At 70.7% G+C, this 47269-nt stretch carries 40 protein-coding genes and 3 pseudogenes; 19 read left to right on the top strand and 24 right to left on the bottom strand.

The window, feature by feature from the left end:
* Positions 1-140 precede the first annotated feature (140 nt).
* The 4 genes from E1267_RS14560 to E1267_RS14545 form a co-directional block, all read right to left on the bottom strand.
* Positions 141-437, bottom strand: coding sequence for a DegV family protein (locus E1267_RS14560; RefSeq protein WP_132332977.1), 297 nt, complete (start codon positions 435-437; stop codon positions 141-143).
* A gap of 13 nt (positions 438-450) precedes the next feature.
* Complete coding sequence (gene hutI, locus E1267_RS14555) at positions 451-1659, bottom strand: imidazolonepropionase (RefSeq protein WP_132332976.1); 1209 nt, start codon at positions 1657-1659, stop codon at positions 451-453.
* A gap of 484 nt (positions 1660-2143) precedes the next feature.
* The gene (gene hflX / locus E1267_RS14550; RefSeq protein WP_132332985.1) at positions 2144-3556 is read right to left on the bottom strand and encodes a GTPase HflX; all 1413 of its coding nucleotides are present in this window, start codon (positions 3554-3556) and stop codon (positions 2144-2146) included.
* Between the two features lie 84 nt (positions 3557-3640).
* Positions 3641-4333, bottom strand: a complete 693-nt coding sequence (locus tag E1267_RS14545; protein WP_132332975.1) for a DUF4097 family beta strand repeat-containing protein — start codon at positions 4331-4333, stop codon at positions 3641-3643.
* A gap of 161 nt (positions 4334-4494) precedes the next feature.
* Between E1267_RS14545 and aceB the strand changes: the two genes are divergently transcribed.
* The 7 genes from aceB (at position 4495) to E1267_RS14510 (ending at position 11744) form a co-directional block, all read left to right on the top strand.
* Positions 4495-6072 carry a malate synthase A gene (gene aceB / locus E1267_RS14540; protein ID WP_132332974.1) on the top strand — a complete coding sequence of 526 codons (1578 nt, stop codon included), beginning with the start codon at positions 4495-4497 and terminating at the stop codon, positions 6070-6072.
* 26 nt (positions 6073-6098) lie between these two features.
* Positions 6099-7535 (top strand): FAD-binding oxidoreductase, encoded by a 1437-nt coding sequence (locus E1267_RS14535; RefSeq protein ID WP_132332984.1) that lies wholly within the window; start codon positions 6099-6101, stop codon positions 7533-7535.
* Positions 7535-8722 (top strand): FAD-binding oxidoreductase, encoded by a 1188-nt coding sequence (locus E1267_RS14530; protein WP_132332973.1) that lies wholly within the window; start codon positions 7535-7537, stop codon positions 8720-8722. The genes E1267_RS14535 and E1267_RS14530 overlap by 1 nt, the downstream gene beginning before the upstream one ends.
* 1 nt (position 8723) lies before the next feature.
* On the top strand, positions 8724-9926 hold the full coding sequence (locus E1267_RS14525; RefSeq protein WP_132332972.1) for a (Fe-S)-binding protein: 1203 nt from the start codon (positions 8724-8726) through the stop codon (positions 9924-9926).
* Complete coding sequence (locus E1267_RS14520; RefSeq protein WP_132332971.1) at positions 9923-10675, top strand: IclR family transcriptional regulator; 753 nt, start codon at positions 9923-9925, stop codon at positions 10673-10675. Before E1267_RS14525 ends, E1267_RS14520 begins: the two co-directional genes overlap by 4 nt.
* A 112-nt stretch (positions 10676-10787) precedes the next feature.
* The gene (locus E1267_RS14515) at positions 10788-11528 is read left to right on the top strand and encodes an IclR family transcriptional regulator (protein WP_181957801.1); all 741 of its coding nucleotides are present in this window, start codon (positions 10788-10790) and stop codon (positions 11526-11528) included.
* A gap of 3 nt (positions 11529-11531) precedes the next feature.
* A complete protein-coding gene (locus E1267_RS14510) occupies positions 11532-11744 on the top strand; it encodes a DUF2277 domain-containing protein (protein WP_132332970.1) in 213 nt (70 codons plus the stop codon).
* Positions 11745-11753: 9 nt separating this feature from the next.
* On the opposite strand, the gene E1267_RS14505 is transcribed toward E1267_RS14510, so the two are convergent.
* On the bottom strand, positions 11754-12176 hold the full coding sequence (locus E1267_RS14505; protein ID WP_132332969.1) for a hypothetical protein: 423 nt from the start codon (positions 12174-12176) through the stop codon (positions 11754-11756).
* Between the two features lie 94 nt (positions 12177-12270).
* On the opposite strand from E1267_RS14505, the gene E1267_RS14500 reads away from it, so the two are divergent.
* From E1267_RS14500 to E1267_RS14490, 3 genes are all read left to right on the top strand, one after another.
* Positions 12271-12951: a response regulator transcription factor gene (locus E1267_RS14500; RefSeq protein WP_132332968.1), complete on the top strand. Its 681-nt coding sequence runs from the start codon at positions 12271-12273 to the stop codon at positions 12949-12951.
* Complete coding sequence (locus E1267_RS47220; protein ID WP_132332967.1) at positions 12948-14192, top strand: sensor histidine kinase; 1245 nt, start codon at positions 12948-12950, stop codon at positions 14190-14192. Before E1267_RS14500 ends, E1267_RS47220 begins: the two co-directional genes overlap by 4 nt.
* Positions 14193-14288: 96 nt before the next feature.
* Complete coding sequence (locus tag E1267_RS14490; RefSeq protein WP_132332966.1) at positions 14289-14651, top strand: PepSY domain-containing protein; 363 nt, start codon at positions 14289-14291, stop codon at positions 14649-14651.
* Between the two features lie 42 nt (positions 14652-14693).
* Here E1267_RS14490 and E1267_RS14485 read toward each other — a convergent pair whose 3' ends face one another.
* On the bottom strand, positions 14694-15302 hold the full coding sequence (locus E1267_RS14485; RefSeq protein WP_132332965.1) for a TetR/AcrR family transcriptional regulator: 609 nt from the start codon (positions 15300-15302) through the stop codon (positions 14694-14696).
* Positions 15303-15538: 236 nt separating this feature from the next.
* On the opposite strand from E1267_RS14485, the gene E1267_RS14480 reads away from it, so the two are divergent.
* Together E1267_RS14480 and E1267_RS14475 are read left to right on the top strand one after the other, a co-directional pair.
* A complete protein-coding gene (locus E1267_RS14480; protein ID WP_132332964.1) occupies positions 15539-16414 on the top strand; it encodes an LLM class flavin-dependent oxidoreductase in 876 nt (291 codons plus the stop codon).
* Positions 16415-16442: 28 nt separating this feature from the next.
* The gene (locus E1267_RS14475) at positions 16443-16694 is read left to right on the top strand and encodes a UTRA domain-containing protein (protein ID WP_132332963.1); all 252 of its coding nucleotides are present in this window, start codon (positions 16443-16445) and stop codon (positions 16692-16694) included.
* 584 nt (positions 16695-17278) lie between these two features.
* On the opposite strand, the gene E1267_RS14470 is transcribed toward E1267_RS14475, so the two are convergent.
* From E1267_RS14470 to E1267_RS14425, 10 genes are all read right to left on the bottom strand, one after another.
* Positions 17279-17947 (bottom strand): HNH endonuclease family protein, encoded by a 669-nt coding sequence (locus E1267_RS14470; protein ID WP_246063865.1) that lies wholly within the window; start codon positions 17945-17947, stop codon positions 17279-17281.
* Positions 17948-18007: 60 nt separating this feature from the next.
* Positions 18008-21118 (bottom strand): 2Fe-2S iron-sulfur cluster-binding protein, encoded by a 3111-nt coding sequence (locus E1267_RS14465; protein ID WP_342774820.1) that lies wholly within the window; start codon positions 21116-21118, stop codon positions 18008-18010.
* Positions 21115-21354, bottom strand: coding sequence for a sarcosine oxidase subunit delta (locus tag E1267_RS14460; RefSeq protein WP_132332961.1), 240 nt, complete (start codon positions 21352-21354; stop codon positions 21115-21117). Before E1267_RS14460 ends, E1267_RS14465 begins: the two co-directional genes overlap by 4 nt.
* Positions 21354-22556: a sarcosine oxidase subunit beta family protein gene (locus E1267_RS14455; protein ID WP_132332960.1), complete on the bottom strand. Its 1203-nt coding sequence runs from the start codon at positions 22554-22556 to the stop codon at positions 21354-21356. Before E1267_RS14455 ends, E1267_RS14460 begins: the two co-directional genes overlap by 1 nt.
* On the bottom strand, positions 22553-24964 hold the full coding sequence (locus E1267_RS14450; RefSeq protein WP_132332959.1) for a GcvT family protein: 2412 nt from the start codon (positions 24962-24964) through the stop codon (positions 22553-22555). Before E1267_RS14450 ends, E1267_RS14455 begins: the two co-directional genes overlap by 4 nt.
* 335 nt (positions 24965-25299) lie before the next feature.
* Positions 25300-26058: an SDR family NAD(P)-dependent oxidoreductase gene (locus E1267_RS14445; RefSeq protein ID WP_220449488.1), complete on the bottom strand. Its 759-nt coding sequence runs from the start codon at positions 26056-26058 to the stop codon at positions 25300-25302.
* 34 nt (positions 26059-26092) lie between these two features.
* Positions 26093-28369, bottom strand: coding sequence for a tetratricopeptide repeat protein (locus tag E1267_RS14440; protein ID WP_165959618.1), 2277 nt, complete (start codon positions 28367-28369; stop codon positions 26093-26095).
* A 100-nt stretch (positions 28370-28469) separates the two neighbouring features.
* The gene (gene dapF / locus E1267_RS14435; protein ID WP_132332957.1) at positions 28470-29282 is read right to left on the bottom strand and encodes a diaminopimelate epimerase; all 813 of its coding nucleotides are present in this window, start codon (positions 29280-29282) and stop codon (positions 28470-28472) included.
* 9 nt (positions 29283-29291) lie between these two features.
* Entirely contained in the window at positions 29292-30197 is a 906-nt protein-coding gene (gene miaA / locus E1267_RS14430; RefSeq protein ID WP_132332956.1) for a tRNA (adenosine(37)-N6)-dimethylallyltransferase MiaA, read from the bottom strand.
* Positions 30198-30210: 13 nt separating this feature from the next.
* The gene (locus E1267_RS14425) at positions 30211-30747 is read right to left on the bottom strand and encodes a methylated-DNA--[protein]-cysteine S-methyltransferase (protein WP_132332955.1); all 537 of its coding nucleotides are present in this window, start codon (positions 30745-30747) and stop codon (positions 30211-30213) included.
* Between E1267_RS14425 and E1267_RS14420 the strand changes: the two genes are divergently transcribed.
* Positions 30746-31645 carry a ribonuclease Z gene (locus E1267_RS14420; protein ID WP_132332954.1) on the top strand — a complete coding sequence of 300 codons (900 nt, stop codon included), beginning with the start codon at positions 30746-30748 and terminating at the stop codon, positions 31643-31645. The two genes, E1267_RS14425 and E1267_RS14420, sit on opposite strands and share 2 nt — an antisense overlap.
* Here E1267_RS14420 and E1267_RS14415 read toward each other — a convergent pair.
* From E1267_RS14415 to miaB, 3 genes are all read right to left on the bottom strand, one after another.
* Positions 31639-32379 carry an isocitrate lyase/PEP mutase family protein gene (locus E1267_RS14415; RefSeq protein WP_132332953.1) on the bottom strand — a complete coding sequence of 247 codons (741 nt, stop codon included), beginning with the start codon at positions 32377-32379 and terminating at the stop codon, positions 31639-31641. The two genes, E1267_RS14420 and E1267_RS14415, sit on opposite strands and share 7 nt — an antisense overlap.
* 98 nt (positions 32380-32477) lie before the next feature.
* A complete protein-coding gene (locus E1267_RS14410; protein ID WP_132332952.1) occupies positions 32478-33035 on the bottom strand; it encodes a hypothetical protein in 558 nt (185 codons plus the stop codon).
* Between the two features lie 912 nt (positions 33036-33947).
* On the bottom strand, positions 33948-35441 hold the full coding sequence (gene miaB / locus E1267_RS14405) for a tRNA (N6-isopentenyl adenosine(37)-C2)-methylthiotransferase MiaB (RefSeq protein ID WP_132332951.1): 1494 nt from the start codon (positions 35439-35441) through the stop codon (positions 33948-33950).
* Between the two features lie 138 nt (positions 35442-35579).
* Here miaB and E1267_RS14400 point away from each other — a divergent pair, with 138 nt between their 5' ends.
* The 6 genes from E1267_RS14400 (at position 35580) to E1267_RS14375 (ending at position 41651) form a co-directional block, all read left to right on the top strand.
* Complete coding sequence (locus E1267_RS14400) at positions 35580-36335, top strand: amino acid ABC transporter ATP-binding protein (RefSeq protein ID WP_132332950.1); 756 nt, start codon at positions 35580-35582, stop codon at positions 36333-36335.
* A 17-nt stretch (positions 36336-36352) separates the two neighbouring features.
* Positions 36353-37213, top strand: a complete 861-nt coding sequence (locus tag E1267_RS14395; RefSeq protein WP_132332949.1) for a glutamate ABC transporter substrate-binding protein — start codon at positions 36353-36355, stop codon at positions 37211-37213.
* A gap of 58 nt (positions 37214-37271) precedes the next feature.
* Positions 37272-37940 carry an amino acid ABC transporter permease gene (locus tag E1267_RS14390; protein WP_132332948.1) on the top strand — a complete coding sequence of 223 codons (669 nt, stop codon included), beginning with the start codon at positions 37272-37274 and terminating at the stop codon, positions 37938-37940.
* Positions 37937-38806 carry an amino acid ABC transporter permease gene (locus tag E1267_RS14385; RefSeq protein WP_132332947.1) on the top strand — a complete coding sequence of 290 codons (870 nt, stop codon included), beginning with the start codon at positions 37937-37939 and terminating at the stop codon, positions 38804-38806. The genes E1267_RS14390 and E1267_RS14385 overlap by 4 nt, the downstream gene beginning before the upstream one ends.
* A 144-nt stretch (positions 38807-38950) precedes the next feature.
* Positions 38951-39796 carry a glutamate ABC transporter substrate-binding protein gene (locus E1267_RS14380; RefSeq protein ID WP_132332980.1) on the top strand — a complete coding sequence of 282 codons (846 nt, stop codon included), beginning with the start codon at positions 38951-38953 and terminating at the stop codon, positions 39794-39796.
* A 49-nt stretch (positions 39797-39845) separates the two neighbouring features.
* Positions 39846-41651 (top strand): S9 family peptidase, encoded by a 1806-nt coding sequence (locus E1267_RS14375; protein WP_246063863.1) that lies wholly within the window; start codon positions 39846-39848, stop codon positions 41649-41651.
* On the opposite strand, the gene rny is transcribed toward E1267_RS14375, so the two are convergent.
* From rny to recA, 5 genes and pseudogenes are all read right to left on the bottom strand, one after another.
* Positions 41648-43264, bottom strand: a complete 1617-nt coding sequence (gene rny / locus E1267_RS14370; RefSeq protein WP_132332946.1) for a ribonuclease Y — start codon at positions 43262-43264, stop codon at positions 41648-41650. The two genes, E1267_RS14375 and rny, sit on opposite strands and share 4 nt — an antisense overlap.
* Before the next feature lie 533 nt (positions 43265-43797).
* The gene (gene recX, locus E1267_RS14365; protein WP_246063861.1) at positions 43798-44850 is read right to left on the bottom strand and encodes a recombination regulator RecX; all 1053 of its coding nucleotides are present in this window, start codon (positions 44848-44850) and stop codon (positions 43798-43800) included.
* Positions 44851-44861: 11 nt separating this feature from the next.
* A pseudogene (locus E1267_RS47215) lies at positions 44862-45440 on the bottom strand (intein-containing recombinase RecA); the annotation flags it as partial.
* A 144-nt stretch (positions 45441-45584) separates the two neighbouring features.
* Positions 45585-46433: pseudogene (locus tag E1267_RS47210) on the bottom strand (LAGLIDADG endonuclease); the annotation flags it as partial.
* A gap of 3 nt (positions 46434-46436) precedes the next feature.
* Positions 46437-47048, bottom strand: a pseudogene (recA, locus tag E1267_RS47205) (recombinase RecA); the annotation flags it as partial.
* Between the last annotated feature and the right edge of the window lie 221 nt (positions 47049-47269).

Here is a 47269-nt window from a genome sequence, read left to right as displayed (position 1 = left end):
GGGCGGGGTCGTGATCGAGCGCAGCCGGGACTCGGCGATGGATCGTTCTGCCGTCGGATCGGGGGTTCGCACGCCGGTGAAGGTATGCCTGCGGGCGGCCGTCCCCGGAGGCAGAGCCGCGTTCTGTGGACAACGAGGGCTTATCCACAAGAAGGTGCCGGGGGTGGAGCGGTGACCGTCAGGCCGAGCATGCCGGGCTCCACGTGGGCCCCGATCACCGCCCGCACCTCGACCACCCGCAGCTCCACCAGCGACGGCATCCGCTCGGACAGCCGCTCGGACAGCCGCTCGGCCGGCGCCTCCGCGCGTTCCGGGGCCCGCAGGTGCTGCACCGCCACCTCCACCGGCCCCTCCCCGGCCGCCTCCACCGCCAGGTCCTCCAGACGGGCTATGGCGCGCGAGGAGGTGCGGACCTTCTCGATCGGGGAGATGGGCATGTGCCGGGGTCAGTTACTGGACAGGGACGCCACCCCGCCACACCCGGCGCGGCTGGAGGCCGAAGGACCAGGCGAAGGCGCCCTCGTGGTCGGCGTCCCACTGCACGATGTCGGCAAGCCGGCCCGGGGCCAGCACGCCGCGGTCGGGGGCGCCGAGAACGGTGGCGCCGCCGAGGGTGGCCGCGCGGAGCGCGTCGTTGACGCTCATGCCGAACGCCGACACCGCCATGGCGATGACCAGGGCCATCGAGGTGATGCCGCAGTAGCCGGGGTTGTGGTCGCTGCCGAGCGCGATCTGCACGCCGTGCTTGATCATCTGGCGGACCGGCGGGAGGTGGCCGCGCTGCAGGGCGGTGGCGGGGCAGACGACGGCGGGCACGCCGTAGCGGGACATGATGGCGATGTCCTCGTCGGACATGTGGTGCAGCCCGTCGGCGGAGGCGCAGCCGAGCTCGGCGGCCAGCTGGACGGCGCCGCGGCGGCTGTACTGGCCGGCGTGGATGCGCGGCAGCAGGCCGACGTTGCGGCCGGAGGCGAGGACCCAGCGGGATTCCTCGGTGGTGAAGTGACCCTCGTCGCAGTAGACGTCGACGCTGTCGGCGCCCGCCGCGGCGGCGTCGGCGCACCAGGAGCCGACGGCCTCGACGTATTCGCGCTGCCGGCCGAAGTATTCGGGCGGGACCACGTGCGCCGCGAGGAAGGTGACGTGCACCCGTGGCATCATCGGCTCCTTCTCCAGCTCGCGCAGGAGCCGCACGTCGGCCAGCTCGCCGTCGCGGGTGAGGTGGTAGCCGGTCTTGGCCTCGACGGTGGTGGTGCCGCTGAGCAGCCAGTCGCGCAGGCGCTCGCGCACGCCGTTGCAGAGCGTCCAGGGGTCGGTGCCGCGGGTCACGGTGACGGTGGAGCCCACGCCGCCGCCCGCCGCGGTGATCGACGCGGACGTCGAGCCGCCGGTGCGGATGGCGAGCTCGGCGTAGCGGTTGCCGGCGTAGACGGGGTGGGTGTGCGCGTCGATGAGGCCGGGCGTGACAAGAGCGCCGCCCAGGTTCTCGACGTGGTCGACGTCGACGATGTCGTCGACGACGCCCGGCACCGTCTGCGGCAGGTCGGGCGCGCGACCGACCCACGCGATGCGGTCGTTGTGCACGAGGATGGCGGCGTTGCTCAGGACTTCGTTGCCGGTCCAGAGACGGCCGATATTGGTCAGCAGCCGAACGGTCACCGCATCACCGCCCCGCAAGAGCCTCTGCCCGTTTCCCGGCATGGTCCCAGCGTCCAGCGCACGGCCTGCGCCGCGCCCACTGAGTCCGCTCCGGGTCCGGACGACATGGGGGGTCTCCTGATCTAGTCCGCGTCAAGCTGTGCGGTGACCGTATCGCCGGAGACATGATCCGGCGATTTCAGTTCAGTTACGTTATTTCACAGGCTGGGCCGCTGTACAGGGTTATTCGGAAGAAAGACCACTGATCCCATCCGTCACCCAGCCCTGCCTCGTTCCCATGGCCCCCGTTGACGACTTCCACACCAGTAGTCATCATCCGAAACCCAGACCCGAACCCAAAATGCAGACCAACGTTAGGTCTGGCCCATGGTAGCAACCCCAGGGTGCGCGGACCACTGCCGCTTTTGGGCAGCTCTGCGCGCTTTCAAGCGAGAGCTGCCCAACCGCTCAGCGACATACCGGCGAGCGGCGGCGTACAGGTCGCCTAGGAGACGCGTTCGACCGGCTTGCCCACCCGCACCAGCTCCTGCGACAGGCTGGGCAGCACACGAGCGTGCAGGATCGTGCCGTCCTCGACGTGATCGACGGAGAGGACCTCGCCCTCCTTGTGGGCGCGCGAGATCAGGTCGCTCCTGTCGTAGGGCACCAGCAGGTTGACCTCGTGGTCGAGCCGCGGCAGCTCCTGGTCGATGAGCGACATGAGCTCGGGGATGCCCTTGCCCGTGCGGGCCGACACCACGACGCTTTCGCGCTCACGCCGGAGGATCCGGTCGATCACGCCCTGATCGGCCAGGTCGGCCTTGTTGATCACGACGATCTCGCGGATGGCGGAGGCGCCCTCGATGTCGGCGAACACCTCGCGCACGGCCGCCAGCTGGCCCTCGGGGTCGGGGTGGGATCCATCGACGACGTGCAGGATGAGGTCGGCGTCGGCCACCTCTTCCAGCGTCGAGCGGAACGCCTCGACGAGCTGGTGCGGCAGGTGCCGGACGAACCCGACCGTGTCGGCGATCGTGAACAGCCGGCCCTCGGGTGTGCGCGCCCGCCGGACCGTCGGGTCGAGCGTCGCGAACAGCGCGTCCTCCACCAGCACGCCCGCGCCGGTGACACGGTTGAGCAGCGAGGACTTGCCCGCGTTGGTGTAGCCGGCGATCGCCACGGCCGGGACCTCGCGCCGCTGGCGCTGGTAGCGCATGGTGTCGCGCGAGGTGGACATGCCCCTGATCTGGCGGCGCAGCTTGGCCATCCGCTCGCGGATGCGCCGGCGGTCGAGCTCGATCTTGGTCTCACCGGGGCCGCGGCCGCCGATGCCGACGCCGCCCGCGGCGCGCCCGCCGACCTGCCGGGACAGGTTGCCGCCCCAGCCGCGCAGGCGCGGCAGCAGGTATTGCAGCTGCGCCAGCTCGACCTGGGCCTTGCCCTCGCGGCTCTTGGCGTGCTGGGCGAAGATGTCGAGGATCAACGCGGTGCGGTCGATCACCTTGACCTTGACCGTCTCCTCGAGCTGGCGGAGCTGACCGGGGGTCAGCTCGCCGTCGCAGATCACGGTGTCGGCGGCGGTCGACTCGACCACGTCGCGCAGCTCGAGCGCCTTGCCCGAGCCGATGTAGGTCGCCGGGTCGGGCTTCTGACGGCGCTGGATCAGGCCGTCGAGCACCTCGGACCCGGCCGTCTCGGCGAGGAGCTTGAGCTCGAGAAGCGAGTTCTCGGCATCCTCGACGGTGCCGGAGGTCCAGACGCCGACCAGGACGACCCGCTCGAGCCGCAACTGCCGGTATTCGACCTCGGAGATATCCTGAAGTTCTGTGGACAGGCCCGCCACGCGGCGGAGCGCCTGACGCTCCTCGAGGTCCATGTCGCCGGTCTCGTACGCGTCGAGCGCGGAGTATTCGTGCATACGTGTCATCTCTATTAGGGAACGTCCGGACACCACGATGTCTTCCCACGATGGTGGCATGACATCCCTGGCGCAATCACCTGGTTATCCCGGCTCCACGCTGACATCACCCGAACCGGCCGATATCGAGATCTTGTTCGGCGATGAGCCGTCGTTGTCGACCTTGACGTTGACGTCGCCGGATCCCACCTCGGTGGCCACCGCGTACTTGCCCGCCGGCACGACGAGTTTCGTGTTGCCCGAGCCGGTCTCGAGCCGCGCCTCTTCCGGGGCGCTGCGGTATTTCAGCTCGATGTCGCCCGATCCCGCGTCGGCGTACAGCTTCTTGCCGCCGAGGCCGGCGGCGTCGACGTCGCCCGAGCCGAGCTTCACGTCGATCGTGCCCGTCAGGTCCCTGAGCGTGAAGTTGCCCGAGCCGGCCTCAAGGTCGACGGCCAGCCCCTTGGGGATCTCGATCTTGTAGTCGACGCGGCAGCTGCCGAAGTTCGACGGGCAGTCGTAGGTGACGAACAGCTCCTCCCCCTCGACCCTGTGCTCGGGGGTGGGCTTGCCGTCGCCCCGCCACCGGAGTGTCTCGGTGACGCGGATCGCGTTGCCGCCGGTCTCCGTGAGCACGGTGTCGCCCGCGCTGCTCTCGAGCCGCAGCTTGGTCACCTTGTCGGTCACCTGGTAGGAGGCGGTGTCCTGCTCGGTGGGACCCCCGATGCTCGCGAGCCCGCACCCGGTCAGCGCCAATGCGGAGGCCAGCAGCCCGCCCGCGATCGCCATCGTTCTCATGCCCCGCATACTTTCGCGGTGCGCGGCCCGCACACATCGGGGTTCTCCCGGAGATCCCCCGGGGGAACCCCGTCTTTGACCGGAGAAGGACCAGAAGGGTAGCTTCGGTTCCATAATTCAGAAGTCGTTTTCCACATCGCGGAACAGTGGGGAAGAGGTTCATGGAGATCACCGGCCCGATGCACGACCGGTACGACGAGATCCTCACGCCGGAGGCTCTCGCGTTCGTGGCGACCCTCCAGCGGGAGTTCGGCGCCAGGCGGGTGGAGCTGCTGGAGGCCCGCCAGACGCGGCAGGCCGAGCTGTCGGCCGGCGCCACGCTCGACTTCCTGCCCGAGACGAAGGAGATCAGGGAGGGTGACTGGCAGGTCGCCTCCCCGGCGCCCGGCCTGGAGGACCGCCGCGTCGAGATCACCGGCCCCGTGGACAAGAAGATGACCGTCAACGCGCTCAACTCCGGCGCCAGGGTCTGGCTGGCCGACTTCGAGGACGCCAACTCGCCGCTCTGGGAGAACTGCGTGAGCGGCCACGTCAACCTGCGCGACGCGCTCGACCGTACGATCGACTTCGAGTCCGGCGGCAAGACGTACGCGCTGCGCCCCGACGACGAGCTGGCCACCGTCGTGGTGCGGCCGCGCGGGTGGCACCTCGACGAGAAGCACGCCGAGGTCGACGGGCGTCCGGTCGCGGGGTCGCTGTTCGACTTCGGCCTCTACTTCTTCCACTGCGCCCAGCGGCAGCTCGACAAGGGCAAGGGCCCGTACTTCTACCTGCCCAAGATCGAGTCGCACCTGGAGGCGCGGCTCTGGAACGACGTGTTCACGCGGGCCCAGGAGCTGCTCGGCATCCCGTACGGCACGATCAGGGCCACCGTGCTCATCGAGACCTACCCGGCGGCGTTCGAGATGGAGGAGATCCTCTACGAGCTGCGCGACCACTCCGCGGGGCTCAACGCCGGCCGCTGGGACTACCTGTTCAGCGTGATCAAGAAGTTCCGCACCAGGGGCAGGGAGTTCCTGCTGCCCGAGCGGAACGCGGTGACGATGACCGCGCCTTTCATGCGCGCGTACACCGAGTTGCTGGTGCGCACGTGTCACAAGCGGGGCGCGCACGCGATCGGCGGGATGGCGGCGTTCATCCCCTCGCGGCGTGACCCCGAGGTGAACGCGGTGGCGCTGGAGAAGGTGCGGGCCGACAAGACGCGCGAGTCCGGCGACGGGTTCGACGGGTCGTGGGTGGCGCATCCCGACCTGGTGCCGGTCTGCCGCGAGGTGTTCGACGGCGTGCTGGGGTCGCGGCCCAACCAGCTCGACCGGCTGCGCGAGGACGTCAGCGTGTCCGCCGCCGACCTGCTGGCGGTCTCGGAGACGCCCGGCGAGATCACGGAGGCGGGACTGCGCAACAACGTGGACGTGGGGCTGCGCTACCTCGCCGCGTGGATGGGCGGTCAGGGCGCGGTGGCGATCCACAACCTCATGGAGGACGCCGCCACGGCCGAGATCTCGCGTTCGCAGATCTGGCAGTGGATCCACAACGACATCGAGCTCGCCGACACGGGCGCGCGGGTGACGAAGGACCTGGTCGAGCGGATCATCGCGGAGGAGCCGGCCGCGATCGCGCAGGAGCCGGGCTACGACGAGAGCCTCTACGCCCAGGCCACCGCGCTGTTCAAGGAGGTCGCGCTGGACGACGACTTCGCGGAGTTCCTGACGCTGCCCGCATATGCTCGAATGCCATAGGAAAGGCTAATAAAGGGGGATCGGTGATGGAAACGCTGATAGCGGCCCTGCGGTCGCTGCTGCCCCACGACTCGGTGATCACCGATCCCGTACGCCTGCGCACGTACGAGTGCGACGGCCTGACCTACCACCGGGCGACCCCGGGCGTGGTCGTGCTGCCCGCCACGGCCGAGCAGATCGCCCGCGTGGTACGCCTGTGCAACGACTTCGGCGTCCCCTTCGTGGCGAGGGGCTCGGGCACCGGGCTGTCGGGGGGCGCGCTCCCCCGCGAGGACGGCGTGCTCATCGTCACCTCGAAGATGCGCGCCATCCTGGAGATCGACCTCGCCAACCGCAGGGCGGTGGTGGAACCGGGCGTCACCAACCTGGCCATCACCGAGGCCGTGCGCGACCAGGGCTACTACTACGCCCCCGACCCCTCCAGCCAGCAGATCTGCTCGATCGGGGGCAACGTCGCGGAGAACTCCGGCGGCGCCCACTGCCTGAAGTACGGCTTCACCGTCAACCACGTCGAGGCCTGTGAGATCGTCACCCCCGACGGCGACCTGGTGACGCTCGACCGCGCGGACCCCGGCTACGACCTGCTGGGCGCGTTCGTGGGCTCGGAGGGCACGCTGGGCATCGCCACCAAGATCACGGTACGTCTCTGCCGCGCGCCCGAGTCGGTGACCACGGTGCTGGCCGCGTTCGAGAGCATCGAGCAGGGTGGCGAGGCGGTCTCGGCGATCATCGGGGCGGGCATCGTGCCGGCCGCCATCGAGATGATGGACGCACTGGCCATCGAGGCGGCCGAGGCGGCGGTGGCCTGCGACTATCCCGAGGGCGCGGGCGCCGTGCTCATCGTGGAGCTCGACGGGCCCGCTGACGAGGTGGAGCGGCAGTTCGCCCGGCTCAGGGAGATCTGCTCGGACGCGTTCGAGCTGCGGGTCGCGGCCGGTGCCGCCGAGCGGGCGGCGATCTGGAAGGGCCGCAAGTCGGCGTTCGCGGCCGTGGGGCGCATCAGCCCGGCCTACATCGTCCAGGACGGCGTGGTGCCGCGCACGTCGCTGCCCGGCGTGCTGGCCGCCATCGACCGGCTCTCGGCCGAGCACCGGATCAAGGTGGCCAACGTCTTCCACGCGGGCGACGGCAACCTGCATCCGCTGGTGTTGTTCGACGACGCGGAGACCGGCGCGGGCGAGCGGGCCGAGGTGGTCTCCGGCGCGATCCTCGACCTGTGCATCGAGCACGGCGGCTCGATCACGGGCGAGCACGGGGTCGGGGTCGACAAATCACGTTATATGCCGAGGATGTTCAGCGACGACGACCTGGACACCATGCAGCTCGTCCGGTGCGCGTTCGACCCGCGTGGCCTGTCCAACCCGGGCAAGGTGTTCCCCACGCCGCGGCTGTGCGGCGAGGTGCCGGGCGTGCGCAAGGGCGTGCACCCGCTGGTCGAGTCCGGGAAGGCGGAACAGTTCTGATGACCCTGGCGGCCGGCGGCGTGACGGTCAGGCGGGCCGGCGAGAGGGACGCCGTGAGCGGCGTGGTGCCGCGCTGGGTGGCGCTGCCCGAGACGGTGGAGGAGATCGCCGCGGTGCTGCGGGCCTGCGAGGAGCAGGACCTCGCGGTGGTGCCCGTGGGCGGCGGGACCAAGCTGCACTGGGGCCACCCGCCCGAGCGGTGCGACGTCCTGCTCGACATGTGCTGCATGAACGAGATCCTCGAACACGCGGCCGGCGACCTCGTGGTGCGGGCGCAGGCGGGCGTCACCATGGACGCCCTGGCCGCCGCGCTCGCGGGCAAAGGGCAGGAGCTGGCGCTCGACCCGCCGTTCGCCGAGCACACGACGGTCGGCGGCACGCTCGCCGCCGCGACCGCGGGCCCGCGCGCCTACCGCTACGGCACCGCCCGCGACCTGCTCATCGGGGTCACCGTGGTCCTGCCCGACGGCACGGTCGCCAGGTCGGGCGGCAAGGTGGTCAAGAACGTCGCCGGCTACGACCTCGGCAAGCTCTTCACCGGTTCGCGCGGCACGCTGGGCGTGATCGCCGAGGCGACCTTCCGCCTGCACCCGCTGCCCGCCCTGCGGCGCTGGGTTGTGGCGGCCACGGAGGTCGCCGACCTCGCCGGTGAGACCCTGCTGCGCCTGGCCACCTCCCAGGCCGAGCCCTCCGCCGTGGACATCGACTGTCCCGACGGCCGGCACGCGACGATCGCGGTGCTGGTGGAGGGGTCGGCCGCCGAGCAGCGCGCGCAGGCGCTGCTCGATGTGCTCGGCGACGGCACGATCACGGACGTGCGCCCTGACTGGTGGGGACGCATCCTCACGGACGAGGTGCTGGCAGAGCTGCGCTTCCCGCCCGCGCGCACGACCGAGGCGCTGGCGGCCTCAGACGAGGCCGGGTTCTCCTTCCGCGGCTCCGCGGCCACGGGACACGCCTACCTGGAGCACGGGGGCGAGGTCTCCGAGGCGGAGCTGACGGACGCCGTCGACCGGCTCAGAACGCGGATCGAGGCGCTGGGCGGGCGGGTGAGCGTCCCGGCCTCGCCGTACGACGGCGTCGACAGGTGGGGGCAGGTGAGCACGTTGCCGCTGATGCGGCGGGTGAAGGAACGATTCGATCCCGGGCGCAGGATGTCCCCCGGCCGGTTCGCAGGAAGGATCTGACGTGGATCCTGAGCTGATCAACGACTGTGTGCACTGCGGGTTCTGCCTGCCGACGTGCCCGACGTACGCGCTGTGGGGCGAGGAGATGGACTCGCCGCGCGGCCGTATCCACCTGATGAAGCAGCACGTCGAGGGCACGCCCATCACCCCCGAGATGGCCGGGCACTTCGACGCCTGCCTGGGCTGCATGGCGTGCGTCACGGCGTGCCCTTCCGGAGTCCAGTACGACCGGCTGATCGAGCAGACCAGGGTCGTAATCGAGCGGGAGCACGTGCGCGAGCCGGAGGACCGGGCCGTACGCGAGATCGTGTTCAGTCTCTTCCCCTACCCGCGCAGGCTGCGGCTGCTGCGGCCGACGATGTGGCTGGCCGGGCGGATGGCGCCGTTCCTGTCCCGGGTACACCCCGGCCTCGGCTCCATGGCGAGGCTGGCGCCGCGGGTCGAGCACCGCCAACGCATGCCGCGCGTCGTCAGAGCAAGGGGGGAGCGCAGGGCCGTCGTCGGCATGCTCACCGGATGCGTACAGGGAGAGTTCTTTCCCCAGGTCAACGCGGCCACCGCGCGGGTGCTCGCGCTGGAGGGCTGCGACGTGGTCATCCCGCGAGGACAGGGCTGCTGCGGCGCGCTCAGCGTGCACGCCGGGCGTGCCGAGCAGGCCAGGAGGCTCGCCCGGCGCACGGTCAGGACGTTCGAGAAGGCGGGCGTCGACACCGTCGTGGTGAACGCGGCGGGATGCGGCTCCTCCATGAAGGAATACGCCGAACTGCTCGGCCGCGAACCCCGGTTCAAGGTAGCCGACCTGTCCGAATATCTCGCCGAGCTGGGCCCCGTGGCCACGCGGCACCCGTTGCCGCTCACCGTCGCCTACCACGACGCCTGCCATCTGGCCCACGCCCAGGGCATCCGCGACCAGCCGCGCGAGCTGCTGCGCGGCATCCCCGGCCTGGAGTTGCGCGAGATCCCCGAGTCGGCCGTCTGCTGCGGGTCCGCGGGCACGTACAACATCCTGCAGCCGCAGGCCGCCCACGACCTCGGCGACAGGAAGGCCCGCGCGGTGGGCACGACCGGCGCCGGCCTGCTGGTCTCCGCCAACCCCGGCTGCACCATGCAGATCGCCTCCGCCATGCGCCGCGCCGGCGAGGAGATCAGGGTGGCGCACACGGCCGAGGTGCTGGACGCCTCGCTCCGCGGTGTGCGCCTGTGAGCGTCCAGTCGGTCGAGCGGGCGCTCGACGTGCTGGAGGCACTGGCCGAGCACGGGGGCGAGGCGGGCCTGTCGGAGATCGCCGCCAGGACGGGCCTGCCGTACGGGACCATCCACCGGCTGCTGCAGACGCTGCTCGCCCGCGGTTACGTACGCCAGGAGTCGGACCGCCGGTACGCGCTCGGCGGCGGGCTCGTACGCCTGGGCGGCATCGCGGAGAGCATGGTCGGCGTGTGGGCGCAGCCGTACCTCGCCAGGATGGTCGAGCTGTCCGGCGAGACCGCCAACCTGGCCGTGCTCGAAGGCGACTTCATCGTCTACGTGGCCCAGGCGCCCTCGCCGCGCAGGCTGCGCATGTTCGCCGAGGTGGGCAGGCGGGTGCTGCCGCACAGCACGGCGGTGGGCAAGGTGCTGCTGTCCGGGCGGCCCGCCTCCCAGGCGGTCGCCGTGTTCGAGAGGACCGGCATGCCGCGGCGCACCCCCAACACGATCACGGAGCTGACCGCGATGCTCGCCGAGCTCGAACAGGTCAGGTCGCGTGGTTACGCCATGGACCTGGGCGAGGAGGAGCTGGGCGTGCACTGCCTGGCCGTGCCCGTCTGGGACGGTGGCCGGGTGGTGGCCGCGATGTCGGTGTCGGGCCCCGCGGAACGCATCGACGGGCTGGACCGCGACGAGCTGGCGGAGGGACTGCGGAAGATCGCACTCGACTTCGGCAACGAGCTCCGTCCGACGGCCGACGGCAGTTGAGTAGTCAATTACTTTTCCGGGCCCTCTGACGTGCGGATACACCGGCGATCCCGCTCACCGCCCGCCAAGATCCCCGTGAGAAGCTCCGTGCGGCGAAGTATGCTGTTGCGGTATGAGCAACACCGCGACCGTGCAATCAGTAGATCGGGCCATTGCCATCCTGGAAATCCTCGCCCGTGAGGGTTCCACCCGAGTGACGGATCTCGCGACAGAGCTCGACGTGCACAAGTCCACGGCCTTCCGTTTACTCGCCGCTCTGGAGCAGGGCGGATTGGTGGAGCAGAGCAGCGACCGCGGGCGCTACCAGCTCGGCTTCGGCGTCGTACGCCTGGCCGGCGCGGCCACGGCCCAGCTCGACCTGTCGCGCGAAGGCAGAGACGTGTGCCTGCGCCTGGCCGAGGAGATCGGCGAGACCGTCAACATCGCGGTCCCGCAGGACGGCGACGCGGTCAACCTCACCCAGATCCGCGGCCCGGCCGCGATCAGCGGGCACAACTGGGTCGGGAAGAGCACCCCCGCCCACGCCAGCTCCAGCGGCAAGGTGCTGCTGGCCTTCGGCGCCCTGCGCATGCCCGGCCGGCTCGACCGCTACACCCCCCGCACGATCACCTCCAAGGACGATCTGGACCTCGACGCCATCAGGGAACGAGGCTGGGCCGAGGCCGTGGAGGAGCTCGAGGTCGGGCTGAACGCGGTCGCCGCGCCGATCAGGGGCAGCGACGGCACCGTCGTGGCCGCCGTCAGCGTCTCCGCGCCCTCCTACCGGCTGACGCCCGACCGGCTTCCCGAGGTGGGCGAGCTGCTGGTCGAGGGCGCGCGCGAGATAAGCCAACGCATGGGCTATTACCGTTAGGGCATGTGCAGAAGCATCAAGACCCTTCGTCCCCCGTACACCGAGAGTGTGACCGAGGAGGACGTGCGCGCGGCGGCGCTGCAGTACGTCAGGAAGATCTCCGGCTTCCGGGCACCCGCCGCGCACAACGCGCAGGCGTTCGACCGGGCCGTCGAGACCATCACCAGGGCGTCCGAGGAGCTGCTCGGGGCGTTGCAGGTGCGCGGGAGCCGGTGACCGGACGGGCTACGACGAGGTGCGGGCCACGGGCCGGCCGCCCGCGCAGGTGATCGTGAGCTCCACCTCGTCACCCTCCTCCTGCTCAAACTCCACCTTGGCCTCCCAGGCGGGCCCCGGCTCGACGCCGTCAGCCGCGTAGCCTTGGGCGGGGCTCCACGAGCGCAACGTCACCTGGTCGCCGTCGCAGGAGGCGATCACCGTGCCGCCCGCGCTGCGGATCAGCTTCTCCTGCCGGGTCCGGGCGGGCGAGCCGGTCGGCGTCGTGACCGCGCGCGACGTCGCCGTGGCCAGGGCCGCGCGCACCTCCGGCCCGGTGAGCACGTGGCTGGAGGCGCCGGTCAGGCCGTTGCCGAGCAGGCCGAGCACCGCCACGCCCGCGCCGGTGGCGGCGACGGCGGTGGCGGCCCAGGCCAGGACGAGTCTCTTCATCGCCTCCCAGCCTCTCCCATGTACGGCTAACGTCAGGTTAAGGCGCCCCTAAGGCGGCCCAAGGCATCGCCAGGGAGCGTCTACGTTCAAGTACATGGCTGACATCCTGCTCATCGAGGACGACGTGGCGATCCGCACGGCGCTCGGCCGCGGGCTGCGGGAGCTCGGCCACGCCGTCTCCTCCTCGCCGACGGCGCTGGACGGGCTGCGGCTGGCCGTGCACGACCGCCCCGATCTCATCGTTCTCGACCTGGGGCTGCCCGACCTCGACGGGGTGGAGCTGCTGCGCATGTTGCGGGCGGTCAGCCGGGTGCCGGTCATCGTGGCGACGGCCCGCGACGGCGACGCGGAGATGGTGCCGGTGCTGGACGCGGGCGCCGACGACTACGTGGTCAAGCCGTACAGCGCGGCGCAGCTCGACGCCCGGGTCAGGGCCGTGCTACGGCGGTCGGGCGGCGACTCGGGGCCGGAGCCCCTGGCCGTGGGGGCCCTTCGGGTGGATCCGCGGGCGCGTACGGCCACGCTGGACGGGGCGGCGCTCGACCTGACGCCGCGCGAGTTCGACGTCCTGCACTATCTGGCAGCCCGGCCGGGCGAGGTCGTCACCAAGCGGGAGTTGCTGACGGAGGTCTGGCAGCTTCCGTACGGCGGGGCCGACAAAACCGTGGACGTGCACCTGTCGTGGTTGCGCAGGAAACTCGGCGAGACGGCGTCCGAGCCGCGCTACCTGCACACCGTGCGCGGCGTCGGCGTGAAGCTGGTCGAGCCGTCATGAGGCGATGGCTGGCGCTGCTGGTCGCCGCGACCACGTCCCTCGTGCTGATCGCGCTGCTGGTGCCGATGGCACTGCTGATCCGAGCCGTGGCCGAGAACGGCGCCATGAGCAGGGCCACCGCGGCGGCCGAGTACGTTGCGGTGGCCGTGGGCACGCCCGACCTGACGCTGGCCGTGCAACAGGCGGGCCGGCCCGTGACCGTGTTCCTGCCGGGTGGCGGCACGGTGGGCGGGCAGGCGCCCCGCTCCGACGCCGTACTCCTGGCCGCCACCGGACGCAGCGTCACCGCCGCGGCCCCCGGCGGCAGGGAGGTGCTGACCTCGGCGCAGACGCCGGAGGGCACGGCCGTCATCAGGGTGCTCGTGCCGGACGCCGAGCTGACCAAGGGCGTGCGGGAGGCATGGCTGGCGCTGCTCGGGCTCGGGCTGGCCCTGGTCGTGCTGGGCATCGTCCTGGCCGATCGGCTGGCGCTCGCCGTGACCAGACCCGTGGACGGGCTCGCCAGGGTCTCGCACCGGCTGGCCGGCGGCGACCTGTCCGCCAGGGCGGAGCTGGGCGGTCCGCCCGAGGTGCGCTCGGTGGCGCTGGCGCTCAACCATCTGGCGGGGCGCATCGACGACCTGCTCGCGGCGGAACGGGAGTCGGTGGCGGACCTGTCGCACCGGCTGCGTACCCCTCTGACGGGCCTGCGGCTGGACGCCGAAGCGTTGCGCGACCCGGAGGAGAGGGCGCGCGTACAGAGCCGCGTGGACGCGCTCCAGCGTGCGGTGAGCACGGTCATCACGGACGCGCGCCGGCGCTCTGCCGGGCGCGGCACGTGCGACGCGGCGGCGGTGGTGCGGGAGCGGGTGCGGTTCTGGTCGGTGCTGGCCGAGGACCAGGGGCGGGAGGTATCGGTTTCGCTGCCCGACGCCGCGGTGCCGGTGGCGGTGGGCGCCGAGGAACTGTCCGCCTGCGTGGACGCTCTGCTGGGCAACGTCTTCGCGCACACCCCCGAGGGGGTGCCCATGGCGGTACGCCTGGCGCCGCACGACGCCGGGGTTCTGCTGGTGGTCGAGGACTCCGGCCCCGGCTTCGACGCGGCGCTGCTGGAGCGCGGCACCAGCGGGGGCGGCTCGACCGGGCTCGGCCTCGACATCGCCCGCCGCACCGCCGAGTCGTCGGGAGGTGGCCTGACCGTCTCCACGGGCCCGGAAGGCGGCACGCGGGTGGAGGTCGTCCTGGGCCCGGCCGGTACGTGAAAGCACGGCGGCGGCGATTGGGGCACAAGGCCCTGGAGCCGTAGCGTTAACCGTGGCTTAGCGCGGGATTAGCGGCGATCGCGGTTTCGTGGAGGCATGCGAATCACGAAGAAGTTCATCGTTGCGGGTGCCGGTGTCGTCACGCTGGTCGCGGGCGGAGGCGCGGCCGTCGCCGCCACCACCGTCGCCGCCCCCGCCCCCAAGGTCACGGCGGAGCAGGCCATCGAGATCGCGCACAAGCAGGTGGCGGGCGCCTGGGTCAGCGAGCTCGACCTCGACTCCAGGGACACCGGGGCGGACGTGTGGGAGATCGAGCTGACCAAGGGCGCGCAGCGGCACGAGCTGACCATCGACGCCGCCACGGGCAAGGTCGCCAAGAACGAGACGGAGCAGCAGTCGGACAAGGACGACGACGACAGGGACGACAGGGACGACAGGGACGACAGGGACGACGACTGATCCGGAGCTTCCAGGAACGCCGGGCCACCGCGGCCCGGCGTTTCATGGTTGTGGGCGAAGCCCCGCTATGAGGAGACCGACCATCCGCCGTGCGTCGTAGCGGGGGTCGTTGTCGGCGCCGATGCAGAGGTTGCCGACGCCGCGCATGAGTTCGAGGGCGTTGAGGTCGGAGCGGATCTGACCGACGGCGGCCGCCGCGTCGAGCAACCGGGTGCAGACGGGCACGAGGCGGTCGAGGAAGTACGCGTGCAGCGTGTCGAAGCCGGCGTTGTCGGACTGCAGCACGGAGGCGAGCCCGTGCTTGGTGACCAGGAAGTCGACGAAGAGGTCGATCCACCGCTTGAGCGCGTCGTAGGGGTCGGCGGCGCTCTCCAGCAGGGCTGGGCCGGCCTCGGCGCAGGCTTCGACCTGGTGCCGGTAGACGGCGATGATGAGGTCGGACCGGGTCGGGAAGTGGCGGTAGATCGTGGCCACCCCGACTCCCGCCCTGGCGGCGATGTCGCGCACCGGCGCTTCGACGCCCGAGGTCACGAAGACGGCCGCGGCGGCGTCGAGGAGCGTCCTCTCGTTGCGCCGGGCGTCGGCCCGCTTACGGGTGGCGGCGCGCTTCGCGCCTCCGTCGTTCACCGCGCCATGTCCTTCCCTTGCCATACTTGCAAAACGGAACAACGCTCCCTATCGTAGCTGGAACCAGATTCCGTTTACTCCATGATGCCAGAGTGCCGGCCGAAGGGCCAAGCCACCCCTCGCGACCACGCCTGCCTCGCGATACAGCGGAGGGCCGGGCGGCACTCACGGACCGCGCCGGCGTACGGGCCCACCGCGACGAGCGGCCAGCCGTACACCGGAGAGGTGTTCCGCTTGCTCCTCGAAAGGACCAGCGCCCCATGCTCCACACCACCAGACCCCGCTTCGGTCTCATGACCGCTCCGGCCCAGGTCGGCTACCCCGACATCCTCCGGGTCTGGCGCGAGGCGGACGAGATCCCCGAGATCGAACACGCATGGTTGTTCGACCACCTCCTGCCCATCTTCGGCGACCCCGGCGGCACGATCTACGAGGGCTGGACGCTGCTCTCCGCCCTCGCCGCGCAGACCCGGCGGCTGCGGCTCGGCGTGATGGTGACCAGCAACCGCATCCGCCCACCGGCCCTACTGGCCAAGATCGCGACGACCGTCGACGTCATCTCCGGCGGACGGCTCGACTTCGGCATCGGCGTCGGCTCACGACCCGGCTGGCCGCTGGCCCACCGCGAGTACGAAGCCCACGGCCTGCCCTTCCACGACACCGCCCACGCCGTGGGCAGCCTCGCGGAGGCGTGCACGGTGATCCGGCGGGTGTGGACGGAGAAGGAACCGTTCGACTTCCACGGCACGTACGTCCAGGTCACCGGAGCGTACGGCAACCCCAAACCCGTCCAGCGACCCCACCCGCCCGTTCTCATCGGCGGGCGCGCCTCGGCGACGCTGCGCGTGGTAGCCCAGCACGCCGACCTGTGGAACATCCCCGGCGGCGACATCACGGACGTCGTCAGCCGCAGCGAACTGCTCGACCGCTACTGCGGCGAGATCGGCCGCGACCCCGCCTCGATCACCCGCTCGATCCACCTGCCCGTCTCCTACGACCAGCCCGACCTCACCCACGACTCGATCGCCGAAGCCATCGACGCCGGCTTCACGCACATCGTCCTCGGGCTGACGGCGCCCTATCCCGCCGGCGTCGCACGGTGGGTCGCCGACGAGCTCATCGCCAAGAACCGCTAGAACCGCCGGCCTCGGGGTGACGCACCGGATGGCCGCCGTCGGCATCGACGTGGACGCCTGGAGCGAGGAAGTGTGCGCGCGACCCGCCTCCCCCGAGGAGGCCAAGCGGCTCGGCATCGGCGCGGGCTCGACCGTGATGGTCATCGAGCGCGGCTACTGCGCGGGCGGGCAGGTGGTGGAGATGGGCGACATCGTCGTGCCCGCGGAGTCGACGAAGCTGGTCTTCCACGGCCCGGTCACCCAGCCTGCACCGCACCCCACCGCTCGACACAAGGAATGATGACAGCATGTGACCGTGCACCCACCCCGAGCGAGATCCTTCAACACCGCGGGTCCGTGCGACCCTCGGCAGCACTACATGCTGCCGCCCACGCCTCGGCTGCCCGAGGCGCGAGCGCTGATCGACCTGGACCGCTACTTCGTGGTCCACGCACCCCGGCAGACCGGCAAGGCCACCGCGCTGCGCACTCTCGCGTCCGAATTGACGGCCGAAGGCGAGATCGCGGCTCTGGTGTTCTCCTGCGAGCGGGCTCATCCGGGGGCCCGGGGGCCTGGCCCAGCTCGACCGCTGCCTCGACCGCCTCACCCTGACCACCGGCGTCCTGGTCATCTTCGACCGCCTCCCCGAGGCTCCGCCGTGGAAGGAACGCGGCGGTTTCGAGCAGGCGACCACCCCGTCCGGCCGCCAGGCCACCGTTCTCCCGGCATAGTACGGCCGGGTCAGCGGGTCATGTTCATCACGATCGGACGGTGGTCGGACGCCGTGGTGGACAGGACGGAGCCGCTCGTCGTGGTCGATGCCCGGCTTGCGGTGGAGCTCCTGAAGGGTGACGATGTTGGCGCCGCCCGACTGCGCGCACAGGGTCAACAGCCGTCGAGAATGGTCTCCATCGCCTGCTTCTCCGCCTTGGTCACCCACACGTCGTATTTGGCCTTCACGTCGATCTGCCGGCTGATGTAGGCGCACCGGTACGCCTTGCGCGGCGGCAGCCAGGTGGCGGCGTCGGAGTCGCTCTTCTGCCCGTTCAGCGGCCCGTCGACGGCCAGCAGGTTGAGCGGGTCGTTGGCGAACTCCTTGCGCGTGGTCTTCGACCACTGCTGCGCGCCCTTCTGCCAGGCGTCCGACAGCGGCACGAGGTGGTCGATCTGGACCTCCGAGCTGGTGTCCTGGCCGCGCTTGAACTCGATGGTCTTGCCGCTGAACGGGTCCTTGAGCGTGCCGGTCAGGACGACGCAGTCGTGGGTGCCCGGCTTGAACGTCTCGCCTTCGAGGTCGCGCTTGAGGATGTCGTTACGCGTGTCGCAGCCGTTGCGGTCGACGTCCGACCAGGCGGGGCCGAACTCGTCGCGGTCGAAGCCGGTCTTGGGGGCGCGGCCCTTGACGTCGAGCCCGTCGAGTTTCGCGCGAGCCTCCGACACCGAGACGGTGTCCGGCTTCTCCACGTGCTGACCTGCCGACTGCACGGTCAGCCCGCCACATCCGGCGAGCATCCCCGACATGACCAGACCGGCCACGAATCCCCGAACCCGCACCACACACCCCCGGACCCTGTTTTCGTAAAGTCTAGGGATAGAAATGCCCATCAATGGCTCTTACGAAGCCTCCAGGGCATCGATCAGCCACTCTGCCAGGTATTTAGCGAAAGATGATCTCACGTAGATCCGGTACGTTTCGGGTGGAAGCCGCTCAAGTATCACCGAGGTCCTGGCCAGCAGGGTCTGGGCGTGTCCCGGGAAGACCGACGGGTCCAGGTCGATCGGGCAGCCGGTGATGAGCACGTCATAGGCGGCGGGCCCGGCGAGCTCCAGGACCGTACGCTGCCCCGACACGTCCACCCAGCCGGGACGTGGCGGGACGTCCCCGGACACCAGCCACCAGTCAGGGCCCAGCCGCAGGCCTGTGCCCGGATCCGTGCCGCGCACCTCCCACATCGAAACGAACGGCACCTCGCGCAGGCGCACCCGCGGGGTGCTCACCGCCTCGAAACGGTCGGCGAACGCGGCGGCCGGGCTCTCCGCCCGGCAGTCCCCCCTGTACGCCACCCGCGCCTCCGGCAGGGGGTCGCCGTCGCGGCGGGTGTTGTCCGGGTCGTAGAAGACGGGCTCCACGACGGTCACCGGCTGCCTCATGTCCCCGGACACCGCCGTGAGCCGGTCGCCAGGGGTCACGTTCCTCGCCAGGGCCAGGCTGAACGTGCGGTCGAGCGCGGCGCTGTGGTAGCTGGAGGTGACGTGGCCGAGCATCGGCGCGACGCCTGCCGCGGTCAGCTGGGCACCCTCCTCGACGAGCGCCTCCGGATCGTCGGCGAGCAGGCCGACCAGGCGCTTGCGGTCGGGGCGCGCGGTGTCGGGCCGGGAGTGGGAGCGCCTGCCGACGAAGTCCGGCTTGCGCTTGGAGACGATCCAGCCCATGCCGAGGTCCTGCGGGGTCACCGTCCCGTCCGTCTCCTGGCCGACGATCGCGAATCCCTTCTCCGCCCGCAGCACGTGCATGGTCTCGGTCCCGTACGGCACCACGCCCAGTTCGAGCACCGCCTCCCACAGCGCCCTGCCGTACCGCCACGGCACGTTGACCTCGTAGGCCAGCTCCCCGGAGAAGCTGATCCTGAAGACCCGGCCCGCCACGCCCAGCACCGGCACGCTCGCGTACCGCATGAAGGCCAGCTCCACCGCCTCCGGCGCGACCACCGCGATGACCTCGCGGGCGCGGGGTCCCACGACGGCGACCGTCGCCCAGTGGTCGGTGACCGAGACCAACGACACGTCCAGGTCGGGCCACTCCGTCTGCCGCCACTCCTCCAGCCAGTCGAGCACCGGGGCGGCGTTGCCCGTGGTCGTGGTCGTCAGGTAGTGGTCGTCGGCGAGCCGGGTCGTGGTGCCGTCGTCGAAGACCATCCCGTCGGCCCCGCACATCACGCCGTAGCGGCAGGCGCCGACGGCCAGCGTGGAGTACATGTTCGTGTAGACGCGGTCGAGGAACTCACCGGCGTCCGCGCCCCTGATGTCGATCTTGCCCAAGGTGGAGGCGTCCATGGCGGCGACGGCGGTGCGGGCCGCGTGGCACTCGCGCCGCACGGCGGCCTCCATGTCCTCGCCGTCCCGGGGGAAGTAGCGCGGGCGTTTCCACTGGCCGACGTCCTCGAACACGGCTCCGAGCGCCACGTGCGCGTCGTGCAGTGCGGTCGTCCTGACGGGGTCGGACAGCGCGCCGCGGTCGCGTCCCGCGAGGGTGGCGAAGGACACGGGCGTGTACGGCGGCCGGAACGTGGTCGTACCGACCTGGCCGGGCGCGGCGCCGAGCAACGCGGACATGACGCCCACCACGACCGCGCCCGAGGTCTTGCCCTGGTCGGCGCCGGTGCCGGCGGTGGTGTAGCGCTTGACGTGCTCCACCGAACGCATCCCGGTGGCCGTGGCCATGGCCAGGTCGGCCACGGCCACGTCCCGGTGCAGGTCCGCGAAGGCCGGCTCGCTGCCCGGGGCCCTCTCGACGAGCCACAGGGCGGCCGGTCGCCGCGAAATCCGCTCGTCGCACTCCGGCACGCGCAGATCCGGCACGGTTCGGCCGGCGGCCTCGGCTCCCGCGGCGTAGCCGTCGGCGATGGCCTCGCGCGTGGCGTACAGGCCTCTGCACGCCCCGGCCGACCGCTCCGCCTGCGCCGACGTGCCGGGCACGAAGGCAGCGAGCTCCTCGTCGAACCTGGTGCGGCCCCCCGACTGGCTGAACAGGTGCACGGCAGGGTTCCAGCCGCCGGCCACGGCCAGCAGGTCGGCGTCGAAGTGCCGGACACCCACCTGGACGCCGGTGAGCACGCCCTCCTCGTCGGCGGTCGTCCCGGTCACGACCTGCCCGGCCAGGACCTCCACGTCCGCGGGCAGGCCGGAAGGGCGCGGGTCGACGACGGCGAGCACGTCCACCCCGGCCGCGACGAGGTCCCGCGCCGCCTCGTAGCCGGAGTCGGCGCAGGCGAACACCACCGCCCGCCGTCCGGCCCGCACGCCGTAACGGTTGGCGTAGGCGCGGGCGGAGGCGGCCAGCATCACGCCGGGCCGGTCGTTGCCGGGGAAGGCGAGCGAGCGCTCGTGCGCGCCCGTGGCCAGCACCACGCGACGCGCCCTGATGTGCCACAACCGCTCGCCGCGGGCCCGACGCTCGACGGCGACCACGTAGTTGTGGTCGTAGTAGCCGACGGCCGTCGTCCTGGTGAGCACTCTGGCGGGCAGGTCGAGTCCGGCAACCCAGTCGAGCGCGGGGGCGCCGTCCAGAAGCAGACGGCTGTTCAGCAGGTCGCCGCCGAGCCGCGGCTGGTCGTCCACGAGGATCACCCGCGCTCCCGACCGCCCGGCCGCGAGGGTCGCGGCCAGCCCGGCCGGTCCGCCGCCGACCACCAGCACGTCACAGTGCAGGTACCCCTTGTCGCAACGACGCTCGTCCACCGCGTCGAGGTCCACCCGGCCCTTGCCGCGCAGGCTGTGCGCCTCCAGCCCGTCGTGAAGCTCCACGGTGGTGGCCGCGAGCATCGGGTCGGCACCCACGCGGACCAGCGCGTTCGGCTCCTCGGGGCCCGCGGTGAAGATCCCGCGCGGACGGCCGAGGTCCACGCTGCGGCCGACCACCCGCACCCCGTTGCGCAGCAGCGCGGCGGCCAGCGTGTCACCCGGCTCGCCCGTCATCGGGCGGCCGTCGAACGTGAACCTCATCATGGCTTCCTGATCTCGTGGGTCACCGTGTGGCGTTCGACCGTGAACCAGGTCCGGCAGCCGTGCACGTGAAACCAGCGCTCGTGGAACCAGCCCTTGGGGTTGTCGCGCATGAACACGTACGCGGCCCACTGTTCGTCCGTCACGTCGCCGGTGGGGCAGGCGATGCCGGCCTGGCCGCCGTAGTGGAACTCGTTCTCGTCGCGGGGCCCGCAGTGCGGGCAGTCGATCAGCAACATCAGTGCGCCACCGCCGCCGCGCCGTGCTCGTCGATGAGCGCCCCCGTCGTGAACCTGTCGAGCGCGTACGGCTGCGCCAGCGGATGCGGCCGGTCGTGGGCCAGAGTGTCGGCGTAGACCCAGCCCGCGCCCGGAGTCGCCTTGAATCCGCCGGTGCCCCAGCCCGCGTTGACGTAGAGGCCGTCCACGGGGGTCGGCCCGATGATGGGCGAGGCGTCAGGAGAGACGTCGACGATCCCGGCCCACGTGCGCAGCACGCGCACCCTGCTGAAGACCGGGAACAACTCCAGCGCCGCCGCCATCTGCGCCTCGATGACGTGCACGCCGCCGCGTTGCCCATAGGAGTTGTACGCGTCGATGCCCGCCCCCATGACCAGCTCGCCCTTGTGCGCCTGGCTGACGTACACGTGGACGGCGTTCGACATGACCACGCAGTCGAGCACCGGCTCCAGCAGCTCCGACACCAGCGCCTGGAGCGGGTGCGACTGCAGCGGCAGGCGGATCCCGGCCCGCTCGGCGAGCACGGAGGTGTGCCCGGCCGCCGCCAGCGCGACCTTCCCCGCCGCGATGCGCCCGCGCGAGGTCTCGACGGCCGTGACCCGGTTGCCGGTGAGCTCGAAGCCGGTGACCTCGCAGCCCTGGATGAGGTCGACGCCGCACGCGTCCGCCTGGCGGGCCAGAGCCCAGGCCACGTGGTCGTGCTTGGCGATGCCGCCGCGCCGCTGCAGGGTGGCGCCCATGACGGGATAGCGGGCCCGGTCGGAGACGTTGATGATCGGGCAGAACTTCTTGACCTCGTCCGCGTCGAGCCACTCGGCGTCCACGCCGTTGAGCCGGTTGGCGTTGACCCGGCGCCGGCCCTCGCGCACGTCGCTCAGGTTGTGCGCCAGGTTGAGCACGCCCCGCTGGCTGAACTGCAGGTCGTAGTCCAGCTCGTCGCTCAGCCCCTCCCACAGCTTGAGCGAGTGCTCGTAGATCGCGGCGCTCTCGTCCCACAGATAGTTGGAGCGGATGATCGTGGTGTTGCGGGCCATGTTGCCGCCGGCCAGCCAGCCGCGTTCGAGCACCGCGACGTTGGTCAGGCCGTGGTTCTTCGCCAGGTAGTAGGCGGTGGCCAGGCCGTGGCCGCCGCCTCCGACGATGACGACGTCGTAGGCGGGTCTGGGCTCCGGGTTGCGCCACAGGAAGTCGGGGTGGGTCAACGTCTGATCTTCTCCATCCCGGGGTCGAACAGGGGCTCCTGCGCGACCTCCGCGGGGACGCGGCGGCCGAAGTAGGAAATTTCCACGTGTGTCCCGGGCTCGGCCAGCTCGGCGGGCATCCACGCGTACGCGATCGGCCGCTGGATGGTGTGCCCGTACGCCGCGCTCGTGACGTACCCGACCGTGCGGCCCGCATGCCGTACCGGCTCCTTGCCCATGACCACCTCGGCGCTGAGCAGCGGCACCAGCCTGCGCGTGACGTCGGTCGTCAGCGCGTCCCGGCCGACGAAGTCCTTGTCCGTCCTGACCGCGAAGGCCAGCCCCGCCTCGTACGGGTTGTGCTCCGTGGTCATGTCGACGCCCCAGAGCCGGTAGCCCTTCTCCAGCCGCAGGCTGTTGAAGGCGGCCCGCCCGCCGGCGGTCGTCACCCCGGGCGACCAGAGCGTGTCCCACAACTTCAGCCCCATGTCGGCGGTGGTGTAAAGTTCCCAGCCCAGCTCGCCCACGTAGGAGACGCGCATCGCGAGCACCGGCACGTGACCGACGTACCCGGACCGGCAGGTGAAGTAGCGGAAGCTCTCGTGCGACAGGTCCAGGTCGGTGAGCCCCTGCACCAGGTCCCTGGCCTGCGGGCCCCACACGCCCACGCAGCACGTGCCGGGCGTCAGGTCGCGCACCCGCACCCCGCCGGGCGCGTGCCGGGTCAGCCACTCCAGGTCGAGGTTGCCGTTCGCGCCGACCTGGAAGGTCTCCTCGTCCAGCCGCGCCACCGTGAGGTCGCTCCTGATGCCGCCCTTGACGTCGAGCAGCAGGGTGTACGTGACCGAGCCGGGCTTCTTGTCCACGTTGTTCGTGGTCATACGCTGCAGGAACGCCGCAGCCCCCGGCCCGCTGACCTCGATGCGCTTGAGCGGCGTCATGTCGTAGAGCGCCACCCGCTCCCTGGTCGCGTACGACTCCGCCGCGGCAATCGGTGACCAGTAGCGGCTCGCCCACTCGTCCCGTTGCGCAGCCCCCAGAACGCCGTCGTGCCCGTCCGTGCGGCGTACGAGGTCTTCCAGCAGTGGCGCGTTGGCCTCGAACCAGTGCGGCCGCTCCCACCCCGCCGCCTCCAGGAAGAACCCGCCCAGTTCCCGCTGACGCGGGTAGAACGGGCTGGTGCGCAGCGGCCGCGGCGACTCCATCGGCTGCAGCGGATGGATGACGTCGTAGACCTCGACGAAGTTCTGCTTGCCTCGCTCCTCGATGAACGCCGGCGACACCTGCGCCTTTTCGAACCTGCCCAGCTCGCACTCGTGCAGGTCGGCCGACGAGCGCTCCTCCACGAGCACCTCGGCCACCGCGCGCGCCACCCCGGCCGAGTGGGTCACCCAGACGGCCTCGGCCAGCCAGAACCCCTCAAGGTGCGGCGCCTCGCCGATCAGCGGGAACCCGTCGGGCGTGAAGGAGAAGACGCCGTTGATGCCCTCCTCGTACTTCGACTCGGCCAGCTCGGGCAGCAGTTCGACCGCGTCGCGCCAGGCGGGGTCGAAGTCCTCATCGGTGAACGCCTGCACCGACGGCATCGTGGTCGAACGGGGGCCGATCTCGTCCTGGGTGACCGGCATGGGCCTGTGGGCGTAGGAGCCGATGCCGATGCGGTCACCGTGCCGGCGGAAGTAGAGGTCGCGGTCCTGGTGGCGCAGGATGGGGCCCGGTGGCCGGGGTGCGAGGGGACCCGACTTGGCGTACTGGTGGGCCAGCGGCAGCAGCGGCACGGTCAGCCCGGCCATCGCGCCGATCGACGGCCCCCAGAACCCGGCCGCGCACACCACCACGTCGGCGGGGATCGTCCGGCGCCCGTCCGAGGTCACGACAGAGAGGCCGCTCACCCGGCCGCCCGCCTGCTCGACGCCCACCACCGTGTGGCCGGGCAGGAACCTCGCCCCGCGCTCCGTGGCCCGCTCCGCCTGTGCCTGCCCGCAGGCGACCGCCCCCGCGAGGCCGTCGCTCGGCACGTGCAGACCGCCGAGCACCTTGTCCTTGTCGAGCTGCGGCCACAGCTCCGCGCACCGCCCGGCGTCGACCAGTTCGCCCTCGACGCCCCACGACTCCGCCCAGCCGTGCTTGCGGTGCAGGTCGTCCCACCGTTCCTGGGTGGTGGCCACTTCCAGGCCGCCGACCTGGCGGAAACAGCTCTCCCCCAGCGCGGTGTACTTGCGCACGGTGTAGGAGGCGAACTCGGTCATCGTCTTCGACGGGTTCGTCTGGAAGACCAGGCCGGGGGCGTGGGAGCTGGAGCCGCCGGCGGCGAAGAGCGGCCCCTGGTCGAGCACCGTGACGTCGGACCACCCCCGCTCGGTGAGCTCGTCGGCGAGAGCACACCCCACGATCCCCGCCCCTACGATCACCAAACGGGGTCCACTCATGGCGCCTCCGGTTGTTCCTTAATACGCAACACACACCGCACTACGCAACGAACATAGGGCCATGCATACCCCCGGAACAAGAGTGGCTTTCCGGGACACCGCGAACTTTCCCCACCGAAAGCTGTGGTGAACCGCTGAACGCGGTCCACTGGGCGTCCCCCCACCGCCATCCGCCGCAGGTTGCCCAGACTGGAAGACCCCGGGCTGATCTCCCGCGCGCCGTGGCCCACCCCGCTGAGCCCGCGCACGGTGCGGCGCCCGGTGCAGTGTTGTGCGAGCGGCTGGGCGCGACCACGCGGGCTTCCTCGCCCGGCACGACGTCCTCGTGGCGAGGCCTAGGTGATCAGCATCCCGCCGTCCACCGGCAGCGTCACCCCGGTGATGTACGAGGACGCGTCGCTGGCCAGGAAGATCGCCGCGGCCACCAGCTCGGCCGGGTCGCCGGTGCGGTCCATGACCACCCGCGACTCCACCATGCGCTCTAGATAACCGGGTTTGTACAGCTCGGTCATCTCGGAGGCGAAGAAACCCGGCTCCAGGCAGTTGACCCTGATGCCACGGCGGCCGGTCCACTGCTGCGCGAGGTCGCGTGTCAGCCCGGTCACCGCCGCCTTGGACGCGCTGTAGGCGGCCTGCGGCAGACCTGCCGTGGTCTCGCCGAGCACGCTGCCGATGTTGACGATCGACGAGCCGGGCCGCATCACCCGCGCGCACGCCTGCGCCATGTAGTAGGTGCCGTGCAGGTTGGTGTCGATGACCTGCCGGAACTCCTCCGGGGTCTCACGCAGCGCGGGCACGGCCGTGGCGACGCCGGCGTTGTTGATCAACACGTCGACGCCGCCCATGGCCTCGACGGCCACTGTCACCAGGGCTTCGCAGTCTTCGGGCCGTGACACGTCGGCCGGCACGGCCAGGCACCGGCGGCCGGTCTCCTCGACCAGCCGCCGCGTCTGCTCCAGCCGCTCGACCCGCCGGGCGCCGATCACGACGTCGGCGCCCGCCTCGGCCAGACCCTGGGCGAAGGCCACGCCCAGCCCGGAGGAGGCGCCGGTGACGATGGCCACCCTGCCGTCGAGCCGGAAGCGTTCCAGCACGTCGATCCCTCGTCCTTCCGGTGGCCCCCAGGCCCTACAGCCCGTATTCCTTGACGATGCGCTCGTGCCGCTCGACCTCGACGTCGAGCTCGCGGGCCAGGTCGAGCCAGGCCAGCGGGTGCACCCACCGCTCGGTGGCGTCGTCGAGCAGGGCGTCGACCTCGTTGGGCGACACGTCGGGCGGCACCGCGACCCAGCCGAACACGCCGGGCAGCCGCTCACCCGAGGACGGGTGGGAGACGGTGTAGTTCTCGTCGCTGTAGACCCACATCGGCCAGCCGCGCTCGGCCATGACCTCGGTGAACTCCGCCCAGTCCTCCTCGCTGGGCGCGGCGCCGTCGAAGAAGTAGCTGGTGTAGCCGCCGGGCCGCAGAATGCTGACCGCGGCGAAGGGCGGCACGAAGTTCTGCTGCTCCTCGGGGTCCTCCGGCACCGGCTCCAGCAGCTGCGGGTCGAAGATCACCAGGTCGCCGGCATTGTATTCCATGCCGCGCGGCTGCGGCAGCGCCAGCCTGGCGGTGGCCGGACCGGTGCGGATCGACAGCACCTGGCGCTGGCCGCCGTCGGGGGCGGGCAGGATGACCCTGATGAGGCCCATCTCCTCCTCGATCGGGCCCTCCGTGGACTTGATCGGCATGCCGATCTTGGCCGCGCCCTTGCGCACGATCTCCCAGTCCTCGGCGGCGGTGGCCATCACGATCATGCGCCAGACGTCTTCCTCGACGAGTTCGTCGAGCACGTCGTGGAGCACCCCCGCCGCCCTGGCGTTCTGGTCGAGCTGCTGGGCCGCGCCCGACAACAGGCGGCGGGCCTCCAGCCCGGCGCCGGCCGCCACGGCGTGCTCGGCCGCCTCCAGAGTCTCGGGCCAGCGCTCGCGGGCGCTGTGCAGCCTGGCCAGCGCGAGGTATTGGGCGTCGTGCGGCAACATCGCGGCCATCTGCTCCAGCCGCTCGTCCTGGCGGGCCTCGATGAGCAGCGTGGTGAGGTAGGCCACGTCGTCGGCCTCGGCGGTGGCGATGTCGCCGGAGTCGACCAGCATCTTCCAGTAGATGTCGGCGCCGGTCGCGGGGTAGCCCAGAAAACCGGCCGTGGTCGTGTGGCGGCGGGTGGCCTCGATGTCGCGCCCGGACAGCGGGGCGAGCCAGCCGACCCACCTCTCCGGGTCGGCGTTGAAGCCGTCGGCGGCGTCGAAGAGGCCGACCCGCTCCTCCAGCGGGCCGGGCGGCTCGGGCTCGTCCGTGGCGTCGGCGGTGGCGCGCAGGGCGGCGATGCGCTCGGCGAGCCCTTCGGTGTCGCGCAGCTCGGGCAGCCCCGACTCGGCGAGGTCGGCCAGCAGCCCGGCCTGCCAGACGCCCTGCCTGCCGATGGCCAGCTCGCCCGCGACCAGTGCGAGCTCGACGCGGGCGCGGTAGCCGCCCATCATGCCGAAGTAGTCGATCCACTGGCGCAGCACACGGCCCAGCTGCCAGGTGTTGGTGATCTGGGCGGAGCCGGCCAGCTTGCTGACGGTCTGCGACCACTCGACGAACACCCGCGGGTGCTCGCCCACCACGTCGAGGTCGGGCAGCGCGTCGACGGCCTCGGCGATGCGGCCGAGCGTGGCCAGGACCAGCGCCCTGCGCACGCCGTCGCGGTGCTCCTTGGCCACCGGGTCGTCCGCGTCGAAGCCCGCCGCGGCCTGCAACGCCTGCAGCGCGTCCTCGGCCCGGCCGGCGGCGAGCAGCGCGCGGGCGCCCTCGGCGCCGAGCTCCCAGCTCGACTCGCGACCGGCGACCCGCAGCCGCTCGACGGCAGACTCGGCGTAGGTCACGGCCTCGCTGGGCCGGCCCGCGTCGATCAGCGCGGCGACATATTGCGTGACGAGCCCGGTGAAGGCGGGCTTCTCCGGGGTCAGCGCCTCGATGTGCGCGCCCAGCAGTTCGAGCCGCTCGGCCGCGTGGCCGGGGCCGTCGGCGTTGGCCCACGCGATGGCCATCGCCTCGACCGCCGCAGGAGCGGCGGGGCACTCGCGTACGTCTTCCCGCTGAGCGAACTCCCTCAGCTGCTGCGCGTCGTCGAGCGCGACCGCGCCCTGAGCACGGTCGCCGATGCGGCCGATCAGGTGCCAGTAGCGGGCGTAGAACTCGAGCCAGGGCAGCTCCAGGGCCTCGGCCTGCTGCGCGATGGCCGGAGCCATGACGTCGAGCTGCGGGTAACGGCCCTCATAGGCCTGTGCGGGAAGGTCTCCCAGCGCCATGGCGAGGCCAACGTTGCCCGCCTCGGAAAGCTGCTGCTGGGTATCGCCGACCCAGGCCCAGATGTCCACGTCCATGGGCAGCCAGTCTGCCAGGTCAACGAGCGTGCCCAAAACGCGGAAGCCCCATCAGCACGTCCGATTCGCCGTCACCGAGGACCGAAAAGGCCCGCGCCGTTCAGTCCGACAGCATCAGCTCGCCGCTCGCCACGATGACCGCGGGACCCGACAGGTAGCTGGTGTCCTCGTCGAGGGTCACCGTCAGCGTGCCGCCGACCACCTCGATCGTCCAGGTGCCCGTGCTGTCGCCCGACAGGTTCGCGGCGGCGACGGCCGTGGCCACCGCGCCGGTGCCGCACGAGCGGGTCTCGCCCGAGCCGCGCTCGAAGACGCGCATGACCGCGCGGCTGGTGCCCACCGGGTTGAACAGCTCGATGTTGACGCCACCGGGGAAGACCCCCGTGTCGAAACCGGGCTGGTGCGTGAGGTCGAGCTGAACCACGGGGTCGCCGATGGCGCAGGCCAGGTGCGGGTTGCCCATGTCGACGTACAGGCCGGTGTACTCGTGGGAGCCGACGGTCGCCACGCTCTCGCCGTGAATGACGGGCCGTCCCATGTCGACCGTGATGTCGCCGTCCGGCTCGACGCGGACCTTGCGCAGGCCGCCCCGGGTGGCCACCGCCAACTCCGGCTGCTGCACCAGCCCGGCGTCGATCAGATAGCGGACGAACACGCGCACGCCGTTGCCGCACATCTCCGCGACGCTGCCGTCCGCGTTGCGGTAGTCCATGAACCATTCCGCCGCCGACGCCTGCTCGGCCACCTCGTGGCTCTGCTTGGTGCGCGCGACCCTCAGCACACCGTCGGCCCCGATGCCTGTCCTCCTGTCGCAGATCTTCGCGACGAGCGAGGCGGAGACGTCCAGCTCGCCGTCGGGATCAGGCAGGATGACGAAGTCGTTCTCGGTGCCGTGCCCCTTGAGAAAGCGCATTCTAGGAGTTTATGCACACCGGCTCGCGGCGATCCGATCGAGGGATCGCTCCAACAGGTCGGGGGCGTCGTAGGGCAGCCAGCACACCCGCGGATCACGGCGGAACCACGACTCCTGACGGCGGGCGAAGCGCCTGGTCAGCCTGACCGTCTCGGCGATCGCCTGCTCCTCGCTCCACTCCCCCTCCAGGAAGCGGACGACCTGGGCGTAGCCGAGGGCGCGGCTCGCCGTACGGCCCTCCGCCAGGCCCTTCCCCAGCAGCTCCCGCACCTCGTCCACCAGGCCCGCCCGCCACATGCGCTCGACCCTGACCGCGATCCGCTCGTCCAGCACGGGCCTCGGCACCTCGATGCCGATCTGCACGCTCGGGTAGACCGCCTCGTAGGAGGGCATCGTGGCCGAGAACGGACGCCCGGAATGTTCGATCACCTCAAGGGCGCGGACGATGCGGCGGCCGTTGCTGGGCAGAATGGCCTCCGCGGCGGGCGGGTCCAGCCCGCGCAGCCGCTCGTACAGCGGGGCGGGGCCGCGCTCGGCCAGCTCCGCCTCCAGCCTCGCCCTGATCTCCGGGTCGGTGCCGGGGAACTCCAGCTCGTCGATGGCCGCCCGCACGTAGAGCCCGCTGCCGCCGACCAGGACGGGCACGTCCACGGCGTCGAAGACGGCCCTGGCCAGCTTCTGGTATTCGGCCACGCTGGCCGTGACCGTGACGTCCCAGACGTCGAGCAGGTGGTGGGGAACCCCCCGCCGCTCGGCCGGGGTGAGCTTGGCCGTGCCGATGTCCATCCCCCGGTAGAGCTGCATGGAGTCGGCGTTGACGCACTCGCCCGTCAGCCGGAGGGCGAGATCGACGGCGAGATCGGACTTCCCCGCCGCGGTGGGGCCGACGACGGCGATGACGGGCTGCTGGTTCACACTGACCAGTCTGCTAGAGGTCGAGCAGCGTCGGTTGCAGATAACCCTCGTGGGTCAGCAGCCGGCGCTTGGTCTCCACGCCCTCGCCGCCGCTGAAACCGCCCAGGCCGCTGCCCGCGACCACCCGGTGGCAGGGCACGAAGATCGGGATGGGGTTGGAACCCATGATCGAGCCGATGCCGCGGGCAGGCACGCTGGAGCCGCTGCGGGCGGCCAGCTCGCCGTAGGTGACGGCGGTGCCGTACGGGACCTGGTGGAGGGCCTGGAGCACCCGCAGCCGCGAGCCGGACATCAGACGCCAGTCGATCGGCGTCACGAAGACCTTCAGGTCTCCGGCGAAATAGGCGTTCAGCTCCGCGACCGCGAAGGCCGTACGATCCGCATCATGAACCTCTGGCAGGCCGAGCCGCTCGGCCAGGCGGGCACGCGACCCGTGCGCCGACGCCCACCCCGATGCCGCGAGGCCGGTTTCGGTGACGGCCAGCACGAACGGGCCGACGGGCGTCGGCACCTCGGCGAAGGCGGCGGTCTCTGCGGCGGCGGGCATCATGTCCTCACGTGAGCTCGTGGTGCTGGGCACCTCCAGCGCGGTCCCTACCCGACACCGTAACCACAATGGCTACCTTCTGCGCTGGGACGGTCAGGGCTTCCTGTTCGACCCGGGCGAGGGCACGCAGCGGCAGATGTTGCTCGCCGGCGTCAGCGCCCACGACGTGCACTGGCTCTGCCTCACGCACTTCCACGGCGACCACTGCCTCGGCGTGCCCGGCGTGGTCCAGCGCATCGCCCGCGACAGGGTCAGGCATCCGGTACGGGCGCTGTTCCCGGGCTCAGGCGAGCCCTACTGGCGCAGGCTCCGCCACTCCGCCGTGTTCGCCGACACGTCCGTCATCTCCGAACATCCCCTCGACGGCGACACCGCCGGCGTCGGCCCGCTGAGCGCCCGCCGCCTGTCCCACCCAATCGAGTCCTACGGCTACCGCCTCCAGGAGCCGGACGGCCGCCGCATGCTGCCCGACCGGCTGGCCGCCCACGGCATCCGCGGCCCCGAGGTGAGCGAGCTGCAGCGCACGGGCTCCGTACGCGGCGTCACGCTCGACCAGTGCAGCGAGCCCAGGCCGGGGCAGAGCGTGGCCTTCGTGATGGACACCCGGCTCTGCGACGCCGTCTTCGAGCTGGCGTCGGGGGTCGACCTGCTGGTGATCGAGTCGACGTTCCTGTCGTCGGAGAGCGCGCTGGCCAAGGAGTACGGGCATCTGACGGCGTACGAGGCGGGGGTCGTGGCTGCGGACGCGGGCGTGCGCAGGCTGGTGCTCACGCACTTCTCCGAACGGTACGGATTCGCCGCGGAGCCGTCGTTCACCTCCGAGGTGCGGCGCAGCTTCGGCGGCGAGGTGGTGCTCGCCCGCGACCTGATGAAGGTCCCCGTGCCGCGCCGCCGTCAGTAAGGGCTGCGGCCCTGCCTGACCTTCGCGAACAAGCCGCGCGCGTAGGCATCGGACGCGCGGTGCAACCCGGCCCCGAAGCTGATCCTGGCCACCCCCAGCTCGGCCAGGCGCGGCAGAGAAGGCGCTCCCGGCTGGAACAGGATGTTGACCATCCCGCCCAGTTCGCCCGCCAGCGCCCGGATCTCCTCCTCGTCGGTCAGGTCGATGGGGTAGACGCAGTCGGCTCCCGCCTCCAAGTAGCGCCGCCCGCGCTCGACGGCCGCGGCGCGGTCGGCGCGTCCGTGCAGGTAGAGGTCGATCCTGGCGTTGATCACCAGGCCCGGCCCGGCGGCGGCGCGTACCTCGGCGAGGAAGTCCGCCTGGACGCCGGTCTGCACCATCTCGCCGGTGCCGGGGACGGAGTCCTCCAGGTTGCACCCGACGGCTCCGGCATCCGCCAGCGCCTCGGCGAGGGCGGCGGCGCCGAGCCCGTAACCGCGTTCGACGTCCGCGGTGACGGGAACGTCGACCGCCCTGGCCACGCGCGTCACCGCCGCCATCATCTCGCCGGGCGGGGCGCCCTCGCCGTCCTCGTAGCCCAGCACGCGGGAGACGGCGGCGCTGCCTGTCGCGACCGCGGGAAAACCGGTTTCCTGTACGGCGCGCGCCGAGGCCGCGTCCCAGACGTTGGGCAGGACCAGAGGGGTTCCCGGCACGTGCAGGGCTCGTAGCGCGGCCGCCTTGTCACTCGTCATGCGGGCGACCTTACGGAGCGCTCAGCCATCCCCGAAGGTCCAACACCGGCCAATTACGGCAAACCACTTCACCCGGGGCGAAGGGCCTCTGGACTTCCTCAGCAGCCGCCCTTGGCGCATTGGCCGTTGACCAGGCCAGCCGGGCCGTCCGCCGGGGTGTCGCCCTCGTCCTGCGGGGGCTTGCTGGGGGAGGTCGTCGCGGGCTTCTTGCCGGAGTTGGTCTGCTTGGCGCCGTCGGAGGGGTTGCGGCCGGTCGTGCCTGTGTCCTCGTTGCCGGGGCCACCGTCGCCGTCGGTCGCGACGTCGCCCATGCTGCCGTCGTCGTCGCCGGTCGGCAGGTTGTCGTCAGGGGCGTCGGTCTTGGCGTCGCCCATGGCGGCGTCGTCGTCGCCCTGGAGCTCCTGGTCGCCGCCGGCGCTCTGCGACGGCACGGGCTGAGCGCCTCCGGGCTGCGCGGGATCGGCGGGGTTTCCTGCCAGCAGGTAGCCGCCACCGGCCGCCGCCACGAAACCGAGCGCCGCCGCGGCGGCGATGATGGCGATCTTCTTGCTGTTCTTCGAGGGCTTGTGCCCCGAGGGCCCATTCCTCGAAGACGAACGGGTGTCCCCAGGCCCGGACAGGATCTCCTGATGATCCGGCTCGCGCGAACCTTGCATGGTGTTGCAGCTCCCTGCGGTCGTATCGGGAAAGCTCACCGGCTTCCGCGGGTGATGGACCACACTAGCCGCAACACCGGAATGCTCGCAGAACAATCACGAAGGAATTACGACTTGTCCCCCCTTAGATCCATAAGGCCAGGTAGCCGCGCCCGCCTGGCACCCCTGGCCGGAGCCGCCGGGGTACTCGTCACCGCGACCCTCGGCATTTTCCTGGCATTCACCAGGTCGCCCGAACCGTCCCCGCAAAGCTCCGCCGAATTCGATCGGGAATCCCCGCACATCCCAAGATCGATAACGCCTCCTCCGCCACTCTGGGCGTCGAATGCGGCACAAGGAGCGACAACGACCACACCTTTTCCTGGAACGTTCCAGCCACCGTCGGCGCGGACCGCCGACGCCGCGATGGGGCCCCTGTCACCGCCGTGGATCCAGCCCGTACCGCCGCCCTGGGCCATCACGGGAACCCCGCCCTGGGGCACGCCCGAACCCGCTCGTCCGTCACCGGCCACCGGCTCGCCCGCCTCCTTGGGTCCGCCGGCGCCGCTCCCCGGGCGTACGGCCGCTCCCACGTCGCCCTTCCGCGACCGGTCGGCGGCTCCCCTGACGCCTGTCCAGGCACGGTCGGCGGCGCCCCGCTCCGAGGGCTCCCCCTCACCGCAACCACCCCCTCAGCCGCCCTCGCGCGACCCCGCGCCCGCGCCGACCACACGCACGGTCGCCCCGGAACCACCGGCGCACGGCATAGACCCCTGCGCCACCTTCCACGACTTCCGCCGCCGACCCTGCTACAGCTACCTCGACCGCCTCACCCGCTGACAGTCCCGGCCGCTTCACGCCCGGCACCGCAGGAGGGAACCGCCGCGCCTCGGGACACTGGCAGCGGCGGGCCGGGAATGGGCGACGCCCGGGTCAGCGGGCGGAGCAGGTGTCCGACGGCGCGGGAAGGGGGGCGGGGCGGCCGCGGGTGGGCATGCCGAGCAGCACCCCCGGGCCCGTCGAAGGACCGGCCTGGCGGGACTCCCAGGCGTCGCCCGCCCGGGTGCGCCTGACCTCGCGCACGGGCCCGTCGGCCACCAGGTGGTGCGGCGCGGCGTACGTCACCTCGACCGTCACCATGTCACCCGGCCGCGGAGTCTCCGAACCCGCGGCGAAGTGCACGAGCCGGTTGTCGGGCGCGCGGCCGGACAGCCGGCGGGTGGCGTCGTCCTTGCGGCCCTCACCCTCGGCGACCAGCACTTCGAGTGTCCGCCCCACCTGCTTCTTGTTCTCCTCCCACGAGACCTCCTCCTGGAGGGCCACCAGGCGCTCGTAGCGCTCCTGGACGACCTCCTTGGGGATCTGGTCGTCCATGGTCGCCGCGGGCGTGCCGGGGCGGATGGAGTATTGGAAGGTGAAGGCGTTGGCGAAGCGGCTCTGCCTGACCACGTCGAGCGTGCCCTGGAAGTCCTCCTCGGTCTCGCCGGGGAAGCCGACGATGATGTCGGTCGAGATGGCCGCGTCGGGCATGGCGGCGCGCACGCGTTCGATGATGCCGAGGTAGCGCTCGGCGCGGTAGGAGCGGCGCATCGCGCGCAGCACCCGGTCGGAGCCCGACTGCAGCGGCATGTGCAGCTGGTGCATGACGTTGGGCGTCTCGGCCATGGCGGCGATCACGTCGTCGGTGAACGCGGCGGGGTGGGGCGAGGTGAAGCGGACCCGTTCGAGGCCCTCGATCGAGCCGCACGAGCGCAGCAGCTTGCCGAAGGCCAGCCGGTCGCCGAACTCCACGCCGTAGGTGTTGACGTTCTGGCCCAGCAGGGTGACCTCGAGCACGCCCTGGCCGACGAGGGTCTCGACCTCGGCCAGGACCTCGCCCGGCCGGCGGTCCTTCTCCTTGCCGCGCAGGGAGGGGACGATGCAGAACGTGCACGTGTTGTTGCAGCCGACCGAGACGGCCACCCAGGCGGCGTAGGCGGACTCGCGCCTGGTGGGCAGCGTCGAGGGGAAGACCTCGAGCGACTCCTTCAGCTCGACCTGCGCCTCGCCCTCGATGCGGGCGCGCTCCAGCAGCACCGGCAGCGAGCCGATGTTGTGGGTGCCGAAGACCACGTCGACCCATGGCGCCTTGCGGACGATCTCGCCCTGGTCCTTCTGCGCCAGGCAGCCGCCCACGGCGATCTGCATGCGTGGATTGCTCACCTTGGCCGGGCGCAGGTGGCCGAGGTTGCCGTAGAGGCGGTTGTCGGCGTTCTCCCGCACGGCACACGTGTTGAACACGACCACGTCGGCGGTCTCGCCGTCGGGGGCTGGCACGTAGCCGGCGTCCTCCAGCAGGCCGGAGAGCCGTTCGGAGTCGTGGACGTTCATCTGGCACCCATATGTGCGCACTTCGTAGGTGCGGGCGCTCTCCTGGGTCACAGTCATGGCGCATTCCAGGGTAGTCGTTGTCAGGCTTGAGACGGCCCGTACCGATCTAAAAGACCAGCTTGACGGCACGATGTGATCGGATCGGTACCACCCGGTTAGTGACCAGCGTCTTATTGCCCTCTACCGTTTTGGTCCATGACGGAGAACGGCGACGGCGCTCCACTGGTTCGGCTGGAGAACGTCAACAAGCACTTCGGGGCGCTGCATGTCCTGAAGAACATCAACTTGACCGTCTCTCGTGGCGAGGTTCTGGTCGTCATCGGCCCGTCGGGCGGCGGGAAGTCCACACTCTGCCGTGCGATCAACCGGCTGGAGACGATCAGTGACGGGCAGATCATATTTGACGGCCAGGTGCTCCCCGAGGAGGGCAAGGCGCTGGCGAGGCTGCGTTCCGACGTCGGCATGGTCTTCCAGTCGTTCAATCTGTTCGCTCACAAGACCATCCGGGAGAATGTCACGCTCGGCCCCGTCAAGGTGCGCGGACTTTCGCGAGATGCGGCCAACAAGCGTGCGATGGAGCTTCTCGAACGGGTAGGCATCGCGGCTCAGGCGGACAAATATCCGGCCCAGCTCTCCGGTGGCCAGCAGCAGCGGGTCGCCATCGCCAGGGCACTGGCCATGGACCCGAAGATGATCCTGTTCGACGAGCCGACCTCGGCACTGGACCCCGAGATGGTGCAGGAGGTGCTCGACGTCATGGTCGGGCTGGCGCGTGACGGGATGACCATGGTGGTCGTCACACACGAGATGGGTTTCGCCCGCCGCGCCGCCAACCGCGTGGTGTTCATGGCGGACGGGCAGATCGTCGAGGAGAACACCCCCGACGAGTTCTTCACCAACGCGCAGACCGACCGGGCGCGCGACTTCCTTTCGAAGATCCTCACGCACTGAGATTGAGGCAGGTACACATGCACATGCGTCGAACGGGAGCGCTGCTCTCCGTGGCGGCTCTGGCGGCCGGCCTGACGGCCTGCGGTGGCGACGAGCAGTCGTACGCCACCGTGCTGGAGAAGGTCCAGGGTGCCAACACGATCGTGGTCGGCACCAAGTGGGACCAGCCGAGCCTGGGCTTGAAGATGGGCGCCGAGCCCGAGGGATTCGACGTTGACGTGGCCAAGGCCCTGGTGAAGGAGCTGGCCGGCGGCAAGGAGGTCGAGATCGAATGGAAGGAGTCGGCCTCGTCCAACCGTGAGCCGTTCCTCCAGAACGGCACGGTCGACATGATCGTCGCCACCTACTCGATCACCGAGGAGCGCAAGGGCAAGGTCACCTTCGGCGGCCCCTACGTGGTCGCCCACCAGGACGTCATGGTCCGCAAGGACGACACGTCGATCAACAGCCCGCAGGACCTCAAGAGCAAGAAGATCTGCAAGGCGGCCGGCTCCAACTCCTACAAGCGCATCACCGACCCGCCCCCGGACGGCGAGCTCGACATCGACGCCACGACCGTCGACGCGGCCAACTACTCCGAGTGCGTGCAGAAGCTGAGCGGCAGCAACCTCGACGCCGTCACCACCGACGACCTGATCCTGGCGGGCTTCGCCAAGCAGGCCGGCGGCAACTTCAAGGTGCTGGGCCAGGGCTTCACCGACGAGAAGTACGGCGTCGGCCTGAAGAAGGGCGACACGAAGACCTGCGAGGCCGTCAACACCGCGGTGAAGAAGCTGTGGGACAACGGCACCATGAAGCAGCTGCTGGACAAGTGGTTCGGCGGCATCCAGGGCCTGAAGCTGTCGGAGGCCGCGCCGCCGGCCGAGGGCTGCAGCTGATCACGTCGGCGACGGCGGCCGGCCCCCCGGCCGCCCGTCGCCCTTGCGGTGGAGCACGATGGACGAACTAATCACATACGCCCCCGACCTCGGGCTGGGGTTTCTGGAAAACGTCAAGCTCGCGCTCGTGGCCCTGGTCACCTCCCTGGTCATCGGCACGATCCTGGTGGCGATGCGGGTCTCCCCCACGCCGGTGCTGCGCGCGGCGGGCACGATCTACGTCAACGTTGTCCGGAACACGCCCCTGACACTGGTGCTGGCGTTCTCGGCGCTGGGCCTGAGCGACCAGCTCGGCCTGGTCTTCTCGGGCGAGCCACGGACCAACTCGTTCTGGCTCGTCGCGATGGGCCTGTCCCTCTACACCGCGGCCTTCGTGTGTGAGGCGCTGCGCTCGGGCGTCAACACGGTGCCGCTGGGCCAGGCCGAGGCGGCCAGGGCGATCGGCCTGACGTTCAGCCAGTCCCTGACGATGATCATCCTGCCGCAGGCATTCCGCTCGGTGGTCGCCCCGCTGGGCAGCGTGATCATCGCCATGATCAAGAACACCACGGTCGCCACCGCGGGCGGGTTCCTCGCCGACGCGGCGGCCGTGATGAAGGAGACCTTCGACCAGACCGGCGCGTCGATTCCCATCTTCCTCGGCATCGTCGTCGCCTTCATGGTGCTGACCATGCCGATCGGGTTCTTCACCGGCTGGTTGTCGCGGCGCTTGGCGGTGGCCCGATGAGCACATCTGTCCTGTTCGACGCCCCAGGCCGGCGCGGGCGGCTGCGCAACCACGCCCTCACCGTCGTCAGCCTCATCGCCGTCGCGGCGGTCGTCTACGGCGTCTACAGAGGATTCGACGCCAAGGGCCAGTGGGAAGGCAAGATCTGGGAGCCGTTCCTGCAGTGGGAGACGTGGGAGTTCTACATCATCCCGGGTCTCATCGGCACCCTGCGGGCGGCGGCGGTGGCCGCGGTGCTCGCGCTGGCCTTCGGCGCGATCTTCGGCCTGGCGCGGCTTTCCGACCATGCCTGGATCAGGGTCCCTGCCGGGGCGGTGGTGGAGGTCTTCAGGGCCATCCCGCTGCTGTTGCTCATCTTCTTCATCTTCTACCTGGCGCCGGTGCTGATGGGCGGCGGCGACTACGCGTTCATGGCGGTGGTCGTCGGCCTGATGCTCTACAACGGCTCCGTGCTGGCCGAGGTCGTCAGGGCCGGCGTGCAGGCCGTGCCCAAGGGGCAGTCGGAGGCCGCCTACGCGGTGGGCATGCGGAAGAACCAGGTCATGCGGCTGGTGCTGCTTCCGCAGGCCGTCACGGCGATGATGCCGGCGATCGTCAGCCAGCTCGTGGTGCTGCTGAAGGACACCGCGCTCGGCTACATCATCGCCTACGTCGACCTGCTCAACACCGGCTTCAAGATCCTTCCTGCCCGGTTCTTCGGCTCGTTGATCCCGGCGGCGATCGTCATCGGCATCATCTACGTCGCGCTCAACATGGCCCTGAGCTCCCTGGCCACCTGGCTGGAGGGTCGGAGCAGGCGCAGCCGCAAGACCGCGGCCAAGCCGGTCACGCCGGCCGTCGCGGGCATGGGCGAAGGCGCAGCCTGACGGTGTACGGGCGGAGAGCGCGCCGCCCGTACACCGATAGATGGCCAAGAAAGCCCCACATCTCCGTTGGAGGCGTTGCGAAACGCGCCTGTACGCGCTATTCAGCCGACAAGCTCCTTTTTACAGGAGATGATCGGGGTGACCATGCGTGGGGCGGCGCTCGCGGGGGCGGCCATGGCCGTGTGCCTGGCGGCGTGCGGCGGAAACGGCTCATTCCCCACCGTCGCCGAGAAGATCAGGGAAGGCGGCACGGTCACGGTCGGCACCAAGTGGGACCAGCCGGGCGTGGGCCTGAAGACGGGGCCCGGCGCCCCCGAGGGGTTCGACGTCGACGTCGCCCGCTACATCGTCCGCCACCTCGCCGGCGGCGAGGACGTACGCATCACATGGCGCGAGGCCCCCTCCTCCGTCCGTGAGGCGCTGCTGCAGAACGGCACCGTCGACATGGTCGTCGCCTCCTACTCCATCACCATGTCGCGCAAGCCCCGGGTGACGTTCGCGGGCCCGTACGTCACCGCGTACCAGGACACGATGGTCCGCTCCGGCGACACCTCCATCCAGAAGACGAGCGACCTGGCGGGCAAGCGCATCTGCCTGGCCAAGGGGTCCAACTCGTACCGCCGCATCGTCGACCCGCCGCCCGACGGCAAGCTGGACCTGCCCGCCATCCTCGTGCCCGCGGCCAACTACTCCGAGTGCGTACGCAAACTGCTCGACCTCCAGCTCGACGCGGTGAGCACCGAGAACCTGTCCCTGGCCGGCTACGTCGAGCAGGACCCCAAGAAACTCAGGCTGCTCAACGACCCGATCAGCAGAGAGGAGTGGGCGGTCGGTCTCAAGGAGGGCGAGATCGCCACGTGCGAGGCCGTCAACGAGGCGATCACCTCGATGTGGCGGGACGGCACCGCCGCCCGGCTGCTGCAGAAGTGGTTCGGCAAGACGGGCCTCGACCTGCCCGCGTCTCCGCCGCCGCCCGCCGGATGCCCCTGATCCAAGATCCGGCCAGCACGCCGGGCGATCTTCCGGCAGGATGCGGGGTATGCCTTTCCGGCCCTCCCCCATCACGACCAGAGACGTGGCGCGATCAGGTGTGCGTCCGAGCTGGCCCACGGTCCTGGGCAGCCGGGTGTGGTGGACCGAGGACCGCCCCGACGAGGGCGGGCGCACCACGATCGTGTGCCGCGCACCCGACGGCACCCACCGCGAGCTGCTGCGGGCCCCGTGGAGCGCGTGCACCCGGGTGCACGAGTACGGCGGCAGGCCCTACACCGTGACCCCCGGCGGCCAGGTGGTCTTCGCCAACCTGTCCGACCAGCGCCTCTACCTCCTGGGCGATGACGGCGAGCCGAAACCCCTCGCCGGCGACGGCCGCTACGCCGACCTGCTCGTGCACGACGGCCGGCTGTGGGGCGTACGCGAGCGGCACGGCGACGACGGCGAGATCGCCCGGGCCATCGTGTCCGTCCCGCTGGCCGGCGGCGACCCTCGCACCTGGGTCACGGGTTGCGACTTCTACGCCTCTCCCACCGTCTCCCCCGACGGGCGGCATCTGGCGTACGTGTGCTGGAACCACCCGCTCATGCCCTGGGACGGCACCGAACTCCGCGTCGTCGACCTCTCCAGCGGGGAGCAGTGGACCGTGCGGGGCGGCCCCGCCGAATCCGTGCTCGCCCCTGCCTGGAAGGACGACGCCCACCTCTACCTGATCTCCGACTGCTCAGGATGGTGGAACCTCTACGAGATCGGCCTGCGGGGCGGCGACGCCCGGGCGCTCCATCCCGTCGAGGAGGAGTTCGCGGCGCCGCCGTGGCAACTCGGCGGACGGCCGTACACCGTGCTCGGCGACGGACGGCTCGCGGTCCTGCACGGGCGAGGCGACCTGCGGCTGGGCGTGCTCGATCCTGCTTCGGGCACGCTCACCGACCTCGACGTGCCCTGTTCCGGATGGGACGCGGCGCTGGCGGCCGAAGGCACGTCGGTGGTCGGCGTCGGCTATTCCGCCACACTCCCCCGGTCGGTCCTCCAGGTGGACGCGGACACGGGAACGTCCACGGCGCTCGGCCGGCACGACGCGCGCCTGCCCGCCCCCTCCTACCTGCCGCTTCCCCGGGCGGTCGAGACACCGGCCCCCGCGTTCCTCTATCCGCCGCACGGCCCCGCCACCACCGGCGCCCCACCGTACGTGATCTTCGTGCACGGCGGGCCGACGGCCCACGCCGACAGCGCGCTCGACCTGGAGAAGGCGTTCCTGACCTCGCGCGGCATCGGCGTGCTAGACGTCAACTACGGCGGCTCCACCGGCTACGGCAGGCGCTACCGCGACCGGCTCAAAGGGCAGTGGGGCCGACTCGACGTCGCCGACACGATCGCCGCCGCACAATGGCTGGCCGGCGAAGGCCTGGCCGACCCCGCCAAGATCGCCGTACGCGGCGGCAGCGCCGGCGGCTGGACCGTGCTGGCCGTCTGCTGCCGGTCCGACGTGTTCGCGGGCGGCGTCTCCTACTACGGCATCAGCGCGCTCGCGCCGCTCGCCCAGCACACCCACGACTTCGAGTCCCACTACGTCGAGTGGCTGGTGGGGCCGGAAGACCCGCACGTCTACGCCGCCCGCGAGCCGCTCGGCCTGGTGGACGGCGTGTCCTGCCCCATGTTGCTCCTGCAGGGCCTCGACGATCCCGTGGTGCCGCCCCAGCAGTCGGCCGCCTTCGCCGACGCGCTCGCCGAACGCGGCGTCCCGTGCACCTATCTCGCCTTCGACGGGGAGTCGCACGGCTTCCGCCGCGCCGAGACGCGGGCCGCGGCGCTCGCCGCCGAACTCGCCTTCTACCAGCAGCTCTTCGCCTAACGGGCGAACTCGGTGGCCCTCGACTCGCGTACGACGGAGATGCGGATCTGCCCCGGGTAGGTCAGCTCCTCCTCCACCTGCTTGGCCACGTCGCGGGCGATCACCTGCGCCTGGATGTCGTCGACCGCGTCGGGCTTGACCATGACCCGGATCTCCCGGCCGGCCTGCATGGCGAAGACCTTCTCCACGCCGTCGTACGACTGCGCGATCTCCTCCAGCCGCTCCAGCCGCTTGACGTACGCCTCCAGGGACTCTCGGCGGGCCCCCGGGCGGCTGCCGCTGATCGCGTCGGCGGCCTGCGTGAGCACCGCCTCGACGGTGCGGACCTCGACCTCGTTGTGGTGCGCCTCGATGGCGTGCACCACGTCCTCCTCCTCGCCGTAGCGGCGGGCGATCTCCGCGCCGATCAGCGCGTGACTGCCCTCGACCTCGTGCGTGAGCGCCTTGCCGATGTCGTGGAGCAGGGCGCAGCGCTTCATCAGCCGCTGGTTCATCTTCAGCTCGGCGGCCATGATGCCGGCGATGTGAGCGGACTCGATCAGGTGCTTCAGGACGTTCTGGCCGTAGGAGGTGCGGTAGCGCAACTGCCCGAGCAGCAGCGTCAGCTCGGGGTGCATGTCGGTGATGCCCAGCTCGACCAGGGCGTCCTCGCCGGCCCGCGCGCACAGGTCCTGGACCTCCTGGCGGCTGCGGTCGTGAGCCTCCTCGATGCGCTGCGGGTGGATGCGGCCGTCCAGCACCAGCTTCTCCAGCGTCAGCCTGGCAGTCTCCCTCCGCACCGGGTCGAAGCACGACAGCAGCACCGCCTCGGGCGTGTCGTCGATGATCAGGTTGACCCCTGTGGTGGACTCGAAGGCGCGGATGTTACGCCCCTCGCGCCCGATGATGCGGCCCTTCATCTCGTCGCCCGGCAGGTGCAGCACGCTGACGACCGACTCCGCCGTCTGCTCCGCCGCCACCCGCTGCACGGCCAGCGTCACGATCTTGGTGGCCCGCTTCTCGCCCTCTTTACGGGCGGCACCCTCGATCTCCCTGACGATCAGCGCCGCCTCGCGCTTGGCCTGGTTCTCGATCTCCCTGACCAGCTCCGCCTTGGCCTGCGCGCCGGTCAACCCGGCGACCCGCTCCAGGACGACCCGCCGCTCCTGCTCCAGCTGAAGCAGCTCCTCACGCCGGTCGGCCAGCTCGACCTCGGTCTCGGCCAGCTTCCTGTCACGCTCGGACTGCCGTCTGGCCTCCTCGTCCAGGCGCTGCTCGCGCTCGGCCAGCCTGGCCTCCCTGCGCTCCAGATCGGTCCGTAGCTCCTTGAGCTCGGACTTGAGGATCCGGCTCTCCTCTTCCACCTCGCGCCGCATCTGGGCCGCGCTCTCCGCGGCGCTCTCCGACCTGCGCAGAATCTCCTCGGCGTCGGTCTCCGCCTTGTGGCGGATCTCCCGCGCCTCCTCACGAGCCTGCTCCAGCTCCTCGTGTACCGCCTGCACCTGCTCGGTGCTCGGCTTACCGGCACGCGGCGAAGGGCCGGACGTACGGCGTATGACGACGAGGAGCGCGACGATCATCCCGAACGCGAGCACGAGCACCGCCACCATCAGCACCACGACCAGCGGCCCCATGTGCGCCCCGCCCTCCTCGCGTCGTCAACACCTCATAACGCGGCCACAAAACGGAGGGGTCACAAGCACGCCACGGACAGCCCGGTCGACACCCAGCCAAGGCGGACCGGGCGTCGGCCCGAAAACCCGACACCTCGCCTGCCTCGATCGCCCAAGCTCGCTCGTCCGTCGTTCACCGGTATGGCAATCCGCACTGCGCGGAGTAACTCCTCACTGCCGTCGAGGTTATGCGTCGAACAGGTCACGAGCAAGCAAACGCGTCTCCAAGCGTGTCTTACGGGGCCGCATCGCCGCACCTACCACAAGATTCGTCATCACCCCCAGATGTGCCGGGATACCCGGCCAGACCATGCTTGAAGGGGAATTCCGGGCATGGGTCTCGTTTGGGGAGAGGCCTCAGGACGCGGCCTCCCGGAAGGGGCCTCCTCGTGGAGGTGCGCAGTCAAAGGTTCCGTTCGAAGGGCTTGGGCAGCAGCCGGTACGCCCCGTCCAAGCAAGAGCTCGTCGAACCGTCGCGGCCGGACGGGGACCTCTCAGGGGAAGTCTTCCTCCATGTCGATGCCCTCCTGCTCCAGAGCTTCCCGGATGACGCGGAAGGCGAGGCCCGAGGAGTAACCCTTGCGGGCGAGCATGCCGGCCAGGCGTCGGGTGCGGGCGCGTGGGTCGAGAGAACGGGTCGCGGCCAGCTTGCGCTCCACGAGTCGCCGGGCGGTCTCCGCCTCCTGGTCGGGGTCGAGGCGGTCGACGGCTTCGTTGACCGTGTCGGTGTCGACGCCGCGATGACGCAGCTCGGCGGCCAGGGCTCGCTTGGCCAGGCCGCGACCGTGGTGCCTGGAGTCGACCCAGGCCGCGGCGAACGCCTCATCGTCGATCAGCCCCAGCTCCGAGAACCGGCTGAGCACCGCTTCGGCTGCGTCGTCCGGCACTTCCCGCTTGCGCAGGGCCTCGGCGAGCTGGGCTCGTGTCTTGGGAGCCATGGTGAGCAGGCGCAGGCAGATGGCTCGGGCCACCGACTCCGGATCGGCCCCGTCCGGGCTTTCGGCCTCAGGGCCCTCAGGAAGCCATCCTTTCGCCCTCTTGTCACCGCGCCTGCCGGATTTTCCCGCCTTGCCGGACCGGCGCCCTCGGCCCGATCTCCTCTCGCCACCGTCCGCTTGGTCGTCAGCGAACCAACTGCTCCCGGCCAGCACCTCGGAATGCCATCCACCCCCATGGCCGGGAGCCGAAGGATCGGCCGGACGGCCGTCACGCGCACCAGAGCCGCCGGACTGCGGTGGCGGAGAGCCGGTCGTGCCCTGCCCCGGCGTGGCATGGGCGTCCGGAACGCCCTCACCGTCACGCGCCGGACCGTCGTCGGCCGGGCGGAAGCGACCCGGCGCCGGAGGCGGGGAGCCGGGCATGCCGGGGGCTTCCGCGGGGCTGCCGGAACCCGTGACGTCGCCGGACTCGGTGTCGGAGGTGCGCGGGCGGTTGCGCCACTCGTCGAGGGACGGCCAGCCGTCCGCCGACGAAAGAGCACGGTCGCCGCCCCGCGCCGAGGTGGTGGGCCAGGCGCCCCGGTTGTGCGGCTGGTCGGGGTTGCTCATAGGGCAGACGCTCAGACGTCACCCGGCTTGGGGGTGGACTTGGAGCCCCGGCCGGAAGGAGCGGCCGCAGGGGCCGGAGCGGCTGCCGCGGCCTCGACGGGGGCGTCGAGGCGCGGGCCGACGCCCAGCTTGTCCTTGATCTTCTTCTCGATCTCGTTGGCCATGTCGGGGTGGTTGCGCAGGAAGTTGCGCGCGTTCTCCTTGCCCTGGCCGAGTTGGTCGCCTTCGTACGTGTACCAGGCGCCGGACTTGCGGACGAAGCCGTGCTCCACACCCATGTCGATGAGGCCGCCCTCGCGGGAGATGCCCACACCGTAGAGGATGTCGAAGTCGGCGACCCGGAAGGGCGGGGCCATCTTGTTCTTGACGACCTTGATCCTGGTGCGGTTGCCGACCGCCTCCGTGCCGTCCTTGAGCGTCTCGATGCGGCGGATGTCCATCCGGACCGAGGCGTAGAACTTCAGCGCCTTGCCACCGGTCGTCGTCTCGGGGCTGTTGTGCACCATGACACCGTCGACGAAGTAGTTGTGCGTCCCCTCGATTTCGAGGTCGAACTTCCTCATCGAGCGGGTCTGGGGCTTGATGCGAATGTCGAGGATCCGTGAAGGCACAAGCCGCGGCTCGGGGTCGGCGAATTCCGGCTCGACCACGAACTGACCACGGTAGCGCGGCAGGAGCTTGTAGGCCATCGAGGGGTGGACGTAGGGCGCCACCAGCTTCTGGAACGCGGCCGACGAAGCCGTGTCGAACTGCAGGACGGCCGTGCCCCGGGTCCCGCGGTGCTGAACCTGCACGTTGAGGCCATAGGTGTCACACAGGTAGTCGCGCAGACGCTCCTGGGAGCCCTGGCTCATCGCCTCGACGCAGATCTCGATGCGACCGGAACCGCCTTCGGTGCGCTGCTGCAGCCCTTTCGAACGGATCGCGAACGAGCCGTCGTCCATGTACCACACCGCCAGAGCCAGCGGTGTCAGCGCCTTGAGGTATTCCGACGTGATGTGCTTCTTGCCCCCACCGAGATAGACCACCTGGCGCAGCTCATCGAGCTCGGGCAGGGGAGTGAAGTCGGCGAAGCCCGCGCCCTTGGCATTAGTGCTGCGGCTGTGGGGAATGTTGCCGAGCATCGAGCACTTCCAGGACAGATAGTCCTCCTGCTTGGCGCCATGCCCCATGCGGAAGCGAGCGCCGGTGCCGCCGCGACGATTGGGCGACAGGCTTCCATCGCCCATCAGCGACCCCAGGATGACCTGCCACTGCTTGTCGCTCAGACGATGGGTCTCCGTGAGCATGACGCGATCTCCCGCAATCAGCTCACCGGCGTCTCGCCAGCCGCCCGGAGTGCGGATCTGGTGGTTCTCCGTCGCGGCGAACTGGGCCCTTCCGTTTCCGCCCGACCTGGCCACAGTGAACTGCAGGAAGCGCTCGGCGTTGCCGTTGTCGAACCAGTTGACGATGCGGCGGGGAACGAGCTTGTCGGTCGCCGGGTCGTAGGAGAGAACCTCGACGTCCATCTTCTGATTGACGATCTTGCCGATTTTCTCCTGTGTGCCGTCGGCGAGCGTGACCCGTGTGCCGTACGACATGCAGCCGAACATGACGCCGATCTTCTCGCGGAGCTGGTTGATGAAGATCGCGGTGGTGCCGGTGCTGCTCAGGGCGCCGGCGATCTTGCGCAGCGCCTGGGACATGAGGCGGGCCTGGAGGCCGACGTGGCTGTCGCCCATCTCGCCCTCGATCTCGGCCTTGGGCACGAGCGCGGCCACCGAGTCGATGACGATGATGTCGACGGCGCCGGACCTGATGAGCATGTCGGCGATCTCGAGCGCCTGCTCGCCGGTGTCGGGCTGCGAGACCAGCAGGGCGTCGGTGTCGACCCCGAGCTTCTTGGCGTATTCCGGGTCGAGGGCGTGCTCGGCGTCGACGAACGCCGCGATGCCGCCGGCCCGCTGGGCGTTGGCCACCGCGTGCAGGGCGATGGTCGTCTTGCCCGAGGACTCGGGACCGTAGACCTCGACGATGCGGCCGCGCGGCAGGCCGCCGATGCCGAGAGCCACGTCAAGGGAGATCGACCCGGTGGGGATCACCTCGATGGGAGCTCGGGCGTCGTCACCCAGGCGCATCACTGAGCCCTTGCCGAACTGCCGCTCGATCTGAGCGAGCGCGGTCTCGAGGGCCTTCTCGCGGTCGTTGATAGCCATGGAGCTCCCCCTGGAGGGTCGTGGTCCGGTCAGTCGAGTGAAAGCTACGGCCTGCCACCGACATTTTCGGGACTGCCGGGGAAGACGTGGCTCGGCGCTCTCTCATCGTAGCCGAACGGCTGTTCGATCACAGCAGGAACACGCCACGATCCGCGCCCACCCTGAAGCCGATCAGCGCAGGTGACCCACGGTACGCCAGAACGTCCCGCCGACGCCTGGTC

Origin of the sequence: Nonomuraea longispora (assembly GCF_004348345.1) — a bacterium.
Lineage (GTDB): Bacteria > Actinomycetota > Actinomycetes > Streptosporangiales > Streptosporangiaceae > Nonomuraea > Nonomuraea longispora.
Note: the sequence above shows the minus strand (reverse complement) of the source record. Positions and strands in the feature narration are given on the sequence as shown.

Bases quoted from the DNA above. Each gene is read 5' to 3' on its own strand.
- E1267_RS14560 (WP_132332977.1), bottom strand. From the start codon at position 437: ATGCCCATCTCCCCGATCGAGAAGGTCCGCACCTCCTCGCGCGCCATA.
- hflX (WP_132332985.1), bottom strand. From the start codon at position 3,556: ATGCACGAATACTCCGCGCTCGACGCGTACGAGACCGGCGACATGGAC.
- E1267_RS14545 (WP_132332975.1), bottom strand. From the start codon at position 4,333: ATGAGAACGATGGCGATCGCGGGCGGGCTGCTGGCCTCCGCATTGGCG.
- aceB (WP_132332974.1), top strand. From the start codon at position 4,495: ATGGAGATCACCGGCCCGATGCACGACCGGTACGACGAGATCCTCACG.
- E1267_RS14535 (WP_132332984.1), top strand. From the start codon at position 6,099: ATGGAAACGCTGATAGCGGCCCTGCGGTCGCTGCTGCCCCACGACTCG.
- E1267_RS14530 (WP_132332973.1), top strand. From the start codon at position 7,535: ATGACCCTGGCGGCCGGCGGCGTGACGGTCAGGCGGGCCGGCGAGAGG.
- E1267_RS14515 (WP_181957801.1), top strand. From the start codon at position 10,788: ATGAGCAACACCGCGACCGTGCAATCAGTAGATCGGGCCATTGCCATC.
- E1267_RS14510 (WP_132332970.1), top strand. From the start codon at position 11,532: ATGTGCAGAAGCATCAAGACCCTTCGTCCCCCGTACACCGAGAGTGTG.
- E1267_RS14505 (WP_132332969.1), bottom strand. From the start codon at position 12,176: ATGAAGAGACTCGTCCTGGCCTGGGCCGCCACCGCCGTCGCCGCCACC.
- E1267_RS14500 (WP_132332968.1), top strand. From the start codon at position 12,271: ATGGCTGACATCCTGCTCATCGAGGACGACGTGGCGATCCGCACGGCG.
- E1267_RS47220 (WP_132332967.1), top strand. From the start codon at position 12,948: ATGAGGCGATGGCTGGCGCTGCTGGTCGCCGCGACCACGTCCCTCGTG.
- E1267_RS14490 (WP_132332966.1), top strand. From the start codon at position 14,289: ATGCGAATCACGAAGAAGTTCATCGTTGCGGGTGCCGGTGTCGTCACG.
- E1267_RS14485 (WP_132332965.1), bottom strand. From the start codon at position 15,302: ATGGCAAGGGAAGGACATGGCGCGGTGAACGACGGAGGCGCGAAGCGC.
- E1267_RS14480 (WP_132332964.1), top strand. From the start codon at position 15,539: ATGCTCCACACCACCAGACCCCGCTTCGGTCTCATGACCGCTCCGGCC.
- E1267_RS14475 (WP_132332963.1), top strand. From the start codon at position 16,443: ATGGCCGCCGTCGGCATCGACGTGGACGCCTGGAGCGAGGAAGTGTGC.
- E1267_RS14465 (WP_342774820.1), bottom strand. From the start codon at position 21,118: ATGATGAGGTTCACGTTCGACGGCCGCCCGATGACGGGCGAGCCGGGT.
- E1267_RS14460 (WP_132332961.1), bottom strand. From the start codon at position 21,354: ATGTTGCTGATCGACTGCCCGCACTGCGGGCCCCGCGACGAGAACGAG.
- E1267_RS14450 (WP_132332959.1), bottom strand. From the start codon at position 24,964: ATGAGTGGACCCCGTTTGGTGATCGTAGGGGCGGGGATCGTGGGGTGT.
- E1267_RS14440 (WP_165959618.1), bottom strand. From the start codon at position 28,369: ATGGACGTGGACATCTGGGCCTGGGTCGGCGATACCCAGCAGCAGCTT.
- dapF (WP_132332957.1), bottom strand. From the start codon at position 29,282: ATGCGCTTTCTCAAGGGGCACGGCACCGAGAACGACTTCGTCATCCTG.
- E1267_RS14420 (WP_132332954.1), top strand. From the start codon at position 30,746: ATGTCCTCACGTGAGCTCGTGGTGCTGGGCACCTCCAGCGCGGTCCCT.
- E1267_RS14425 (WP_132332955.1), bottom strand. From the start codon at position 30,747: ATGATGCCCGCCGCCGCAGAGACCGCCGCCTTCGCCGAGGTGCCGACG.
- E1267_RS14415 (WP_132332953.1), bottom strand. From the start codon at position 32,379: ATGACGAGTGACAAGGCGGCCGCGCTACGAGCCCTGCACGTGCCGGGA.
- E1267_RS14410 (WP_132332952.1), bottom strand. From the start codon at position 33,035: ATGCAAGGTTCGCGCGAGCCGGATCATCAGGAGATCCTGTCCGGGCCT.
- miaB (WP_132332951.1), bottom strand. From the start codon at position 35,441: ATGACTGTGACCCAGGAGAGCGCCCGCACCTACGAAGTGCGCACATAT.
- E1267_RS14400 (WP_132332950.1), top strand. From the start codon at position 35,580: ATGACGGAGAACGGCGACGGCGCTCCACTGGTTCGGCTGGAGAACGTC.
- E1267_RS14395 (WP_132332949.1), top strand. From the start codon at position 36,353: ATGCACATGCGTCGAACGGGAGCGCTGCTCTCCGTGGCGGCTCTGGCG.
- E1267_RS14390 (WP_132332948.1), top strand. From the start codon at position 37,272: ATGGACGAACTAATCACATACGCCCCCGACCTCGGGCTGGGGTTTCTG.
- E1267_RS14385 (WP_132332947.1), top strand. From the start codon at position 37,937: ATGAGCACATCTGTCCTGTTCGACGCCCCAGGCCGGCGCGGGCGGCTG.
- E1267_RS14380 (WP_132332980.1), top strand. From the start codon at position 38,951: ATGCGTGGGGCGGCGCTCGCGGGGGCGGCCATGGCCGTGTGCCTGGCG.
- E1267_RS14375 (WP_246063863.1), top strand. From the start codon at position 39,846: ATGCCTTTCCGGCCCTCCCCCATCACGACCAGAGACGTGGCGCGATCA.
- rny (WP_132332946.1), bottom strand. From the start codon at position 43,264: ATGGGGCCGCTGGTCGTGGTGCTGATGGTGGCGGTGCTCGTGCTCGCG.
- recX (WP_246063861.1), bottom strand. From the start codon at position 44,850: ATGAGCAACCCCGACCAGCCGCACAACCGGGGCGCCTGGCCCACCACC.